The organism is Myroides sp. LJL119 (assembly GCF_054871605.1).
Map to the genome: position 1 here is coordinate 346029 of NZ_JBTXLO010000002.1, position 57671 is coordinate 403699.

At 31.1% G+C, this 57671-nt stretch carries 41 protein-coding genes and 2 pseudogenes (1 of these 43 only partly in view); 35 read left to right on the forward strand and 8 right to left on the reverse strand.

All coding sequences use genetic code 11. The features are described 5' to 3' along the window. Positions 1 to 11 precede the first annotated feature (11 nt). The 6 genes from ACYSNV_RS04435 (at position 12) to ACYSNV_RS04460 (ending at position 7072) form a co-directional block, all read left to right on the forward strand. Positions 12 to 368 carry a winged helix-turn-helix transcriptional regulator gene (locus ACYSNV_RS04435; protein WP_461761359.1) on the forward strand — a complete coding sequence of 119 codons (357 nt, stop codon included), beginning with the start codon at positions 12 to 14 and terminating at the stop codon, positions 366 to 368. 447 nt (positions 369 to 815) lie between these two features. Continuing rightward, complete coding sequence (locus tag ACYSNV_RS04440; RefSeq protein WP_461761360.1) at positions 816 to 1610, forward strand: GLPGLI family protein; 795 nt, start codon at positions 816 to 818, stop codon at positions 1608 to 1610. 99 nt (positions 1611 to 1709) lie between these two features. Then, positions 1710 to 2696 carry a lipoate--protein ligase gene (locus ACYSNV_RS04445; protein WP_461761361.1) on the forward strand — a complete coding sequence of 329 codons (987 nt, stop codon included), beginning with the start codon at positions 1710 to 1712 and terminating at the stop codon, positions 2694 to 2696. Between the two features lie 148 nt (positions 2697 to 2844). Continuing rightward, positions 2845 to 3354, forward strand: a complete 510-nt coding sequence (locus tag ACYSNV_RS04450; protein ID WP_461761362.1) for a GNAT family N-acetyltransferase — start codon at positions 2845 to 2847, stop codon at positions 3352 to 3354. Between the two features lie 423 nt (positions 3355 to 3777). Continuing rightward, a complete protein-coding gene (locus ACYSNV_RS04455; protein ID WP_461761363.1) occupies positions 3778 to 4791 on the forward strand; it encodes a hypothetical protein in 1014 nt (337 codons plus the stop codon). Then, positions 4751 to 7072, forward strand: coding sequence for a hypothetical protein (locus ACYSNV_RS04460; protein ID WP_461761364.1), 2322 nt, complete (start codon positions 4751 to 4753; stop codon positions 7070 to 7072). The genes ACYSNV_RS04455 and ACYSNV_RS04460 overlap by 41 nt, the downstream gene beginning before the upstream one ends. A 241-nt stretch (positions 7073 to 7313) precedes the next feature. Here ACYSNV_RS04460 and ACYSNV_RS04465 read toward each other — a convergent pair whose 3' ends face one another. After that, complete coding sequence (locus ACYSNV_RS04465; protein ID WP_461761365.1) at positions 7314 to 7952, reverse strand: hypothetical protein; 639 nt, start codon at positions 7950 to 7952, stop codon at positions 7314 to 7316. Positions 7953 to 8512: 560 nt separating this feature from the next. Between ACYSNV_RS04465 and ACYSNV_RS04470 the strand changes: the two genes are divergently transcribed. Next, positions 8513 to 9826 (forward strand): cryptochrome/photolyase family protein, encoded by a 1314-nt coding sequence (locus tag ACYSNV_RS04470; protein WP_461761366.1) that lies wholly within the window; start codon positions 8513 to 8515, stop codon positions 9824 to 9826. Between the two features lie 293 nt (positions 9827 to 10119). Here ACYSNV_RS04470 and ACYSNV_RS04475 read toward each other — a convergent pair whose 3' ends face one another. Beyond that, entirely contained in the window at positions 10120 to 10620 is a 501-nt protein-coding gene (locus ACYSNV_RS04475) for a GNAT family N-acetyltransferase (RefSeq protein ID WP_461761367.1), read from the reverse strand. A gap of 255 nt (positions 10621 to 10875) precedes the next feature. Between ACYSNV_RS04475 and ACYSNV_RS04480 the strand changes: the two genes are divergently transcribed. The 3 genes from ACYSNV_RS04480 (at position 10876) to ACYSNV_RS04490 (ending at position 13535) form a co-directional block, all read left to right on the forward strand. Next, positions 10876 to 11421, forward strand: a complete 546-nt coding sequence (locus ACYSNV_RS04480) for a hypothetical protein (protein WP_461761368.1) — start codon at positions 10876 to 10878, stop codon at positions 11419 to 11421. Positions 11422 to 11752: 331 nt separating this feature from the next. Then, entirely contained in the window at positions 11753 to 12799 is a 1047-nt protein-coding gene (locus ACYSNV_RS04485; RefSeq protein WP_461761369.1) for a sensor histidine kinase, read from the forward strand. Positions 12800 to 12803: 4 nt separating this feature from the next. Then, a complete protein-coding gene (locus tag ACYSNV_RS04490; protein ID WP_461761370.1) occupies positions 12804 to 13535 on the forward strand; it encodes a LytR/AlgR family response regulator transcription factor in 732 nt (243 codons plus the stop codon). A gap of 3 nt (positions 13536 to 13538) precedes the next feature. On the opposite strand, the gene ACYSNV_RS04495 is transcribed toward ACYSNV_RS04490, so the two are convergent. After that, positions 13539 to 14447 carry a DUF6268 family outer membrane beta-barrel protein gene (locus ACYSNV_RS04495; RefSeq protein ID WP_461761371.1) on the reverse strand — a complete coding sequence of 303 codons (909 nt, stop codon included), beginning with the start codon at positions 14445 to 14447 and terminating at the stop codon, positions 13539 to 13541. 717 nt (positions 14448 to 15164) lie between these two features. Here ACYSNV_RS04495 and ACYSNV_RS04500 point away from each other — a divergent pair. Together ACYSNV_RS04500 and ACYSNV_RS04505 are read left to right on the forward strand one after the other, a co-directional pair. Continuing rightward, entirely contained in the window at positions 15165 to 16235 is a 1071-nt protein-coding gene (locus ACYSNV_RS04500; RefSeq protein WP_461761372.1) for a TlpA family protein disulfide reductase, read from the forward strand. Positions 16236 to 16250: 15 nt separating this feature from the next. Next, complete coding sequence (locus ACYSNV_RS04505; RefSeq protein ID WP_461761373.1) at positions 16251 to 16445, forward strand: hypothetical protein; 195 nt, start codon at positions 16251 to 16253, stop codon at positions 16443 to 16445. Positions 16446 to 16792: 347 nt separating this feature from the next. Here ACYSNV_RS04505 and ACYSNV_RS04510 read toward each other — a convergent pair whose 3' ends face one another. After that, complete coding sequence (locus ACYSNV_RS04510; RefSeq protein WP_461761374.1) at positions 16793 to 17839, reverse strand: adenylate/guanylate cyclase domain-containing protein; 1047 nt, start codon at positions 17837 to 17839, stop codon at positions 16793 to 16795. A gap of 2475 nt (positions 17840 to 20314) precedes the next feature. Between ACYSNV_RS04510 and ACYSNV_RS04515 the strand changes: the two genes are divergently transcribed. Together ACYSNV_RS04515 and ACYSNV_RS04520 are read left to right on the forward strand one after the other, a co-directional pair. Then, the gene (locus ACYSNV_RS04515) at positions 20315 to 20959 is read left to right on the forward strand and encodes a hypothetical protein (RefSeq protein ID WP_461761375.1); all 645 of its coding nucleotides are present in this window, start codon (positions 20315 to 20317) and stop codon (positions 20957 to 20959) included. 940 nt (positions 20960 to 21899) lie between these two features. Further along, on the forward strand, positions 21900 to 22229 hold the full coding sequence (locus ACYSNV_RS04520; protein WP_461761376.1) for a hypothetical protein: 330 nt from the start codon (positions 21900 to 21902) through the stop codon (positions 22227 to 22229). 517 nt (positions 22230 to 22746) lie between these two features. Here the strand turns inward: ACYSNV_RS04520 and ACYSNV_RS04525 are convergent. Genes ACYSNV_RS04525 through ACYSNV_RS04540 form a run of 4 tightly spaced genes read right to left on the reverse strand, consistent with a single transcriptional unit; the run spans position 22747 to position 30425 of the window. After that, positions 22747 to 25251 (reverse strand): S9 family peptidase, encoded by a 2505-nt coding sequence (locus ACYSNV_RS04525; RefSeq protein ID WP_461761377.1) that lies wholly within the window; start codon positions 25249 to 25251, stop codon positions 22747 to 22749. Positions 25252 to 25256: 5 nt separating this feature from the next. Next, on the reverse strand, positions 25257 to 25994 hold the full coding sequence (locus tag ACYSNV_RS04530) for a hypothetical protein (RefSeq protein WP_461761378.1): 738 nt from the start codon (positions 25992 to 25994) through the stop codon (positions 25257 to 25259). Positions 25995 to 26005: 11 nt separating this feature from the next. After that, complete coding sequence (locus ACYSNV_RS04535) at positions 26006 to 27373, reverse strand: RagB/SusD family nutrient uptake outer membrane protein (protein WP_461761379.1); 1368 nt, start codon at positions 27371 to 27373, stop codon at positions 26006 to 26008. Between the two features lie 10 nt (positions 27374 to 27383). Then, on the reverse strand, positions 27384 to 30425 hold the full coding sequence (locus ACYSNV_RS04540) for a SusC/RagA family TonB-linked outer membrane protein (RefSeq protein WP_461761380.1): 3042 nt from the start codon (positions 30423 to 30425) through the stop codon (positions 27384 to 27386). Positions 30426 to 32571: 2146 nt separating this feature from the next. Between ACYSNV_RS04540 and ACYSNV_RS04545 the strand changes: the two genes are divergently transcribed. From ACYSNV_RS04545 to ACYSNV_RS04645, 21 genes and pseudogenes are all read left to right on the forward strand, one after another. Next, complete coding sequence (locus tag ACYSNV_RS04545) at positions 32572 to 33036, forward strand: helix-turn-helix domain-containing protein (protein ID WP_461761381.1); 465 nt, start codon at positions 32572 to 32574, stop codon at positions 33034 to 33036. A 523-nt stretch (positions 33037 to 33559) separates the two neighbouring features. Further along, positions 33560 to 33880, forward strand: a complete 321-nt coding sequence (locus ACYSNV_RS04550) for a helix-turn-helix domain-containing protein (protein ID WP_461761382.1) — start codon at positions 33560 to 33562, stop codon at positions 33878 to 33880. Positions 33881 to 34196: 316 nt separating this feature from the next. After that, a complete protein-coding gene (locus ACYSNV_RS04555; RefSeq protein WP_461761383.1) occupies positions 34197 to 36143 on the forward strand; it encodes a DNA topoisomerase in 1947 nt (648 codons plus the stop codon). A gap of 297 nt (positions 36144 to 36440) precedes the next feature. Further along, positions 36441 to 37703 (forward strand): O-antigen ligase family protein, encoded by a 1263-nt coding sequence (locus tag ACYSNV_RS04560; RefSeq protein ID WP_461761384.1) that lies wholly within the window; start codon positions 36441 to 36443, stop codon positions 37701 to 37703. 396 nt (positions 37704 to 38099) lie between these two features. Further along, positions 38100 to 38408: a DUF4134 domain-containing protein gene (locus ACYSNV_RS04565; RefSeq protein WP_461761385.1), complete on the forward strand. Its 309-nt coding sequence runs from the start codon at positions 38100 to 38102 to the stop codon at positions 38406 to 38408. Positions 38409 to 38419: 11 nt separating this feature from the next. Beyond that, positions 38420 to 38611: a DUF4133 domain-containing protein gene (locus ACYSNV_RS04570; RefSeq protein ID WP_461761386.1), complete on the forward strand. Its 192-nt coding sequence runs from the start codon at positions 38420 to 38422 to the stop codon at positions 38609 to 38611. A 136-nt stretch (positions 38612 to 38747) separates the two neighbouring features. After that, a pseudogene (locus ACYSNV_RS04575) lies at positions 38748 to 41255 on the forward strand (TraG family conjugative transposon ATPase). A 380-nt stretch (positions 41256 to 41635) separates the two neighbouring features. Then, positions 41636 to 42250 (forward strand): annotated as a pseudogene (locus ACYSNV_RS04580) (DUF4141 domain-containing protein). Between the two features lie 2 nt (positions 42251 to 42252). Then, complete coding sequence (gene traJ, locus ACYSNV_RS04585) at positions 42253 to 43242, forward strand: conjugative transposon protein TraJ (protein WP_461761387.1); 990 nt, start codon at positions 42253 to 42255, stop codon at positions 43240 to 43242. Positions 43243 to 43267: 25 nt separating this feature from the next. Further along, complete coding sequence (gene traK / locus ACYSNV_RS04590; RefSeq protein ID WP_461761388.1) at positions 43268 to 43891, forward strand: conjugative transposon protein TraK; 624 nt, start codon at positions 43268 to 43270, stop codon at positions 43889 to 43891. A 66-nt stretch (positions 43892 to 43957) separates the two neighbouring features. Further along, complete coding sequence (gene traM / locus ACYSNV_RS04595) at positions 43958 to 45229, forward strand: conjugative transposon protein TraM (protein WP_461761389.1); 1272 nt, start codon at positions 43958 to 43960, stop codon at positions 45227 to 45229. 33 nt (positions 45230 to 45262) lie between these two features. Further along, a complete protein-coding gene (locus ACYSNV_RS04600) occupies positions 45263 to 46180 on the forward strand; it encodes a DUF4138 domain-containing protein (RefSeq protein WP_461761390.1) in 918 nt (305 codons plus the stop codon). Between the two features lie 328 nt (positions 46181 to 46508). Next, positions 46509 to 47543, forward strand: coding sequence for an LLM class flavin-dependent oxidoreductase (locus ACYSNV_RS04605; RefSeq protein ID WP_461761391.1), 1035 nt, complete (start codon positions 46509 to 46511; stop codon positions 47541 to 47543). A gap of 612 nt (positions 47544 to 48155) precedes the next feature. Then, a complete protein-coding gene (locus ACYSNV_RS04610; protein WP_461761392.1) occupies positions 48156 to 49499 on the forward strand; it encodes a nucleotide sugar dehydrogenase in 1344 nt (447 codons plus the stop codon). Between the two features lie 52 nt (positions 49500 to 49551). Continuing rightward, positions 49552 to 51072, forward strand: coding sequence for an MATE family efflux transporter (locus ACYSNV_RS04615; RefSeq protein ID WP_461761393.1), 1521 nt, complete (start codon positions 49552 to 49554; stop codon positions 51070 to 51072). Beyond that, positions 51072 to 52400, forward strand: coding sequence for a Coenzyme F420 hydrogenase/dehydrogenase, beta subunit C-terminal domain (locus ACYSNV_RS04620; protein WP_461761394.1), 1329 nt, complete (start codon positions 51072 to 51074; stop codon positions 52398 to 52400). The genes ACYSNV_RS04615 and ACYSNV_RS04620 overlap by 1 nt, the downstream gene beginning before the upstream one ends. Positions 52401 to 52443: 43 nt before the next feature. Then, a complete protein-coding gene (locus ACYSNV_RS04625) occupies positions 52444 to 53559 on the forward strand; it encodes a polysaccharide pyruvyl transferase family protein (protein WP_461761395.1) in 1116 nt (371 codons plus the stop codon). Next, positions 53552 to 54613, forward strand: coding sequence for a glycosyltransferase (locus tag ACYSNV_RS04630; RefSeq protein ID WP_461761396.1), 1062 nt, complete (start codon positions 53552 to 53554; stop codon positions 54611 to 54613). Before ACYSNV_RS04625 ends, ACYSNV_RS04630 begins: the two co-directional genes overlap by 8 nt. Before the next feature lie 27 nt (positions 54614 to 54640). Next, complete coding sequence (locus ACYSNV_RS04635; RefSeq protein ID WP_461761397.1) at positions 54641 to 55669, forward strand: Stealth CR1 domain-containing protein; 1029 nt, start codon at positions 54641 to 54643, stop codon at positions 55667 to 55669. Further along, positions 55666 to 56904, forward strand: a complete 1239-nt coding sequence (locus tag ACYSNV_RS04640; RefSeq protein WP_461761398.1) for an O-antigen ligase family protein — start codon at positions 55666 to 55668, stop codon at positions 56902 to 56904. The genes ACYSNV_RS04635 and ACYSNV_RS04640 overlap by 4 nt, the downstream gene beginning before the upstream one ends. After that, a protein-coding gene (locus tag ACYSNV_RS04645; RefSeq protein WP_461761399.1) for a glycosyltransferase crosses the window boundary here: on the forward strand, positions 56855 to 57671 show its 5' portion. The gene runs 2 nt beyond the window's last position; the window shows 817 of its 819 coding nt (coding positions 1-817); it begins with the start codon at positions 56855 to 56857; its stop codon straddles the right edge of the window (only 1 of its three bases is visible, at position 57671). The genes ACYSNV_RS04640 and ACYSNV_RS04645 overlap by 50 nt, the downstream gene beginning before the upstream one ends.

The window sequence follows — 57671 nt, forward strand, 5'->3', positions numbered from 1 at the left end:
ACTTTGCACTTATGAAAAAACAAAAATCAGAACTCACACAGGTTTGTAGGTTACAAGTTCAGGGTGTTAAAGACACACAGGACTTGTTAAGCGGGAAATGGAAATTTGTCATTATAGCGGCACTTTACAATAACGGAAAATTTCGATTTATGGATTTAGTACGACACATTCAAGACATTTCCCCAAAGGTGTTGTCAAAAGAACTAAAAGATTTGGAAATGAACCAACTTGTCAAACGAACTGTTTTGGACACCATGCCTATTACGGTCCAATACGAACTTACAGTGCATGGTAAAAGCCTTAATAAAGTTGTCCAGGCAATGGGGGAATGGGGCATAGAATACCGAAAGAATATTATCGGGAAATAATTGTTTTTTATTTATCTTATCTTTAGTTTGGGTAAAGGATAAAAACAGCGTGTATCCCAATAAGGTCTTGTAACCCATGGCCATGGGAATCCTTTTTTTTTGCGTTAGTTGTGGTGTGTTAACAAAGATGCAAAGAGATAAAACATCCAGCCTAAGTTTAACCTGGGTAAAAAAAGGCACTAGTGTACATAATAAGTGTAATAGGAACTGTGTCATCTCCCAAGGTTGTAGATATTAAATTAGATTAAAAAAATAACAGCTTTTGATATTGGTTTGTATCCAATATTAGCACCATGTGTTTACTTTTTAAAAAATAAAATATTAAGAGAATCTTGTTTACTGGATTGGTTATCTCTTATTTAGTAGCTTTTAATCCTATAGCGGGATAATATATGGCTATTGATAGTAACAGAAATACATATATAATTACCATAAAAAAAAATTAATATGAAAAATACCCTGCTGCTTTTAATTGTTGTATTTGCGTGTTTTAGTGGTTTGGCTAATAATCAAAAAAAAGCAATGAGATATGTATATGATACTTGTTTTAAAGCTTTCATAGACAAGGATTCTTTAATGCATGAGTCTGTGTATTTAGACGTTTTTGAAAAGGGCTCTTATTTTTATTCAAAAGGCTTTGCCAAGCGAGTAGCTAATTTAAACACCCCTGAATATGCCTCTTATGTAGGATTGCCTATTGCAACCAAACAGGATCATACCAATTTTAAAGAAGTGGTTATTAAAGACAACCAGGATTTGTATTCTTTGGAGACAATCTCTGAGTTGTATATATATAAAGAACCAGTTGATTTAATTCAATGGGATATTAACCCCAATGTGGAACAATTAAATGGTTTTCTTGTTCAAAGTGCAACCGGTGAGTTAAATGGACGTATCTGGCAGGTATGGTTTACAAATGATATAACCTTAAAAGAAGGATCCTATAAGTTTAAAAACTTACCTGGTTTTGTAATCAAGGCTCAGGATACAGAAAAAGAGTTTGTCTTTGAATTGGTAGAAAGTTTTGAGATTGAACTTGAGGAAAAATTTCATGAATATGAAAACGCCAAATTAATTACTACCTCTAATTTATTAAAAGCCAGAAAGGTTAAAGCAAATCAAAGCTTTGATCAAGTTTTAGCTGCTATGGGAATAGTGGTTAATTTTGAATCAGATCTTAATACAGATCAAGCTCGAAAACAAAAGATGGGAGATTCTAGAAACTATATACAGAAATTTTAAACTCTTGGTAAGATACTATTGTTATGTGCTAATTAAAATATAAAACCAGGGTTGTATCTTTTTGCAATACTTAGTAATTTTACACAAAAACACCAAGGTATGCTTATTATTAATTCACCATCTACAAACCCGTACTTTAATATCGCTTTAGAGGAATACTTATTGTATAAATATCCAACTCAAACCATATTCCTACTATATATAAATGCGCCTTCAATTATTGTGGGTAAATTCCAAAATACCCTAGCGGAGATCAACTTGGATTATGTTCAAGAGAACAATATCAAGGTAGTTCGTCGTATGTCCGGTGGTGGTACGGTATATCATGATTTAGGAAATTTAAACTTTTCCTTTCACACGGTTTTAGGCCAGGATGATTTTATGGATTTCTCTAAGTTTACCCAACCGGTTTTAAATGTTTTACATCAGTTAAATATTCCAGCTGAATTACAAGGTAGAAATGATTTACTGGTGGATGGAAAGAAATTTAGTGGAAATGCAAAATTGGCCAGAAATGGTAAGATGATTCAACACGGAACAATTCTGTTTGATTCCAATATGGATATTTTAAGTGATGCCTTGAAGATAAACCCTTTAAAATATAAAGATAAAGCTGTTAAATCTAATCGCTCTAGGGTGATTAACTTAAAGCAATATTGTGATAATAATTTAAGTATTGAGGATTTAAAAGAGGGATTAATTCAAGAGATGATTCAGCAAAATAAAGATGCCCAGCTCTATGTTTTAAACGCCGAGGATATCCAACAAGTAGATAAATTAGTACAAGAGAAATACAACACCTGGGACTGGAACTTTGGTTTTTCACCAAAATATAATTTTACAAATGCTATAAAAGTACCTGCTGGTTATATTGAAATACACCTAGATGTAGCCAGAGGTGGAAGTATCGAAAAAGCTAAGATATTTGGGGACTTCTTTGCCAGTAAACCTATAGAGGAATTTCAAGAGAAGCTTATTGGATTAAACCATAATGAAAAAGATATTCTTTTATTACTTAATGAAACTGACTTAACTCCCTATTTTGGAAATGTGACTCCATTGGAGATCATCGATCTCTTTAGATAAAAAGGCTAAAAAAAATAGTGTCTTTAGGAATGATTAGATGCATAAATTAAAAGCATAGGAATTTGAAAAAGTGGAAAGCTACTAACTAACCAGCTCGCTATTTAAAATTAAAATAAGGATTAATTATAACCAATAAAGCATTTATCAGGTGATATTAAGAAAAGCAAAACAAGCCGATATACCAATTATTTGGGAGATTCTAGCCCAGGCTATCCAACAAAGAAAACAAGATGGTAGTACCCAGTGGCAAAACGGCTATCCTAACTTACAGACCCTTAGCTGTGATATTGACAATGGGTATGGGTATGTTGTTGAACAACAACAAGAGATAATGGCCTATGGGGCTATAATTTTTGATGTTGAGCCTACTTATTTGGATATTAAAGGCAGTTGGTTAACTAATAACCCTTATCTGGTTATTCACCGAGTGGCTACCTCTAAGAAGAATAAATCAAAGGGAGTGGCAACTCAATTTTTTAAAATGATTGAGGATTTAGCCTTACAAAATAATACTTATAGCATCCGAGTGGATACCAATTTTGACAATATTCCCATGTTGAAAATATTTGATAAACTTGGTTATAGTTACTGTGGTGAAATATTTGTAAACCAAGACAGTAGAATGGCTTATGAGAAAGTGCTAACTAAAAAGGATTAGAACTAAGGGTTGATTGGGTAACTAAAGTGGATAGATTTTAATAAAGTCGGCGTATAATTCAAAGTGTGTCAATGCTTGAAGTTATCGTTGGCCAGTTAGGATTTATGTTGTGTTTTGCCCTTTATAAATTATTTTTTTTAAACCTAGGTAGCGGTGGTCTATATTTTTTAATCTGGTGTTTATTGCATTAAGAAAGTTTTTTAAAACTCCCTGTTTTTAGGTAATTAAATAACTTTTAGAAATTTGTATATTTACCACTGATTAAAAATCAAATACTACGATTTCATTTATTTTACATATAGCTTGTTTACAATATCGTACTTATAATATTTTTATTTAGATAAATAAAAAATTAGTTTGCTTTTAGAGTTACTCTCCCTTATATAGCATACTTTAAAAAACAGACAATCTTAAAAATAAATCATGTTAAAAAAAATAGGATCACTATTGGGGGCGTGTCTAGTTTTACTTCTTTTTAGTTGTACAGAAAAACTAGATATAAAGGCTCCAAGTTTATCTTTTTATTATTGGAGAACTATCTTTGAGTTGGACTCGGTGGAAACGGACTATGTAAAAAGTTTAAATATCAATAAACTCTATGTTCGCTACTTTGATGTTGGATTAAAAAACGGTAAAGCTATTCCAATTAGCCCCATAATTTTTAAAGATACCATAAGCCAGCAAGTTGTTCCCGTTGTGTTTATTAAAAACGAAGTGGTTTTTCAGCCTAATGTCAATCTAGATGCATTAAGTGATAATATTGTTCAGATGATTGATCAAATCAATCACAAAAACAACATAGAGATACAAGAGATTCAGTTAGATTGCGATTGGAGTGGTCAAAGTAAAGAGGCTTTTTTTACTTTGGTAGAAAAAGTTAAGCATAAGAGTCAAAAAAAGGTTTCTTCCACCATTCGATTGCATCAGGTTAAATACGCAAATAAAACAGGTATTGCTCCAGTGGATTATGGTACTTTGATGTATTACAATATGGGAAGTATTTCGGCAGATACTTTAAATTCTATTTACGATCGCCAAATAGCCTTAAAGTATATTAATTCTTTAAAGACCTATAGTTTACCCCTTAAATATGCCCTTCCGATTTATAGTTGGACGATTCATATAAACCAAGAAAAAGTTCTTGGTTTATTACAAGGCTTAAGTACAAAAGAACTGCAAGAAAATCCTGACTTAACACAAATAGGAACCAATCGATTCTTGGTTACTAAACAAACTAGGTTAAAAGGCAAAGTACTTTTTGTTGGTCAAGAGTTAAAACTTGAGATTCTAGAGCCTAAAGAGCTAAGCCAGATGATTCTAGATCTACAAAAAGCAAGTGGACGAAGCACACCAGAGATTATTTTATATGACCTTAATTCCAATAATTTAAAATTATATGAAAAAGAATTTTTACAAACCTTGGTTGATTATAACTAGTGTAGTTGGTTTTTTATCGGCTGGTTACTATGGGTATAGTTGTGCTGATGGGTGGTGGGATTATTCGAGTTATTCCAATTTTGCTCCCGAGGCAATAGCTGATGAGTCTTATAAACCGCTTTTCTACGCTCCGTATGATAAGTTTTACGATTCTAGTTATATGGACAATGCCACGATGTTCAACCAAGATATTGTTGGGCAATGGGACGATTATCTAAATGGAGTTATGCCCAAAAAGGACATTGAGGATTTGTTGTTGTTTAGCCCAAATTCGCAGCAGACTTTTGCCGATTTCTTTAACCAAATGGTTAAAGAAAATAGTGAGGTGTGGGATTTTGGAAATAAGAAACTAGATAACTTTGCTACTTTTTTGGCTATTGCTAAAAAGGTGGATACTTACTCTAGTGATAGATATGATTATTGGGATTACGATCAGTATGCAACTGCTCCGATGCAAAGTGATTTAGCCCAGGACATTGAATTGTATTATAACAATACGATAAAAGACAGTGATTTGGATGCTTTTATGAAAAATCGCATGTGGTTTCAAGTGGTAAAGGCTCTGTTTTATAGTCAAGATCGTTTTGCCGTGGTGGACTTCTTTAATCAAACAAGTACACAACAAGCAAAAAATCAATTGTATTATAGAGCTTTGGCCTATGTAGGTGGAGCATATTATCAAAAAGGGGATTATCAAAATAGTAATTTATTATATGCTAAGGTTTTTGATTCTTGTCCAAGTTTAAGACAAATGGCTGTTTATAATTATAGACCATTAACAAGCCAAGAGCTAGAAAAGACTTTATCGTTAGCCCATGAAAATTCAACTAAAGCTGCTATTTTGGCCATCGATAGTTATTACCACCCCCATTTGACTAGTTCTACTTTGCAAAGAATCTATGAGCTAGATTCTAAAAGTGAACATTTAGATTTTGTTTTAAGTAGATGGGTGAATATCCAAGAGCATGAGATTTTATCAAAGCAAATAAGCAACTTTACAGACCAAAAAGCCTATCAAGATCATATTTTTGAATCCTTAGATAACAAGACCTTGTCGTGGATTAATCAAAAGGCAGAACAGCCCTTAAAGCTTCACAATCCCGCACTTTGGTATTTAGTATCGGGTTATTTTGATATTTTTCAAGGTAATTACAATAAGGCTGCGAATAACTTTAATTTAGCCAAAGATAATGTCAAGGACAATGAGCTGATTTTAGATCAAATACGAATCTTTAGTTTAATTAATCAAGTAAGTCAAATAGATCAGTTACCAAATCAAGGGAAACAGGAATTGATCCCAGAGATAGATTGGCTATTAAATCAGCTGAGTTATTATGGTAGTTTACAAAGTGGAGCCCTTAGGTTTTCAAATGCCCAAACCTATATTAGAGATGTAATCTCTAGGGTTTATAATAAGCAAGGAAATGCCGTTTTAAGTGAGATTGTAAAGCCGCAGGTAGCTTTTTATAGTGATTTATCTAATACCCAGAAAATGCAAGAGTTTTTAGAGAAACCAGACTTAAATGATTGGGAAAAAGTGTTTTTAAAGAGTTACTATGTCACTTTAAGTGATATTTACCAAAACCAGGCACTTTTACTTTTTTATCAAGATAAACTATCTGAATCTCTACAGGTAATGCAAAAAGCAGTTACCCTAACTAAATTAGATTACAACAATAAGCCTTATAGTATTGTTTACAAGGATTTTGAGCTTTTGGGTAACCCGTTTAATGGAAAGATTAAAGATTGTAACGATTGTGATCATGTAGCCTTGCAAAGTGTAAAGTACACGAAAGAGACTTTTTTAAAGAAGCTAATAGAAATGCAAGAAAACATAAAACAAGATATAGATGTTTACAACAATGCACTATTGGTTGGAAATGCATTTTATAATACCACCTATTACGGTAATGCCAGAATGTTTTATAGTAGTGTGTTACTAGGGGATAATAGTAATTTTATTCACGATTCTGCCAGGAAATATTTGCTTAACATGGACAATGCCCTGAAGTATTATAATATCGCTTTTAACGCGGCTACAAACGATGAGCAAAGAGCAAAAGTAACTTATTTAATGGCCAAGATTCAGCGAAACGAGTTTTACAAGCAATCTTACCACAACAAAGAGTACCTCTCTAGTATTTGGGCAGATCAAGTAGCCTTTAAAGCCTTTAAGGGATTTAAAGAACTCTATGAAAATTACCAAAACACCAAGTATTACCAACAGGTAATAAACGAGTGTGGGTATTTTAAGACTTATGTAAATAACAAACAGATCTAAGGTGTAGACTAATTACTAGGTTGATTAAAAAAGACTTTTTTTAACCAACATCGGGTACAGCTTAGATTAATCTAAAAATAAAGAGCGTGTTTATTTTTTTTGCATTAGTTTTATTTAACTAGTTGGTAGAATTGAAAATAATTGTAAAAATCTTTAAAAAATCAAATACCCTGTGTTTATACTAATTGTAATTAATATAAATCCAGGGTATTATTATAAATAAGAAATCCGTTTATATGTTTTAAGCCGCTCCGTTTTCAATTGAATCCTCCACGAATTTCTGCAGCTCTTTAGGTGTGATAAAACCATCTAGGAATTCCTCTAAAGTTCCAATTACTTCCACTTTTTGAAAAAACTCACTGTGATCGGTGGCAAATACCGTTGGGTTATCTGGGTTTGGATCAGCCTCTAAGATATAGTAATGATCAGGGTGGGTGAAACCAAAGCAGAGTTGAATAAAGTTAGGGTTTGTAACTTTAGCTACTTTTTCAAAGACCTGTAAATCTAGTTTATCTCGATCCTGGAATACCTCTTGCCATTCTTTGTAATCCAAAGTGGAAGGGTCTAGTGGAGTGAAGTAAGTCGTGGTCCATATCTTTTGGCCATGATTATCCACCACATCAAAATAAAAATATTGTAGGAGTCTTTCGAAAAATACTGGTTTGTTGTTGTAAAATAAATCTAAATGCAATTTGATGTAGTCCGATAGCCCTTTTATAGGCTCTGTCTTTGGATCTAAATCCCATTTTAAAGTAGCTGGTTTAGGGTAAAGTAATGCTTGAAAATCAATGGATATTAGCTCCTGTTGTAGCGTACCTTGTTTTACTTTATCTATATTTCCGCCAAGGGCTTTGATTTGTTGCAATATTTTTTGTTTCATATCAATTATGTTTAACTATTTCCTTTTGGTATTTGAAATTCAACTATTAATTAGATTGTGTAATATTTTAAGGAAACTATTTATTAGTTGTTAAATAAAGTTACATAATTAAAATGATTTATCAAATGCATTTTTTTAGGATTACTTTTTATTGGGATACTAGATAACATTACTTTTTATTGGGATACTAGATAACGAAGTACTTTAAAAATGTGGGGTATTTTTAAAGCGGGACAAACAAAAGCAGGTATTTAAATAAAAACAATATAAAAAAATGTAAAAACCTGGGTAAGAAAATCTTTTTTGAAGAATTAAACTATACAGGTTTACCTTAAACAAAGAGTCTTTTTGTACTTGTTTTACCAGTTATAAGATCGTTGTTTAAATTTAAAAATGCTTTTTAAGTGGTGAAACTCTTGGTTTAGATATATTGTGAGTACTTTTATAAAGTAAATAGCTCTGTTTTTTAAAAAGCAGATTAATAAAACGTATTTTACCTATTGGTAGCTGCGTTTTTTTCTTGGATTGAGGGGAGTTACAAATTAAAAACTAGTTTTATTGTGAAAGAAAAAGTTTCTATCTTTTGGTTTAGACGAGATTTACGTCTTGAGGATAATTTTGGCTTATGCCAGGCCCTTGCTTGTGGGGTTGCAGTTTTACCTATTTTTATTTTCGATCCTCATATCTTACAACAATTAGAAGACAAATCGGATCGCCGAGTAGATTATATTCACCAGAGTTTACAGTTTTTAAACAAGGAGCTAGAGAAATACGGATCTACTTTAATTACTCTTTATGGGGACCCAGTTGCAGAGTTTGACAAACTAATTAAAGACTATGCTATTGCAGGGGTGTACTGTAATGAGGATTATGAGCCTTATGCCATAAAAAGAGACCATAAGGTGTCGCAGTTTTTAAACCAAACAGGTATTAGTTTTAATTCCTATAAGGATCAGGTAATCTTTGAAAAACAGCAAGTAGTAAAATCAGATGGTTCGCCTTACACGGTTTACACTCCTTATAGTCGTAAATGGAGAGAGTTATTAACCCCAAAGAACTATCAAGGTTATCAGGGCGATTTCTCTGGTTTTTTTAAGACTAAAAATAAGCCTATTATGGATTTAAAGCAGTTGGGATTTGAAAAAACAGATATGGTTTTTACCCAACCTACTTTGGATTTACAGATTATTCAAGACTATGAAAAATATAGGGACTATCCATATGTTAGTGGCACCACCCACCTAGGTACGGCTTTGCGATTTGGAACCATCAGTATTCGTAAGTGTGTGGAGTTTGGTTTAAAACACAATCAAACTTGGTTAAGTGAACTGATTTGGCGAGAGTTTTTTATGCAAATTTTATATCATTTTCCAAAGGTTGTAACCCAGAGTTTCAAACCTAAATACGATCTGATAGCTTATCGAAATAACTATGAGGACTTTGTGTTATGGACCCAGGGTAAAACTGGTTATCCTATTGTGGATGCAGGAATGCGAGAACTTAATCAAACCGGGTATATGCACAATCGGGTTCGAATGATTGTGGCTAGTTTTCTATGCAAGCACCTTTTAATTGATTGGCGTTGGGGTGAGGCCTATTTTGCACAAAAGTTAAATGACTATGATCTCTCTGCCAATAATGGTAATTGGCAATGGGCAGCGGGGTGTGGTTGTGATGCAGCACCTTATTTTAGGGTTTTTAATCCTACACTTCAAAATCAGAAATTCGACAAAGATAATTTATATGTAAAAAAATGGGTTCCTGAATTAGGCACTGCTAGTTACCCTGAGCCAATGGTGGAACATAGTTTTGCTAGACAACGAGCCTTGGATACTTACGGGAAGGTGCTAAAAGACAATTCGCTTAACAAATAACTACTTTAGTAGTCTAAACCATCTTAAGACTCCAAATAAAACAAAACCATTGTAAAGCGTGAAAAAAGTGACTTTGATTGCGTAGAGTTAAAAACGGTGTTGAGGTTATTTTTTTTTAAAAGATTTTTTTTTAGGGCATAGAAAGTTGCCTTAGTGATAAAAAAGGTAAGTATAGAGTCTAAAAAAAGTGCTTTTATTAAAGCTAAGCAAAGTAAAAAGTCAGGTTTTTTACCAAAAGCAACTACTTAAAGAATAAAAACTAAGGGTAATAAAAACCCGGACTTTGGGGTATCTTATCGTAGATTTAGTTGATAGAGTAATAGATTCTCATGGTGGATTTTTGTAAAGCCTTTTACTTTAAATTCTAAAGAATTTAACAAAGTAAGGCTTTTGTAATTAGTAGGGGTTGTTACCGCGTAAACAGCCAGATGATTAGTGTATTGTTGTAAATGGTCTATCAAGGCTTTACTGGCCCAAAAGGCGAGTCTTTTGCCTATATGTTGTGGCAATAAAGCAAAGCCCAAATCAAAGTACTCTAGGTTTTCTCTTTTAATAAGGCTAATTAAACCAACTAAATGATTGTCCTGGTCTTGTATTGCCCAGTAATGAAAATCTGGTGTATTGTTTATTTTTTCAATATAAGCTTTTGCTTGATCTAAGGTATTCACATGGCGCTGTCCGATAAATTCTAGCCACAAAGGTGTATTGACTAACTCCAAAAGGAATTCAGCCATATTTTCTTGTAAAGGAATTAGACTCACATGAGAATTACTTATTTTTTCTAAGTAGGTCATACGATTAATTTTTAGGTAAATCCCAATAGCATTTTAATTCTAAGAACTTCATGTTTTGGGAGTTATATCACTACAAAGCTAAGATAGCTAGATAGATTATACTAATAGTTTTTTTTTAGAGCACTAAAAACCTCAAATTCTCTTAGTGGTAATTTTTAGAAAAAACAAAGCATAAATCGCTAATTGAACTAATATTGTTGGTCTATTTTATTTTTAAAGTGTATTTTTGAGAACTTTAAAATAAAATTAACAAATATGAAAACAGTAAAATTTTTTTTATTTGTGGCCTGTACCACATTATTTTTAACAGCTTGTTCGGATAATCTATCTAATTCTAAGGCTGAAAAGATTATAAACGAGTGTTTTAAACAAATGCCACAATTGGGGTTGGTTAATATTGAGTATGGAAAAGATATTTCCATTGACTCTTTAGAATTGGAAAATTATAAAAAGCTAGAACAGCAAGGATATATAACGCTTGAAAAACAAGCGAAATCCTCCATTTATTCTACAAGGAGTTATTACACGGTGGGATTAAACGATAAGATGAAACCTTTTATTGAAGAGACTAAAAAGGGCATTTTTGGATCCACCTTAGCTCAGGTAAGAATGTATGAATATAAGTTAGATAAAGTGGAGTCTGTTCATGAGATGCCAAGTACAAATACAGCTGAGGTAAAAATGCAATTAATTAAAGCCGATAAAACACCTTTTATTATTTTTGATAAAGATAAATCGGAGTTTGTTATTAAAAAAGTAGGATTTACAAAAACTACAAAAGGATGGGAGTTTTGTGATTAACCCACTTTGGTATAACTAACATAGCCCTTTGTGGTATATAACTAGGATAACAACATAGAAAAAAACAACAAAACAGCAGGATTTGCTTTGTATAATAAGACAAGAAGCTACTTTTTTTAAACTAAAAAAGTAGCTTTTTTTTATCTGTTTTTTCAAGTCAATGGTCTTTATTTAAAACTGGTATTGACTGTTATTTTTTAAGATTAGGTATTTATAAACTAAAATAAATCATCTTGCTATAGACAAAAGGATATTTCTTTGTTTAGATAGTTGTAAATTTGAAGCTATAAGCATAGAAAAATTACCTTGTTATGCTTTTAATACAAATAATATGGCAATTTCTTTTCCTTTACATAAAAAGTTATTCATCATTGCGTTTTGGAGTACACTCTCGATTTCTATATGGGCACAAAGCATGAATTTGCAAAGCCCTTTTTTGTGGCTTATTCCCACTGCAATCATTGTGGTTTCATCTATTTTTATTGCCCATTACTTAAGTGATCGGTTATTACCTGATGCTTTGTTGCACAATGCAATGCGTCATTTTTTTGTTATAGCCACACTAATGAGTTTGTTTTTGGCCTTTATAATCGCAATTACTTTTACGGTATTTCCTATGGTTATTGGCGATGTGGATATACTTGGGCGTGATAACTTAAGTACTTGGGAGGGATTGTTTTTGTTAAGGCTTTGTGGGGCTGTACCATCGGCTATGGCAATCACCACTACTATGTGTGGTATTCGTTTTTATCAAGAGCACAATACAATTGAGAAGGACCACAGGAAATTAAAACAAGAGCATTTAGAGACACAGCTAAAGCACCTACAAGACCAAATTAATCCACATTTGATGTTTAATGTTTTGAATCATATTTATAGTCTGATGCAAAACAATTTAGAGCTAGCCTCTACTGTATTACTTAAATTTTCTGATATATTACGCTATCAGCTTTATGAATGTAACCACAAAAAGGTTCTGCTTGTACGCGAGGTTAAATATTTACAAGATTTTGTGGCAATTGAGCAAATTCGCTGGGATGATGAGTTACAAGTGAATGCTTATTGGGAAATTAATAACAAGCAACTAGTTATAGCTCCTTTACTTTTGATACCTTTGATTGAGAATGCATTTAAACATGTTTCCAGGGTGCCACATACAATAGGGGTAATAGAAATAAATTGTGTGGAAACAAATGGTGAATTAGTTTTGTTTGTTGCCAATACCTATAACGATAAATACAAAATAAATAAAACACAAGGAGGAATAGGTATTGCTAATTTAAAAGAAAGATTATCTATGCAATACGCCAATAGATATAAGTTAATTCAACAGCAAAATAATACAAAATACAGTATTTGTTTAACCATAGAATTATAAAGCGATGTCACAAGTAGTATTGAAGTGTTTAGTGGTAGATGATGAGCCTTTGGCCCGTAGAGCCATTATAAATTTTATTGGTAAAATAGACTTTTTACAAGCAACAAAGTCTTGTTCTTCGGCTCTTGAAGCGCAGGAAATTCTACAAGCTAACGAGTTTGATCTGATTTTTTTGGATATTAATATGCCTTATCTATCAGGTATTGATTTTCTGGAATCTATCTCTAGTGCTCCTATGGTTATTTTTACAACAGCCCACTGTGAGTATGCTTTACAGGGTTATAGATTGCAAGTTGTTGATTATTTACTAAAACCTATTGACTTTAAACGCTTTTTTCAAGCTGCATCTAAGGCCAAAGAGCTGTTTTTATTAAAACAAAGTAAGCTACAAGCTCCTTTATCTAATGAAAATAGCATGATGTATGTCAAACAAGAAGATGGTTATTTAAAGGTAGACTGGCAAACGCTTTTGTATATACAGGCAATGCAGAATTATTTAAAATTAATCTTTGCCAATAAAGTACTTGTAATTCATCAAACCATGATAGCTATTGAGGATATTTTACCGAAAGCACATTTTTTTCGTATTCACAAGTCTTACCTGGTAAATATCAATCATATCGATGCTTTGCAAGGTAGTCAAGTTGTTGTTAATGCAACTAAACTACCAATTTCAAGAACGCGAAAAGAGGCTTTATTGAAACAGGTAGTTCACAAAAAGTTGCTTAGTAAATAAAGTTTATAGTTTCCATTTTATTACAACAGCCGCATATAATGTGGTTGCGAATCGAGGATCTGCTATTTTTTTCTCTTTAAAGATGCTTTTAATTTTTCTTTCTTGAACAGAAATAGATCTCACAAGTGTTGAACCTGCTGTTAAAGAAATAAGAAAATCTTCCGATACTTTCAACTCAGGTCTTAATCCTGCTATAATTTGCTGATGACCTAGTAACATGGATTTACCTTGGTGTCTTACCATGGCAGTCATACCTTGTAGATCTATGGCTGCTTTGAGATTAAAGTGATTGTTTATTTTATAACCAGCTTCTATGTTCTCAGGAAAGGCAATTTTTACAAAAAAGTCGCCGAAGGTTTCCCAATTCAAATAAAGGCCTGGTAAAACCATAGGCACTCCAAAGCTATTGGTTAATACAGGACCAATTCCCATAGAAAATTGAGGATTGAAATGCTTAATGAAAAACACTCCTCCTTGGCCCAAAATAGCTTGTTTATCAATAATTTGTAAGTCTGTATATATGCCAAGGGATCCAATAATAAGCATGGACCAAGTGGGACTAATGGAGCGTAAGTGTTTTAAGCCAAATTGTGCATTAAGTAACTGGGTTGGAAATAAAGGTTCTTCGTACTTTTTATGTGCCATCTTAGCATATGCTCCCTGTGCAAATAAAGACCATACTCTGGGTTTAGCTCTGTGGTCTAATTTAAATGATAGTGGAATGTCAATGGCTATCTCTAATTTTTTAAAATCACTTTTCGAAGCAGTTTTAACACTATCAATAGGTCGTATATAATTGGAAAAAGGAACGTAATCGGCCTTAAAATGTCCTTGTAATTTATGTTGAGCTTGTATTTGCATAGGTAGCAATACAAATAAGACCATAGCGACAATAAATACTGTAATTTTCATAAATATAAATTTTGCTACAAAAAAAGAACAGTTTAAACTCCCAAGTAAATTCTTTTGACCACCATACAATTTGTATTGACCAATCTACATAATACGGTGTTTAACCAAAGCTAGTACCTATGGTAAAGTAAGTTTTATAGGTGAATTTAAGTAACGTATCTCGGTAATCCGGACAAGCAATGGAACAGGGGAGCCTTTTAAAAATGAAGCATGTTTTACAATAAAACTTGTTTTAAATGTGCTAATTAATCTATGATAATTCTGCTTTTAAGTAATTACTTGAAAAGTATTTTTAAGAAATAGTCAAACCTTTGGGTTGATGTAATACGGTAAGGTAAAACCTTTTGAAATTCATTTTAATGTAATTTTAAAAAGGTATGTTGTTTTTTATAAAGGCAAGGCCATAATTAAATAAGGCTATTATTGTTTTTATTTATAGTTTTTTAAAAATAGTTGGTTTTACCGTCTTTCTTTTCTATTTTAGTGTTTTTAAAGTAATTGAATTTTAGAGAGTTAATGTAAATATTTATAGGTGTTTGTTTTGTTTTTTATCAGCGAGGGTTACTGTGATTTTCTTTTTTTGTATTCACACAAGTAGTAGAGTTAGTAGATACTAAAAAAAGTAAACCGCCGGGCTCTTCTTTGATATAAACATAAAGTAGCTAAGAATATGGATGTAATAAAGGGTAGTTTATGTATTGTAATGGGGCTTTTTATATGTTTTTTACATATGGTCAAGATCAGCAAATGTTACAAATTAAAGGTAATATAACCGATTTGGATCCCCAAGATAAACTTAGCTTAAAGTTTGATGGTAATACAGCGATAGATTTAGATTTAGAGAACCAAAGTTTCCAGGCGAATTTTGTTTTACCTGCTACCGGATCTTGGGTGTTCTTATATATTAATGGACCCAGGGGACTACGTTATACTAGCTATTATTTGGGTAATGAGAAAGTAGAAATAAATGCGTCCGGGTTAAATTTATCAAGGGATAACAGAGCAATAGGCTCAAAGATGGACTCTATACGCTACATCCATTATCAAACCCAAAAATTAATGGAGATCCAAGGTGATTCTTTATTAAATCAATTTAAACAGTTATCTAAAAGTGACATAAATATAGATAGTTTGCAGGCTAGTTTTGAGTCAAAATTGCAAGTGATGGAAGCTAGTTTTGAGTTTGGGTTTTTAAAGCAGTATATCAATACACCTTACGCTATACAAGCATTGAGTTACGCCGTAGCAAATGGTCTTAGTAAAGACGATAGTAAAGAATTACTATCCCTTATAGAGCCTAGATATGAAAATCAGCTACCAGTTAAGTTTATACAAGACTATGTGAATTATCCTTTTTTAAAGAAAGGAGATTTATATTACGATTTTGTTGGTTTAAATAAAGACGATATGCCAGTTTACTTTAGAGATCAATTTGATCAAAGATATGTCTTACTGCGTATTTGTAATGCGTATTGTAGCTTTTGTATTGCTGAAAATGATGATATACAAACTCTTAGTGACACTTTAAAAGATGATTTAAATGTGGTGAGTTTATCTTATGGGGATAAACAAGAATTTCAGGAGCTATTAAAAATAACAGATCCAAAAGCTCAGGTACTTTATTTTCCTAAGGGAATTGTAGATCCAGTTTTTGCCAAGTACGCCTTACAAATAACACCTACTTATTTTTTGTTCTCCAATAAAGGTGAATTACTTCTTACCAAACAAGGTAGTGGTGAGGGCTTAAAGGAATTTATAGAACAAGATATAAAGGATAATAGGAATTAAATTAATTACATTACTATGAAAAAGATAAAAAGACCCTTAGAACCAATTTTTGCTTTGGCATATGCCGCCACCTGGGTTGTAAGATTAATAATGGGTAGAAGCACGTCGTTTTTAGTAACCCTACAGTATGTGTTTTTAATAGCAGTGTTTGTTGTCTATTTTTATTACAACTATAAGCAAAAAAAGCAAAATCAACAGGATCACCTGTAAAATATTCCACTTTTTAGTGCATTAAAATAAGTGTGATTCCTTGGTATACAATAACCCAAAGCTCTAAGTAGGAATTTTTCTAGCTAAGTGACTTACCTATGGGGGTAAATCAACAAGGGTATTTATAAAAATAGTGATGGGATTTAATTAAATAATTATGTATTATCACTTATCTATATACCTAATAGGATAGGGGAGATCTATCCATTAGCATAGCGACCTATTTGGTTATAAGATTACGGCTTAGTTATCTATAGGAATTAAGAAAGGCATTATTTCCGGACCACTTAGGGATGGTATGATGGAAATAATGCCTAACTAAAATAAAAGGAAGTGCTATGAAATAATTATTCTTGTTGCTCTTGTAGCCAATCTGGCATACTTTCAATTTGAATCTTTTTATTGAAATTTATCTTATAGGCCAAGGCCTCACCTTCGTTTTTAATAAATATAGTACTCTCTTGACTTTGATAAGAGTGATGGTATACTTGTTTAAACTCTTCAAAAGCCGATAAGTTTAATAAGGTTTCTCCCGCATTGGCTCCAGAGAGTCTACAGGCGTAAACCACTGGTATTCCAACAACAGTTAATTCTTTTCGTTTGTTTACCAGATGTACCTCTCCAAAATCTAATCCAATTCCCAGACCGATATCTTTAATATACACGTTAAAGAAATTTTTATATTTCCAATAATGCTCTGAGAATGCTTGATGACATTCCGAGGCAGCCTTTAAGGCTCGTACGATGGCTTGTTCTCCTGAGAAAAACTTAGGGAAAAAGGCTAAAATACCATCTCCAGTAAATTTATCAAACACCCCATAGTTATCAAGGATAATCTCTGAGAGCTGATCGGTTAGAACTGTTATAAACTCAGCAAATTGTTTTGGACTTTTTGCCTTTAACATTAAATCGGTACTGCGTCTAATATCAATTGAAATAACAACAGTCTCGTGTAGGGTACCATCTTTAAAATTATCTTTAAAACCATCGTGAGAAAAAAGATAATCGGCCGCTTCTGATGTGATACGGTGAGAGATATGATTAATCGCTTCTTTACTTTGTAGTTCTTTTAAAAGTAAAAGCAATCTTTCTTTATGCTGCTTGACATTGTTGTTGTCGGCAATTAAGTTACTTATCTCTCCTTTTAATTCACTTATTTCTTTCTCTTGTTTGGCTGTGGCTTTAAAGTTTAAAATAGAGCCTATACTATTATCATATGGATCTTCTATTAAAGAGATATCCATTTTCTTATTTCTTTTTCTTTGTTTACTATTTAAATCTGGTAATAACTCTAGAGAATCGAATCCTAAATCAGCTCCTGCATTGGTCTTAACCATATCTAGTTGATTAGTTTTGGTATTCTCTTGGCTTATTTTTTCTTTTTTTATTGTCATATTTTGTATTTGTATAAAGATAGTGAAAATGATTTTTTTTTCACATAATTTAGAATTAAAGTCTTGTTAATTTGTGTAGTTGTTACTTACTTATTGTGTTTTTTGGGAATATTTTTAAGATATATGGATGTTTTTTGTGGTTCTTTAGATCGGTTTTTCTACTTTTAAGGTAGATTGATTTTTTTGTATATCTAGTATTTTAAAGCCTACAAGACCACTTTTTTTGTTTCAAAGATAAGCTGTGTTATAGCTTATATGATTTAGATAGAATACCTGCAATAATTAAGATTTATAAAGAGATCCTGTTTTTTAGTTTTTAGTTATTGTTTTGAAAATCACTAAAGTAAAAACAGTTTTTAATAAGAAAAAAACAGTTGTTATTTATTGTATTATTTACTTTTTTAATTGGAGGAAAATAATTAGAAAATAAAAAACCAGTAGTTTAGGTATAACTACTGGTTAGGGTAAATTTCTTTAATAAATAATACATACATAACAAAGATATTAAGACCGGAAACAACAATAGCCCAATGCCTTAGTAGTAAAATTATTTATTAGTAAATATATGCTAATAATTTGATAATAGCTATACTTGTTTGAATTTTAACATGTTAAAATTAAGAAATATGCAATAAAACCTAGGTTTTACAGGGGTTTAAAGAAGGTTCTTCTTTTTTTTGCCTAGGAATTTGATACATAAAAAGCAAGGATTATACCTGTTATAGGACAAAATAGATCTGTAAGTTAGCTTTATAAATTACATGATTTAACGGTTTACTTTTTTACTTTTATGACAAGGTTGTTTTTACTTGTTAGCCGCACTTTTACAACTAATTTTAATTTGTCGTATAATTCCAGTAGTGGTAGCTATGGATTAAATGAAGGTGTTTTAAAAAAACTAAAGGTAGCTGCTAATCTTTAAAAAGGTTGTTTTAAATCGAAAAGATTGGCTTTTTTTACGTTTTTCTGTGTTTTTCTATAGGTTTATGGTATGTGTTACTAATTGCATGTAAGTGGCGATGTATTACTTTTTTTAATAAAAACAATCTTTTTATTCTATGTAAAAGACTATTGTTTTTACGTGTTTGTTTTAAAAATAGAAAAAGGTATCTTTTAAAAAAAGTGACTTTTTAATTTTTGTAACAAGATTTAACATTTAAAAAAAGTTATTTTTTAAAGGCTTTTTTAGTCCAATTAATTAAATAGTTTTTTATCGTGTTTTAAATAGGTTTTTTGGGTGTTGTGTTACCTTTTTTTTTGTGTTTTAAAGATTGTTTTTTAGAGCTATTTTTTTCGTTTTTTTAGCATGTTTAAATAGGTTGTTTTACTAATGTTTTTAAAGTGAAAAAAAAAGGAAAACCACTTTTTGAAAACCGTCTTTTTTCTTTTCTAAAATGGTTTTACCCTTTATTATCTTATTGTTTTAACCCGGGAATTGGATTGTTTTTCAGGTATATTACAAATGATTTTCAATTTTTAATCTCTCTGTTATTAGCTGTGCTTACTGGGTTATTTATGTTTTTTGTAGTAGGGGTTTAAGTAAGGGCTTCTATTAAAAAAGTTTTTTAATGAACAATGTAAAAAAGCTTTATTATCTTGGATACTTACAGGGGTAAATTACGGGATGTTTTTACTTTGTTTTTATGATAAAGAGTTCACTAAAACTCTGTAAGGTAAAAAGAAAAAAACGCTGTTTTTTTCTACGGGGTATAACAATTTTCTATTTTATTGTTCCTATGGTATTTAATGAACTTAAATTGGGTGCTTTTTTTGCTTGGTATGACTTATAAAAGCTAGTTGTTTTGAGAAACTAAAAGAATATGACCTCTGATTTAACACTGCTTTACATTGGTTTATAGATTTAATATAATTACATTTACTCGCAATAGATTGTTATTTAAGTAATTGTGATTTTCTTTATTTGAAAAGGTATAGCTTTATAAACGATCTTTGATAAGGTTAGATAAAAGGTTTATTGTCCAATAAAACAGAAAATAAAACCTATTATAGAAATAAAACTTTGTATAAAGGACTTGTAGGCTGCAAAGAAAAAGGCTTTTAAGGTCTTTTTATCTTTTTTATAAAAAACCATAGAGATAAAAAGTGGAGCGTGTTTGTCTACAAAGCAATTGGGCTACGTCTTTTTGGGTAGTATTACCTAAGTGTGATGGGGCGAGGCGGTGTACAAGGTTAAAAAACGGTTTAAATAGTGATAGAGGAAAAAATGAGGTTATAAGTAGAGAGCAGTCCTACTTATAAAAAGACTAAAGGACTGCGATGTACCTTACCAGTGGCAAGTGATAGGTGTGTGGGGTTATGCAGTAAGGTGTTTGGTTTATTTCTTCCTTGTTTGTGTGTTGTAGTTAAGATTTAGAGTTTTCTAGTTTTATTAAACCGGCTATATGATTATTAATAGTTAGTAGACAAAGAAGAAACGTTGCGCTTTAGTCTATTAATCATTAATTGTTCACTATCATGAGAGTTGCCATATTAGAAGAGTCTTACATGCTGCGTGAGGCTTTAAAAAAGTACATTGAATTACAACCCAATTTTTCCTTGGCCTTTACAGCAGGTAGCCAAAGAGAGTTTGTTACTATTTTAACTAGTAGTACAAAGGTCGTGGATACCGTTATATTAGATATCCATACCCACAATATAATCAGTTACGAGCTTATACAAAAACTTAAAGATCACCCAGTTTTCGGAAAGATTAATTTTTTAATCTATTCGAATTTTAATAATCAAATGATATTTGATCGTTTAAGGTGTTTTCCTATTAAGGGTTATGTTTTTAAAAGCTCGCCTAATGAAGTATTATTACAAGCATTGGAAGCCATTTCAAATGGCACAACATATTTTGACCATGGCATTACCCATGAGTTATGTCCAGATCTATGGTGTAGCACAAAGTGTTATAGGGAGTTAGTAGAGGGGGAGATTGACTTGATTAATACACTACACCGGTGTGATACTCGCCGTGATATGGCTAAATTATTACAAGTAGATCCAAGGACAGTAAACAATAGAAGAACCGCCATTATACGAAAGCTAAAAGCTTGTAGTTTTCACCAGGCCGTTATTATGGCCTATTTTTATGGTCTTATACAATTACCAAAGTAGAATGGGCTATTATTTAAGGATTAACTTTTATAGTTCCCACTTTCACAACCAAGATGTTCTATCAGGCTTAAGACTTCTTTGTTGCCTTATAAAAGTTATTGGAATACTTTGGATTCTATACCTAGAAGTCCCCATAGCTTTTTAGCGAGATACTAGGTAATTATGGGCTGTCTTTTTTTAAAGGCAGCTCTTTTTTTATAATTAAATACAAGATGCTTATTATTAATATTTTACCAGATTGTTTTTAAAAATAAAGGAGAGTAAAAAAGACAAAAAGCAGCTTTTAAGCAGAGTTATAAAAAATCCTGTTGTTTTGTAATGGCCTCTAAGGCCTTATATTGCGTTAGTTTTTCCCAAAAGGGAAAACTTTTCTTTCCCATTCGAGAAACCTTTTGTACTGTTTTGGTATGAATATTTAAAATAGCTTTACAAAAGAAAATAAGTGCAAAAGAAACTTTTAAATACTGTGATAAGTTTCCTGGCTTTAGTTGATGTTACTTTTACAAAGTATTCGTGTTTATCATCTTGCATTTATCTCTTTGAATTTCTTCTTACCCCCATAGGGTGGTTATAAGATAAACTGAGTTGTTGGCAGCCTCTAGAATTACACTGAAAAACTAGGGTAGTTAATGAAGCTGATTTATTCATTTAAAGCTAAGTTATAGACACTTAGTTACTAATTAAAAAAAGTATACTTTTTATATGGGTTTAAAAACCAAAATAGATTTTTTATTTACTTGGAATGAAAAACTTTCTCACATAATTAGATAAGTAAAAACAAAGTTTTTGAACTAGTTGAATGCTTTACAAAAACTGTAAAGGCGATTCAGTTTAGTGTTTTTACCCAGGTTGCTTATGTGTAATAGAACTTAGGTAGATACTTAAGTAATTTTTCTAATAAGCCAGGTATTTGTTTTATTAATTTGAAAATAAACTAATTATGAAAGAATTTAAGAGAATCCTAATCTTACCATTTGCTATTACAGCAATGCTATTTTTAGGTGCACTAACAACAAGTGCTAGTAATGTAAGTGATGTTGAGGTTGCTAGTATCGTATTAAATCCAACTCCTTATATGGGTACAGTTTATAAGCAATCACCCTTAGGATCTAGTAATTACGTTCCTGTAACGGTAGACCCTACAGAACATAATTGTACTTTAGAGCCAATTGAGACAGATCAATGTTTTATTATAGAAAATGGCGTTTATACGCCTTTGTTTGGAGTTGAGTTAGGTGATTATAAACCACTTTATCAAATTGTTGAATAAGGTAACAAGCAATAATTCGTTTTCATAACGATCTCTTTCTGTGTATCGTTATTTCAGGACGGGACATAAACTAGTTTAAAAAAAAGGGGATATATTCTTTACGGAATTTATCCCCTAATTCTTGTGTGCCAGCATGGGCAGTAACTCTAGGGTGCAAGTCCCGAACACGCCTTTACAACGGGAAGTGTTAGCCAAATGCAAGGGTGTCCATCGTGAGGTGAAATCTGAAGGAAGCGCTAGGCAAACCCTTGACCGGACAAACAGAAACTATATCAGACTCAATAATATCGGATAAGGTTACATAACAAACTAAAGTCCAAAATTGTACGGAATATTTAAGGTAAATATAGGAGGTTATACATCTTTAAATAACATCTACTTAAAAGTATTGTAAAATAAAGAACCGTCTTGGTAGGAACCGTATGCCGGGTGGTGTGAGGTCGGCTGAAGATTATTTCTTCAGCGTCCTACTCGATTTAATTTATAAATTTATATAGAACTAAAAATTACTGATTTTCTATTTCTCTGTGGAAGCAGAGGTGTTTTCTTTTATCCAGGGAATATTCTTCTTCTCTTTTAAGAAATAGTCAAACCATTGTATATACCTAATAGTGAAATCTGTAGCTTCTTTATCTTGGTCGTAGATTCTAAATCCGTGACCCACTTTGTTATAGAATAGTGCAACGCTCTGAAATTTTTCGTATCTTTTTAAAGCCCAATACATACTTCTAGTATGTTGTGCTGATACATTTGTGTCGTTTAATCCCGCAACTATTAACATAGGAGTGTTTATATTTTGCGCTTGCAGTAAAGGCGAGTTAGCTATGTATTTCGTAGGGTTTTGGGCATAATTCTCTATTAACTTAAATTGTCCATTTTCTAATCTAGTAAAACCAGGTTCTTTTTCGCCATCAAGTTGCATATAATAAGAGAGTAAATCATGACGCGCTGAAATACTTATAATTGCACTGAAGAGATTTGTATAAGCTCCAATTAAACTAGCTTTGTATCCACCAAAGGAGAACCCGCTAAGTCCTATTTTAGAATTATCGATTGCAGGTTCCACTGCTAATACTTCTTGTACACCTTGAACAACACAATTGACTGCTGTTAAACCAGGTCCTTCATTTCCTATGTAAGTATCAGGTGTAAATACAAAATACCCTTGTTCAGTAAGTAGTGTTCTATTGTGACCATGTGTGTTTAATAATGTGGGAACTATAAAAGCATTAGGTTGAAGTAGAGGAGAAGATCTCACTTCTTCATAAATATAAGTTATTAAAGGGTATTTTTTGTTTTTATTAAAATTTTTTGGATAGTAGAGAATCCCTTCAAGTGCTACACCATTCGTATCTTTATAAACTATTGATTTTTGGTACTGCCAATCGTATAACTCTTTATCTAAATTATTTTTTATAGAAAATAAACTATCGGTGTAAACCATTATAGTTGGCGGAAGATTAAAGTTTTCTTCTATCCATGATATATTATTTTGGGAATGATCTACTCTAATATTAAGTATTCGATTAGAAGTTGGTAAACGTAATAGAACAATTTTTCCATTTGAAAATTTGTAAATAGCTTCTTTTTGATTGGTTTTAGTTTTGATAAAAATATTTGCTTTTGTATTTACATACTGTTTTGATGAACTTGATCTATTGTTTTCAAGAGTGTTAGTTATAAGTCGTAAAGATGTGTTTTTTGGAAATACTTTTAATACTTTAAAAGTTAGAGATTCTATATTAAATTCAATAAGTTTATTATCACGTTGAAAGTAAATTGATTTTGAATCTATGCTCCAGTGTGGTACGAGACCTCCACTAGCTGATGTTGTTCTTAAGGTGAATTTTTGCTTGGTTTGTATATTTAGTAATTCCCAATTATTAGGGTTAGTTGTGGGATAAAATATAAACTTTCCATCTTTAGAGGGTGTGATAATAACTGATTTTTGTGTTGTTAAGTCATATGATTCTTTTGTTTGTATATTAAAAAGTCTATAATTAATATTGTATAATTGATTTAGGAAATCTTTAAATTGTAATTTGTCATAATAAATTACATGATCAGGAAAGTTTATTGAGAGATATTCTTTTTTATCATTTCTTTCCATTTTAATCATTGATTTGGTATCATATTTATAAACAAGTGCTTCTTTTTTTAAAGTGAAGTTGTTTTGAAAGTAGTAGGGCATTGGTTCTTTTGAATTAACTCCTAATATTTCTAAGTACGTTTTATATTGTGGACTTTTCGGAATATAGGTTTCGTATTTTATAAATAGATCATTGTTGATTGAAAAATTTACTTCTAAGTTTTTAGCATTATCTAATTGGCTATTTATAATAGCCATTTCATTGGTTTGTAAATTAAGCAATTGAAGGAAATTGTCTTTGTTTAAAAATGCAATTACATTTTGCTGTAAATTCCATTTAATGAAAGTAAAGTCATGTATAAATGGTTTATATCTTTTTTTTTCCTTAGTTATTGTATTTACAGAGAATAATTTATTATCCTTATTAATATACAGCAAGTATCGATTGTCGGGACTCAATACATAGTTTACTATATCTTCAATTATATAATTAGAATCTATCTTTTTGAAATTTGCAATTTGTAACTTCTTATCATGACCTAGAATGAATATTTGGTTTGTATTGATGTCAATATTAAATTTCTTTACATTATTTATATTAGATATGATTTTTTGTTCTTTTAAGTTATAAACTTGTAATGAGTTATCTTTTTGTATTAGTGCTAGATTCTCGGTAAGTAAAGTGGTAGGAGAATTATTTTGGTTAATTAGTTCATGCTCTATGTTATTTTGAATATCAAAAAAAAAATATTTTAATTTTCTAGTACTGCCAGTTTCATACTGCTTGATGTAGCTAATCCATTTTCCATCAGGTGATATTGAATGAGGGAGCAAGGTAAACCATTTTTCATCTATTCGAATACTATCAGTTTGCGATTTTGTATTTAATGAGAATAATGATATAATAATAGATAGAAATACTGTAGCTTTCATGTTTTTTATTGTAATATGTTTATCACTGTATCATTTGTTACCTTAAAGTACTTACTTTGTGGTGTAGCAGGATTTAATATAAAAATGCTGTTTTTGGGAACTTGCATGGAAAATTGACCATAATTATCGGTCATATGAAATGTCATAGCACCTGTTATATTGTTTATACCGAAAACTCCAACGGAGGCATTAGCTATAGGTTTTTGTGTTATTTTACTGGCAATGGTTCCTGAAATTGTAATTATTTTCTCAGGATTCGATTGACTTAAGTATGTAGCTAATATTTCTTTAGCTCTTGGATCACTTTTTAAAACTTCTTTATATATTGTACTGTCCCTTTTAACTGTGAAATTTAGGATTTGGTTATTTTTTAGATTTGTGATTTTATAATTGTGTAAGTTAGTTTGGTAGAGAAGTTTTGTGGGGAGGACTTGAATTGTGTCTTCTTTGTTGATTGTTATAGAAAAAAAACCTTTTTTATCTAAAAAAACTTTTTCATTTTCTCCGTTTTTTGGTACCCCCGGTATTTTGACAAGCCACTTCCATTTATTAGAAATGTTTATTGTTGTTATTCCTTCTGGTGGCAGGTTTGTAATTGGATCAATAACTCTTCCTTGTATAGTAATGGTACCATCTATATTTTGAATAAAAGGTTTATTTAACTGTTTTTCGCTCCACTTTAAATTACAGGATAAGGGTAAAGAAATTAACGTTAATAACGTAAAAAGGATTGATAATCTCATATAGTTTTTTGTTAGTAGCCAATATTGTTTGGCAGTAAATTTTTATTTATTAAAGTTTCTTTATCTGGCAAAGGGAATAAGTTATGATAGGTTTGCCAATTTTCTTTTTTTACAGATAAACTATTTAGTTCGTCATTTCTTTTTAAGTCATAAAATCGCATTCCATACTCAGTGAAGAATTCTTTTGAGCTTTCTATTAATAATTTATCAATAAAGCTTGATTTTGAAATTGTTGTAGGAATAGGAACAACTCCTCTAAAGGCCATTACTTTATTTAGAATTTCTACTGCATCAGCTGTTTTTTCTTGTTTTACAAGGCTCTCACTTAATAAAAAATAAGCTTTTTCTAATCTATACATGATTTGAAATTCATCTAAATTATTTGTTTTGTTTTTATATTTGTAAACTTGATGATATACAGAATTATTTATGTTACTGTTATTTATCCAATACGATTTTCTTAAGTCGTTATTATCGAAAGAATTATATAAGGACTCCGTTATAGAAAAGCTTGTAGCAGTAATAGTTGTAAAAAGATAAAATGTGACATCAGGAAATGTAGAGGGCATTACCACCGGACTCATTTGTAGTAAAGTTCCTTTTGAATCATTTTTAAAAATTTTATTAATATCTTCTTCTAAATTATAGAGTGGATTTTCAATGATATTAGTGCAGTATTTTTCAGCTAAATCAGGTTTGTTTTGTAATAAGTAGTTTTCAGCTAAGATGATCTCAGCTACTGCTCGGTTTATATATACTCTATTTGACCCTCTATAATCATAGCTTAATAAATCCACAGCCTGTAGTAAATCGCTCTCTATTCTTTGTAATACTAGATTGTTTTCAGTTTTATGAATGTTAATATTTTCTTGATAATTTGGAGTAACAGTATACGGAATATCACCAAAAAGTTGAGTTAAAGCTTGATAGTAAATTGCACGGATAGTGTATGCTTCACCAAGAAATTGATTTTTATCTAAGTCACTAAGTACTTTTGCAGTTTTAACTCCTTCAATAAATGTATTTATGTTATAAATTTCGGTGTACGCACTATTCCACCAATTTCCTATTATCGCATTATTTGATAGAATATTATTGATATGAAAATCATTGGGAGTTTGGTGATTCGATATTAATTCATCGGTATAAAGACTTAAGTTTTTTCCTTGTTCAATAATAAAGTTCGCATCTCTCAATCTAACATATAGGTAATTAAGAGCGGCTTTAGTTGTTTCTGTATTAAGATACACATCTTCTCTGTTCATTTTATTTTTAGGTAAGTCTACTTCAATGTAATCATCACACGAAACAAAAAGTAATGTTGTTAATCCGATTACAGTGTAAATAGCTCGTTTTACTAGGGTATAATCAATTTTCATATTTAATTTTTTAAAAAGTTAATTGTAGACCAATTGAATAAGTCTTTAAAGGTGGTATACTACCATTGGTGATAAATTCAGGATCCATGCCATAATAATTGGTTATTGTCCAAAGGTTTTGTCCTTGTACATAGATCACTAACGAATGAATCTTAAGTTGTGGTAAATTAAAGCTATAGGCAAGGTTTATATTTTTTAACCTAATAAATGAGCCATCGCTTATAGCAGCATCACTTTCTCTATAATTCATACTAGAGGTAGTTGCCAGGTAATTTGTGGTAGGTGATAAATATCGACCACCTGGATTATCTGGAGTAATATAATTTAGTAATTCTACAGGTAGATTTGTCATAGATCCACCTGGTGTGTTATTGTAAGTCTTATCAAGGTTATATGTTTCCTTTTTTATAAATGAAAATAAAAAGTCTAATGATAGATTTTTATATTTTAAAGTGTTTTGTATTCCTCCATGTATCTTAGGAGATAGATCTTTTAGAACTTGTTTATCTTGACTATTAATTTTTCCATCCTGATTAAAATCTTCAAATAAGTATAGTCCAGTATTTGGATCAATGCCATTATATTTATAAGTCTTCGTTATATTTAGGGGATATCCAATTTGATAGATGCTACTTTGTGTCCCTTCCTCTAGACCAGGATAAGATTTTAATTTGTTTTTAGGTAGAGAAATATTAAAACTTGTAAACCATGAGAAATCTTGAGTTTGTATATTAGTAGTGTTAAGGTTAAATTCCCAACCTTGATTTTCAACTACAGCTGCTGAGTTCATTATAATTGATGGAAAACCAGTTGTTGCAGGAAGTGTATATCCTATTAACTGATCTGAAGATCTATTGTTATAATAAGCAAGTGTTGTGTTAATAGAGTTTTTAAATAAGCTTAGATCAATGGCTACTTCTATTTTTTTTGTGTTTTCCCATTTATAATTTGGATTATATAAGGCTGTAGGCTTTAAGCTTATAGAATTATTATAAGATATATTAACATTATAAGTGTCTAAATAGGAATAATCCCCTATATTATCACTTCCAGTTACACCAATACTACCTCTAAGTTTAGCAAAGGAAATGGTTTTGTTATCTTTTAGAAAGTTTTCTTTACTTGCAACCCATGCTACACCTAATGCTCCAAAATTCCCGAATTTATAGTTGTTGGCAAAGCGACTAGAACCATCTCGTCTTCCGGTAATGTTGAATATGTATTTGTTACTGTGAGTATAGTTAATTCTTGTAAATACGGATATATGTTTGTATTCTTGAAAATTATCGTTTTGAATAAATTTTGAATTGGAGGCTGATAAATCCTCAATAAAGGCATTAGAGGGAAAATTATTCCCACGCAAACCTAGTAAGCTTGATTTGCTACTTTGATACGATACTCCTGCGAGTAAGGAAATATGATGTTTTTTAAATTGATAATTGTAGTGAAGTTGAGGTTCTATTATTAAAGAGTTACTTTTTACTATTTCTTTATAAGTTTCAGAATGTTCTTCTGTTAGCCCATAAGAAGGGTCATACGCAGTATGGGGGTTAATCCTCATTTCTAGAATATCATTATTAGAAATCCCACCATTAAGTTTGAAATAAAAATTATCATCTAAATTTAGTTTAATAGATGTGTTCAGTATTAAATTACGTGCCGTATTAGAATAAGTAGTTTGAAGATTACCTAATGGGTTATTAAATGTACCATTTTCCCAATTTAGAGAACCATCGGAATTATAAAGGGCAGGGGCATTTGGAGGTAATGTTAAAGCCTGCATAGTTAAATCTACAATGGGCAGTGTGTTTGATTGTTCGGTATAAATTACCGATGAGTTAATATGCAGCCTATTATTTTCGCTACGTTGATTAAAATTTAAATTGAGTGAATTTCTTTTATACCCCTCAGAACTTGGAAAAACGGTTTTGTTTTTGTTGTGATTATAATTTATACTGTAAGTTGCTAAATGACTTCCCCCATTTATATTTAACCCTACATTTTGATCAATAGCTGTATTTCCAATAAGCTCTTTCTGCCAGTCTGTATATCTATTTTTGTCCCAGGTGCCATTTATATCATAAGCATTAGGGGGGTAATTTGTAATGTTATCGTTTAAGAATGCTAATTCACGTAGTTTTATATAGTCAGGTGTTTTTAGCATATTCATAAAATTTGCTACTCTACTAAAACCTATTGAGGACGTAATTTTGAATTCTGATTGCTTATTTGTGTTTTTTTTGGTTGTTATTAAAATTACGCCATTTGCACCTCTGGCTCCATAAATTGCTGTCGCATCTGCATCTTTCAAAATTTCAATGCTTTCTATGTCTGCAGGATTTATACCGTTAAGAGGAGAGATTCCGCCTCTAAGTATTTGACTACCTAGGGCATTACCATCTAGACCCTGTGAGGTCGATATGATGGGTATGTCGTTTATTATATAAAGAGGTTGATTTCTAATATAACCTGAATCTAAAAAATTTCTACCCCTAATTTCAATTTTTAAATCTCCTCCAGCAAGGCCAGTTCTTTGCGTAATATCTACTCCCGCAACTCTACCTTGTATTGCTTGTAATGGATTTGTAACAGGTTGAAATTCTATATCTTTCGAAGTTACACGGGCGATACTACCAGTTCTTTCTCTGTCTTTTACGGTATAATATCCTGCATTTACAACAATTTCATCTAACTCTTTACTGTCTTGTTCTAAGGTTAGATTTAAAGTATGTTGATTTATTATTTCAATTGTTTTGGTAATATATCCCATATAAGAGAAACTCAGTTTATTACCTGGAGTTACTTCAATAGTATAATTACCATCGTGATCGGTAAGAGTAGCTGTGTTTGTTGATACAATTTGTACAACTACTCCGGGTAGTGCACCCGAATGGTCGGTAATTTTCCCTGTAACCATTATTTTTTGCTGGTCTACATTGTCTTTAAAATTACCTGTATTTTGGTTAGCAAAAAGTATAGTAGGAGTACAGCATAGAATTATAAAGAGCATAGCTGCGCTATATCCATAATATGGAAGTAGTTTTGATTTCATAGTATTAGTGTTATTTATATTGGTATTGTCTTTAGGGTTTATAAACACTGTTGTATTAGGCCACAACATTTAAGTGTCTTTTTAATTTGAAAAACCTTAAGTAAAAGTAGATGTAAAATGAAATCTGCTGAGGTATGTAAAGACTTTGTATTTAAGGAAATAAATATCTATTCCTATGCATTATTATTCCTTAACCATTTCTCCCAAAACATAAGGTAAGGCAAAAGGAATAGATATTATCATGCATTTTAAAGCTGAGTGTACACATAAGTTAAAAAAATCACCCGCTAAATTTTTCGTTTTGCAAACAGTAAGACTATTGCTCCATTAGGCTTAAAAATACCACTATCGATACACATTCTTTGTTGTGGAGTAGCAGTTCTTACTTTCGCTTTTTGATTCATAGGCATTACTTTTTAAAGTTAAACTTTGATTTACTTAATCCGCAATTACAAGTGACTTTCCTTGGTTATAGCGGTTATACATCTTCTTTTTGGGTATGCTATATAATACATGGTCAGTTTATAGGCTTATATAGACTTATTGTGAAACATGCAGAACGATGTATTTTACGAATTGCCTTTAGGGCTTTGTTGTTTGTTAGTTTTATTTATTGTTTAAATTTTGTGTATATAGGTATATCTATAGTGAGTATTTTTAGTATACCTGTATACACCTTTTTCTCCCGTATTAGTGGTCGTTTGCCTCACTGTTATATATTCTAATAGTCTTGGCGTAAGTAAACGGGTCAACTAGTTACTAACTAGTATAATGTCTGCATTAACTCTATATTTTCAAGAATTTTTGTCAGAAAAGGGATGGTGCTAGACTAAACAATTGCTATAGTAGGATAAAGTTTGTTTTCGGCAAAGAGACTATAGGCAACCACCCCGTAATTCTTAATATATGAGTCATAGCATTTTTAACTCACCTTTTCTTTACCCACCCATTTTGTTAGATGGGTAAAAATTAGGTATAGATTTGTCCTGTACGCAATTCAAAATCCCTTTGAATACGCGTATTTGTGTTCTTTAAGCGTTTGTTGTTGTAGTTATTTTCACCTAACTATCAAAAACCTTTATGAAATCAGTATAGTACATTATTTCATTATGGAAAACTACGTTGTAAGTAAGAGTTGTTTCTTAAGCTTTTTCTGAATTATAGATTCAGTGGTACTCTTACCTACCAACAAACTTTTTGTCATAAGTGTACGAGTTGGTTTAAATTGGTTAAACAATTATTGGTTGTAAAAAAGTAATAATTGAAAATTTCGATGGAATACCGAACAACGAATAGAGTGTTATAAAACACTGGCATAAGGGGCTAACTAGTTTTAGCGAAACCTTATGGGAATAAGATAATAGTCTTTTTCTAATCAAGACTCGTTTCTAATACGATCATGTGGGAGCATCATCTAATATTAGTTATTATATAATAGCTTGGAATTAAAAAATATCCAAAGCTCTTTTATTCTGCAGGGAAACTTAGTAGACACTACTAAGCTTACCCTTGTTATTGTTTTATGCTTTTGTAAGAGATCTATCCTTGTATTATATAGTTTGGATAATACCAAAAAAGAGTTTACTTTTATTGTTCGAGATAATAATAAACACCTTTTATTTGATATAATGGAACTCATTAATAATCAAAGCAAAGGAAAAAGTGTAATAAAAAAGAATACATCATTTTTTTTTCACTTACCCTATAATGAGAACGAATAATCTATTTAAACCTCATTAAATACAACCTTTTTTAAAATGGTTGAAATTACAAAGTATATAAAATAAAAAATCGCTCACATAATTTATATGAACGATGTTTTGAGTTATGATAACCGTTTCTTGTAAAAAACACGGAGCGGCTCACATTCTCTAACCCTGGGTGTCCTACGCCCGTCTCTAAAATTTAGAGAAACCATTAGATTACGTGAGTACCGCTCGCATGCAGTTCAAAAGTACGAAACTTTTTTGCATGGAGCGACACCACGATTCTCTTGCTGGTGAATTTTAGGACATTCGGGACAAGAAAACATCGTTGAATAAGCAAAAAGCTTATTTGTCGTCATTAATTATGTACAAACATATAAATAATAATTGAAACTACAAAACTTAACTGTGTTTATTTTTTGTAGTTTAAAGAAATAGTTATGTCTTACAGAATTAAATTAGGAAAAGCTTTAAAAATGAAAAGGGAGGAGATAGGACTAAGTCAAAAAAGCTTAAGCTCAGTTATAAACAAGTCTGAACATTTTATTCGTGCGGTAGAGCTTGGAGAAGATGTTCCTATTGATTGTTATATTTCTTATGTTAAGGCTGTAAACTATCCCTTAGATGTCAAACGAGATCTAGGAATTGATGTAAGAAAAACATTAGTTAAAGAAAGTAATATAACAAAATATAAAAAATCAACAAGATTAATTAAAATGCTAATTGAAACAGGATATTTTAGTAGTCCTAGAAGCGTGGGTGAGATTAGAAGTAAGTTAATTAGTGATTACTCTTTATCTGAACTAGTAACTAGCGGAAATATCTCAAACGTTTTAAAACATTTGGTTCAAGCAAATAATTTAAAAGTTGATACGAAGGGGAAAAAACATTTATATTTTAAATAGATACTAATAAAAATAAAATAAAATAAAAAGGCTAGGAGAAAGGAGTTAATATTCCATTTTTCTAGCCTTTTTTGACTTGATTTTGGTTTGTAATTTTATTTTTAAGTTGCATTTTATTGGCCTGTTTTTTTATTAAAATATCTATTTACGCTTTTTAGATAATTTCTTATATCATTTCCGAGTCCTTGAAGGTAATATATTAAGCTTTAATATGTTAAATGATGTTACAGAAACCATGCTGAATATTTTTTTAAGAAAACTTTAACTTTTAAGAGGGTTTTTTACTACAACGCTGATAAACACTGGCTTACACAACAGGTCTAGGGGTATGGGCTAGGTAGGACAAAGGTATGGGCTAGGTAGTATTTTTGCCTTAAAAACTGCTTTTTCTGGTTTTGTGATTTTTTTATTCGAATTTTTTTTGGAATTTGGCTGAACTGAAAAATGCATTATAAATCACCTATTCTGTTGAGATAAATTTATCTAATATTTTGTTTTATTTTTAATTTAATAATTTTAGGCTATGAAGTCAGAAAATTTTTCACGAGATGATTTTGCTCGTGCTGCTGAGGAACTTTATAAATTAGTTTCCCGTATCCGTAGAGATTTGGTACATGGATTATCCAACCATTTAAGTGTTGACGGTATTAAGCTATATGATAGCAAGAAAGTTGCTGATTTATTGTGCGTATCCTTGCGTACATTACAGCGTTATCGTAGCGATGGAAAGATCAAATATCACATTTTTGGTGGTAAAGCTTATTACAAGGATGTAGATGTTAGAAAGTTTCTTAGGGAGGTATTAGATAGACCTTTTAAAGGAGACATTACCATCGAAAAGTAGAATCAGTAGGTAATATAGTACCATTGATTGATTGTTTAATTTAGGTATTAAAAAGGTTCTTATTAGAAATCTTTTGCAACGCTCTTTTCTTACAGTTTGGTTTTTAGTCAAACTAAAGTGGGAATTACTCTTCTTTAGTAAATAAGTAGAGAAAATAAAATTATTTTTCTTGTCAAATAAAATTATTGCAATGGGACAATTGTTAATTTTACCAGACAGGGTCTTAGCTTGGAAACTTGCCTCTCATATCGGGGCACGTAAGAAGGAAAGAGGTTTTTTCAGGGGCAATGGTTACTATGTAACTTGAAGGGCTAGGGTGAATGTAGATGTGGATAGTTTACATCATTATGCGCTTAGCACCTGTGAAAATGAGAATTCTCTCAAAATACCAAGGACTTATTCTCTTGCTATACAGAGATTAAAGGATCCTGAAAAGAGGACTAAGGAACAAGGTTCTTTGTGTCAACTTAAAATTATCCAGCAGCTTTTAGAAAAATGTGAAGATGTTACCGCTGCTTATTACCCTACTTATGAGAATGAACTGTTATTTGGATATTTGTTTGAGTATTTAAAAATTCCAAAATCATCTTATAAGATAGCCTACTTAAATCGCTTATCTTTTTTCAATAAAGATAAATTTACACCACTACAAGCCTGTTCAGCAGTAACAGAGACTTTGTTTCAAACAAGCCATCGTAGTAATTTATTTACAAAAATGGCCGAAATATATGCCAAAGCCCATTTAGCTTATTTAGCACCTAAAGGAAACTTTGATTTACAAATACATGAATTTCCTTTTCTAGCTAAAATATGTCAAAGACATATACAAATAAGGCAGGCAAAAAAACAAGAATTTTATCGTTTAGAGTTTATCTGTCATAGACAGGGGAAAGATTACGTATTTATTTCTGATGAATCTTGGGATCAAAAAGATTTAGCAGAGCATAATTTACGAATGTGTATTAAACTGCCCGACTTTGTTGTTGCTTCTGTAACACACGAAAAGGTAGTTGAATTACCTCCCCCTTTATATGATTTAAGCTCCTTGCAAATTAAAGCACACCAAAAGTATGAACTATCAGCTAGTTACACCTATAAGGTAGTTAAGATGCTATGTGAAAGAGAGTTTCTCAGCAATGCATTAACTTACTCACGTGATATGCCTATGGACTACTGGAACAAGATAAGTAAAGTAGTAAAAGAATTAAATGATTACAAAAGGTATAAAGGCTATATACGTGAGTTAAAGTTAGCTAGGTTTAATCCTGTACACGCCAAGGAAGTAGAGATCTTTGAGCCTACGGGTATTTTCTCTGGTGCATATTGCCCATTTACTCTTAAGTATTCAGAATATCTGATTTACTTTTTGATTACCAGTAGAATACTGGAAAGTGTTTCTGCAGAGTCTAGAAAGACAAAAACGACGGTGACATTAAACGGGGGGTACGTTCCATTTTCTTTAAAAGCTAGTAAAAATGAAGTTTTAGGATGGAGACAAGTACACTGGATAATGAGTGAAGATAAACAAGAGCGCTTTTGCGACCTAAGTGTATTTGATCCATCAGATGTGATAAAAGGGAATCAGTTTAGTATACGTACGTATTCAAAAGAAATAACCTTGCATTGTGAATCAAGTCTTTTACAAGAGATCGAGGATGAGTATAGTATAGATGCTACAGATGAAAACCAGTCTAATTATCAACTGACACATTTAAATTCGGTGGATCGGCTGATTAAACTTGGATTTGTTGAGAATCAAGATGCAGAGTTAGTACCTACTTTAAAAGGGCTAGAGCTTTTTGGATTAATTAAGACTAGTAGAATAAGTTCAACAAGTTTTCTTAAAACAGCGAAATCCTATTTGGATGACTTTAAAAAAGGAAAAATAACTTTATTAGAGTTAGAAAATAAACAGGAGAGTTGGTTAAAACTGATGCTAGATGAGTTACAAAAAATAGAATCGCCTGCTAATAAAGGGGTTTTATACTGTCCAAAGTGTAAAGACTATAGCGTTTATATTAAAAAAGATGCTGCAGAGTGCCAAAGTTTAAGCTGTGATTGGCTATTGGCTAGAAATACCTTTGGTATCCGACTCTCAAAAAATGAAGTTATTGACCTTGTTCAATTACAAAGGACAGTAAAGTTAAGAACAATTCCATTAGGTGATAGGAATATTAAAGCAAGCTTTGTTTTAAATGCAGAGTTTGCTATTGATTTGTTACCTAGGAAAAAATCAAAGAAAGGAGGTGATGCTATTCTGTAAAAGATAATCTGCGTTTTTACTAAAGTTAAAACGCAGATTTTTTATTTTAAAGAATTAGAGTCTGCAATTTCTGTGCTTAATTAATAGATTCTCGATGAAGGATAACCTATAGTAGGAAAATCTACTTTAACACAAACTACAAAAAAATATAAAAACGCAATTTATAATCTTTCAAGATTTGTTAAAAGAGGTAGTCTACTCATAAAAACACTAGTTTTAAATAAATGTTTAAAACAATTAAGGGGGTTACATATATAGAACTTACCTTTGCAAGCGTTAAGTAATAAAAAAACATTCATGGGGAAAAAACTCATTTTTAGTACAACAGGATTATTTTGCTTTTTATTGCCATTAAGTACTAAGTGGGCTAATATAGGTATAGCTTTATTATTTGTTTCTCTATTATTTTATATAATAGAAAATAGAAAAAAGGGAATTCATAAATCTATTTCTTGGCTGTCTATTTTGACAAAAACAACGGGGTTTATAATTGTACTTTTAACAATAGGTTTACTCTACACGGACTACTTTTTTAAAGCAATAAAGTATTACGAGAATTTTAATTCCTATTTGCTACTACCAATTCTTTTTGCCTTTATTCCAAAAGATGTTTTAGAGCATACAAAACATATTGCTTTACGTTATTTTGTTTTAGGTACTATATCGTGTAGTTTACTATTATTAAGTAATAACTTTTATACTTATTTTTTAGAAAAAGGTGGGTTTATAATTGATCGAGAACTTTTTAGTTCTGGGTATACATACGTGAGGTTTTCCTCTTTTCTTAATTTTCACCCAACAATGATAGGTATCTATCTTGTTTTTGGTTTAGTAATTATAAATGAAGTAAAAACGTTATTTAATAAACAGCTGCGAATTGTTTTTAGTACTGTCTTGCTAATGTGCCTTGTGTTTATGAATTCTAGAGTTCCTTTTTTAATACTTGGTGTTTATTTAATATTTAAAGCTTGTTTATTTATATACCTTGTTTTTAAAACTAAAAAGGGTTACAACTCTTTGTTAAGGCGTACTATTTTGGTGTTGTTTATTCTAATGGGTATGGTGTATGCTGTAAAGGATACCTACATATATCAACGATTAACTAAACAAGTAGCTTGGGATTTTTCACAAGATAAAGGTTCACAAAAGAAAATAGAATCCCGTCTTACAAGATGGACAGCCGTTTTAGATATTGCTTTAGAAACGCCTTTAATTGGTAATGGGTCTTTAAGTAAAGACAGTATGGCTTTAAAGGCTTATGAAAAGCATGATCTACAGTATTCATATAAACATAGGTTAACTCCACACAATCAGTTTCTTACCTTCTTTCTGGAATATGGTATTTTTGGTTTAGGTTTATTTTTACTTTTTTTAATCAATCAACTAATTTCTGCTTTTAAAAGTCGAGATGTAGTGTGGGGGGCTTTAATTGCTTTTATAGGTATTGCTTGTTTATTTGATGATATTTTATACTTGAATATTATAGTAATATTTCTAACCTTCTTTTCCAATTTATTCTTCTTCTGTTATTGGAATAAAAATACTTTAGAGCGTAAATAAATTACTTTTCACCCTATTTAAATATTAAAGACCTTTGTTTTTCTATTTAGTTATAGTTAAAACAAAAGGTCTTTTTTTTTTATATAAAACTGTCTATTGGATTTATTAAATTATTCGAATAAACACTATACACATAGGTTTTTACAATTGATGTATAGTCTCAAAGTGTTTATATTGTCTCAATAACTTACAAGTTGATCACAAAGGGGAGGTTTACTTCTTATCACTCTTGAAAAAACATCCATAAATAACATTTTTCAATGTTTTTATGGATGTTTTTTTTGTTCATAAAAGACAATCCATGAAGAGTTAAGACATTGAGAGCTAGTTTACTGAATAAGGCTTTTTTAGTTGGATATTTATCATATGAAAATTAACTAATTAAATAAAAACCTTATGAAAAGACTTTTTTTAAATCAATCTACAGCATCACTTATTTGTTTGCTTGTAACTCTACAAATGCGTAGTCAAGGAAATGGTATAGCAGGTATTACAGAAGCAACCCAGCTTGTTACTTCTTATTTTGATCCAGCCACTAAATTAATTTATGCCATAGGAGCCGTAGCCGGGTTAATAGGTGGGGTAAAGGTTTATAATAAATTCGCTAGTGGAGATCCGGACTCTAGTAAAACAGCAGCGAGTTGGATTGGGGCTTGTATTTTTCTTATTGTGTCAGCCACCATATTACGTTCTTTTTTTCTTTAATATCTAGTAGTATGAAAAAGTATCGCATTTTAAAAGGGGTTGGTAAGCCATTAGAGTTCTATGGATTAAAAGGAGCATACATCTTTTATTTCCTTGGTGGTTTAATCGGTAATTTATTACTAATTGTTGTAATGCACTTAGTGGGATTCCCACCACTGCTTTATTTCTTTACTGCTTCAGTATTAGGCGGCTTTATTCTTTGAAGAGTTTATAGCTATAATAAAATTTATGGTCCCAATGGACTTTTAAAACATAGAGTCCATCGAAAAATCCCGAGATACCTTAAAGCCAGGTTAAGGCTTAAGTATTATTTAAAAAACCTTAATAAAAAAATAGATTATGAGAAGTAGTACCGTAGCAAGTTCATTGGAAAATTTCTTTCCGATTCTAGCAGTTGAAAACAATTGTATAATATCTAAAAATGGCGATGTAACGCTTTGTTTTAAAGTAGATTTACCAGAAATATTTACCTTATCTGAGCAGGATTATGAGTTACTTCACAGCGGATGAACACAAGCAATTAAGGCATTACCTGAGTTTACCATTGTTCACAAACAGGATTGGTTTACTAAAGACACATATAAAAGTGATTTTAACAAAGCTTCAGACAGCTATTTAGATCACAGTAATAAAAAACATTTTAATGAAAGACCTTTTTTAAACCATCAATCCTATGTGTTTATTACCAAGACAACAAGTAATAGAATAAAAGCAACTAGTGCTTTTAGTTCTCTGGTAAAGGGAAGTTTGCTGGATCAAAGTCTTTTAAAGGGTAATATGATATCCGACTTTATAGCCTGTGTTAATCAGTTTCAGAGTATTTTGAATCAAAGTGAGTTAATGCAAATCACCCAATTAAGTGAAGATGAAATTATAGGCACTAAAAAGAAAGCTGGAATTTTCGAGCAGTATTTAAGTCTTTCGTTAGAAAAATCACCAACTATTAAAGATTTAGATATAAGTCCAGATCAGATTCAAATAGGTAATGAAAAGCTTTGTTTTTTCGCATTGGCAGATTTAGATCAATTACCCCAAGAGGTTATGGCTTGTAAAAAATTCGAAAAACTATCCAATGATACCTCTAATTTGCTTTTATCCTTTGCCGCTCCTGTGGGATTGTTACTTAACTGCAATCATATTTACAATCAATATTTATTTATATCAGATAGTAAAGCAAACTTAAAGGACTTGGAAAAAAAAGCAAAAAACATGCAGTCTTTATCCAGGTATAGCAGAGAAAATCAAATTAATAATCAGTGGAGCCAGGAGTATCTTAATATGGCGCACAGTAAGGGATTACTTAGTATAAAGGCTCACTTTAATATAATGATTTGGGCCAATGATAATAATGACTTGGCGCAAATTAGAACAAAGTGTGCCACCCAGATTGCGCAAATGGACGTAACACCTAAGCAAAACTCTGTGGATACTCCTGTCTTGTATTGGGCTGCTATACCGGGAAATAGCGCAGAGTTTCCTAGTGAAGAAAGCTTTTTTAGCTTCGTTGAACCAGCTAGTTGCTTTTTTGTTTTAGAGACCAATTATAAGGACTCTTTATCTGATTTTGGAATAAAGTTATCTGAGCGTTTAAGTGGCAGACCTGTGCATGTTGACTTATCAGACTTGCCCATGAAAAAGGGAATAATTACTAATCGTAATAAATTTATATTGGGTCCCTCTGGTAGTGGTAAGTCTTTTTTTACCAATCATATGCTACGACAATACTATCAACAAGGAGCACATATTGTTTTAGTCGATACCGGGAATTCCTATCAAGGATTGTGTGCGTTAATCAAAGAAGAAAGCCAAAGAAAAGATGGTGCTTATTTCATATACACCGAAGAAAATCCCATATCGTTTAATCCTTTTTATAGCGTTGATAACAAATTTGATATAGAAAAAAAACAGAGTATAAAGGCTCTTGTTTTAACCCTGTGGAAAAGAGAAGAAGATTCTTTTACTAGAGCAGAAGAGGTAGGCTTGTCCAATGCAATAAATGGCTATTTAAAGAACGTACAAGCTAATGTTGTTGTTGCTTGTTTTGATACATTCTATGAGTATTTAAAAACCGAGTATCCTAACGAACTAGATAGACTACAGGTGAGAGAGAAAGATTTTGATTTAAAGGGACTTTTAAATGTGCTACAGCCTTTTTACAAAGGTGGAGAATATGATTTTTTGTTAAACAACAAAGAAGAAATGGATCTATTAAGTAACCGATTTGTAGTTTTTGAGATAGATCAAATCAAAGATCATCCTGTGCTTTTTCCTATTGTGACTATTATTTTAATGGAAGTTTATATCCGTAAGATGCGAAGTTTACAGGGAGTTCGTAAAGTAATTTTAATTGAAGAGGCGTGGAAGGCTATTGCAAAGCAAGGCATGGCATTTTATCTAAAGTATTTATTTAAAACAGTTAGAAAGTTCTTTGGAGAGGCCATCGTAGTTACCCAAGAAGTAGAGGATATTATTAGCTCTGAGATTGTTAAAGAGACCATTATAAACAACTCGGATTGTAAAATTCTTTTAGATCAGCGTAAGTACAGAAATAAGTTTGATAATATCCAAAGTCTTTTAGGGATAAGTGAAAGGGAGAAAGCTCAAATACTTTCTTTAAACCTGAATAATGATCCATTAAGGAACTATAAAGAAGTATGGATAGGTTTAGGAGGTACGCATTCGGCTGTTTATGCCACAGAAGTTAGTTATCCTGAATACTTATGTTATACCACAGAAGAAAAGGAAAAAAAACAGGTTTTAGATTTAACAGAAAATGGAAAAAACTCCTATAGTAATGCAATTAAATTATTAGCAAATCAAAATAGAGTATCTAACCCAGAAATATAGTAATATGATACGATACCGATCCTTTACCAAGATTTTATTTAGGTTTACCCTTTATAAGCTTCTAGATGCATTATGATATTTACCACGATTTTTAAGCTATCGTAGTTTGGTAATGCCATTATATGATAAAGCAAAAAACACCTTTTTTGGTTTATTGTTTTTATTACCCCCTTTTACAAGTCACAGGGTTTATTTTTTACTTAAAAATATTAATGACTTTGTTTTTATTTAAGTGCCTTACAGGCTTTGTTTTTACTTGTTTTTTGTCCCTTACTTAGTTTTAAGTAAGGGATATATTAAACACTTTTTTTTGGGGGGTGTGATTATGTTATTATTAATTATTTAAAAGAGTTATTATGTTGAAAAATAGAGTTTTATTTATGGTTTTTAGTTCATTTATATTTTTTATTCCCCTTGGTGTTTGGGGACAATGAACTGTATATGATCCTGGAAATTTTGCACAAAGTATAATTAATAGTGCCAACGAAATTACCCAAACCTCTTCCACAGTGGCTGGGGTAATGAAAAATTTTCAGGAGATAGAGAAGGTGTATTTACAAAGTAAGGAGCAGTACGATAAATTATTAAGGGTTAATAATCTGGTTCGAGATGCCAAGAAAGTTCAACAAACTGTTTTATTGGTTGGTAATGTTTCCACCATATATGTAGAGAATTTCGCAAAGATGCTAAAAGACCCTAATTTCAGTGCGCAAGAGCTAGTCGCTATAGCTAGTGGCTATGCCATGTTACTTAGTCAAAGTGTAGATCTTTTAAGCGAGTTGAAACAAATAATTAATCCAAGTACCCTTTCATTAACTGATAATGCTAGACTTGAGATAATCGATAGGTTGTATAAAGAGGTTAAAGCATATCATTCTTTGGTAGATTATTATACCAAAAAAACAATATCTATAAGTATTATAAGGTCAAAAAAGTCTAATTCCTCCCAAGCTATATTAGACCTATATGGCACTCGAGGGCAAAAATATTGGTAGTTATGGATCAAGAGAGTCTACACCTAATGTTACGAAATCTTTATGATGATATGCTTCCTTTGACCCAGGATATGGTTACTGTGGCAAAAGTTGTGGCCGCTTTAGGAGCTTTATCCTATATAGCCTTAAGGGTATGGCAATCTTTAGCCAGGGCAGAGCCTGTGGATGTTTATCCTTTATTAAGGCCATTTGCACTGGGGATTTGTATTGTTTTTTTTCCCACACTTGTACTAGGAACCCTTAATACGGTTTTAAGTCCAGTGGTAAAGGGAACTAGTGATATGTTAGAGTCACAAGTGATCGACTTAAAAGTTTTACAGCAAAATAAAGATGCTTTATATAGACAGGCAATGCTAGAAAACCCAGAAACAGCTTTTTTAGTGTCTAATGAGGTATTCGATGCTAAACTACAAGAATTAGGTTGGTCTTTGAGTGATTTAGCCACCATTAGTGGGATGTATGTAGAGAGGGCTATGTATGAGACACAAAAAAGTATAAAAGAAGGTTTTCGTGAGTTTTTAGAAATTTTATTTATGGCCGCGGCTTTAATTATCGATACTATTCGGACTTTCTTTCTTATTGTACTTTCTATTCTAGGGCCGCTTGTCTTTGCAATATCTGTGTGGAAAGGTTTTGAAAATACTTTAGTTTTTTGGATTATGCGCTACGTGAGTGTGTATTTGTGGTTGCCGATTTCCGATTTGTTTAGTGCATTACTGGCTAGGATTCAAACTTTAATTATTCAAAGAGATATAACAATGTTACAAGATCCTAGTTTAGCTTTTGATAGTTCGAATTCTTTGTATGTAATTTTTATGCTAATAGGGGTTTTAGGTTATTTAACAATCCCTACCGTAAGTTCTTGGGTTATTCAAGCAAGTGGAGTTGGCGCTTACCTTGGAAATATTAACAGTGGGGCTGTAAAAGTTACTAATGTTATAAGTAGTGTCAAATCTGGTATAAACGGGGTGAGTGGAAAGCTCTTAAAATAAATTAATCACTAAATAATAGAAGGTTATGGAGTTTAAATCTTTAAAGAATATTGAGAGTAGTTTTAATCGAATTCGACTTTTTACTTTTTCATTTATTGCTTTTTGCACCCTTGTTGTCTTGGGCTCGCTTTGGGCTAGTTTTTCTTTTGCTGCAAAGCAAAGAGAGAAAATTTATGTGTTAGACCAAGGTAAATCCTTGATTCTAGCTTTGTCTCAGGATGTGGCTATTAATCGTCCTGTGGAAGCCAGAGAACATGTTAGAAGGTTTCATGAACTTTTCTTTAGTTTATCTCCAGATAAAGCGGCCATTGAAAGTAATATTCAAAGAGCTTTGTATTTGAGTGATAAAAGTGCTTTTAAATACTATAAAGACTTATTGGAAAATGGATACTATACCAGAATTATTTCGGGAAATGTACAACAACGTGTTGAAATAGATAGCATAAGAATATCATTTGATACCTATCCATATAAAACCATTACGTATGCTAATCAATACATAATTCGGGCTAGTAATGTTACAAAAAGAAGTTTAATTACCAGTTTGGAGTTAAGCTCCTCGATCCGATCGGATAATAATCCCCAAGGTTTTATTATAGAAAACTTGGTGGTAATACAAAACAAAGATATACAGGTAATTAACCGTTAAGAGGTTATCTGGATAATGTATCCTTTGATTAAGCTAATTTATTAATTCCTTTTAATTTGTTCTATCATGGCAAAATCGGTTGTACGTCAAAAAAAGAAGCAAAAATATCTACCTGGTTTAAAGCATCCTTCTAAAACAAGAGATTTAAAGAAGTTTATAGTTTACACATTACTTGCCATACTGTTTCTCTTATCCCAATGGTTAATTTTTAAATCCTCAAAAAAAGAGTTTATAATATCAGATGATGTACCTGAGGCTTCTTCGTTACAAATGCAAAATGATAAGATTAAAGTTTATGAAACTTCTTTGTGGGAAAACAAAAATTCAAACCAAGATGGTTTATTACAGAGCCTAGAAATTACTCTTGATTCAACTAATGGTACTTTACAAGAAATACCACTGCCTCAGGTAGCTTTAAATGAAGAAGAGAATTCATTAAAACAAGCCATGTTAAACTATGCAAAAACAAGAACTCTTGTAGATGATTTTTACAAGCAAGAGGCTATCTTTAGTCAACCCAGTGAGTTTACTCTTCCAAAACCATCGACCCCGTCTTTTTCACACTCTGAGCCTTTAGTAAATAGCTCCTCTTTAGAAGATCAGTTGGAATTTGTTGAGAAATCTTTTGAAATTGCTTCTAGATATTTACCTAAAGATTCAAATTTACCAGCAGTTAATTTACCTAGTAGTAATCTTAATTTTGGTAAAAATTCCAAAGTGGAAGTAACCCCTTTAAAAGTAGATGTTGTATCTAAACTTGAGAGAAAATTACCTATTGGAATTTCTGATGTGACAGATTCAGTTGCTTTTACCACTAATGGTTTTTATAGTGTAGAGGATTTAAATCAAGCCCAAAAACTTATGGAAAATGCTCTTTTGGTTTATATAAAAGAGAATCAAACATTAGTTAATAAAGGCAGTGTCAAACTTGGTGTCTTACAAGATGTTAGAATTAATGGGAGAATACTAACCAAAGAAACCACCTTACACGCAGTGGCTGTAGTTCAAAACGATAGACTTCAGCTTTATATCGAGAGTATTATTCTTGAAGGTGTTTTAACCAATGTTGACTTTACAGGGTACGATCTAACTGGACAAAGAGGTTTGGAGGTGTTTAATGTTAAAAATGTAAGTGTAGGTAAGGAGATACTAGGTAATATGGGGCAGAGTGCGCAAACAAGTATTTCTATTTTAAATCCATTAAAAGATCAAATAGCTACTGATTTAACCAGGAGTGCTTTAAATGGTGTGGCAGGATACTTCTCTAAAAAACAAAGAACGGTTCGAGTTAAGTTAAAAAAAGGACAAGAATTGTATTTAATGGCGCAGGTTAAATAAGTAATCTGTTTTTAACTTTTAAATTATATACTCATGAATAAATTACTCGCTATAATTGGTTTGTTATTTATACAAGGTATCACTGCTCAAAGTACAAAAGGCGACTTTAAATTACAAGGCGGTCACATAGGTGCTTATCCCATTGAAATAACCCATAATAAAACGACGCATTTATTGTTTAATTCTCCAATAGCTTATGTGGATTTGGGCAGTCACGAAATACTTGCCAGTAGAGTTGACCCTGCTCACAATGTATTAAGAGTAAAGGCTGTTTCTAATAGTATGGCACCGACTAATTTCACAGTAATCACAAATAAAGGAGATTTTTATAACTTTGATGTGAGCTATGCCTTAGAACCAAAATCCTTAAGCTATGATTTAAATAAGTTAGTGCTAGAAAAAGACAACACCACCAGTGAGTATTTGGTAAATGATTCTTGGGAAACACAAACTACTAGTATGCAATTAACGGACTTTGATCAAAGTGACCTTAAACAGATTAAGTGTGTAGTACAAAACATTATAAATAGTCAAAACAATTATTTGAATGTTGTTGGGAAAAATGACTTTTTTAAAGCAAGCTTAAAAAGTATTTATACCCACAATAAAGTGCTTTATTTTCATTTTAATATTCAAAATAGAGCTTATAAAAATCTAGAAATTGATAAGGTCAACTTCCGAATTAACACTAGGGAAAGCTTAAAAGGAGTTTTAAATCAAAGCAAAGAGGTTAATGTACTGTATAGCCTACCAAACCACTTAGATTTACAATCTTTTCAAAAAGTAGCATTAGGTATAGCAATAAGCGACTTTGATCTGGCTAAAGATCAAGTATTAACTATAGAATTTACATTTAAAGATAGCAGAGATACTACTTTGATTGTTGTGAAGCCTTTTTATTTCTCAGATATCAGGATTTGGAAAGATGCTAGTAATTCCTGTATAGATTAAACCCAGAGAGGTTCTTTAAATTAGATGTGTTCCTTTTTTATTGTTTATATTTTTTAAGGATGCTGCGTAATATTAATGCGTGGCATCTTTTTATTTTAAATGACTTTATTAGAGTTAGTTATGCAGATATTGTGATGTAACTTCCTAGGAGATTCAGAAATAAATAATTATAGATTTAAATCTGTCCCTTTATTGCTAACTTGTAGATTAGTTTTTTGTAAATTTAATACAGTGTTTCTAAAATGGGTAGTACTTCTTAATGTAGATTAAGGGATGCTAGTGATTTTTTAAAGTAAATTTGTTATACAAAAAATATAAAAAAGAAGTTATGGAAATAGGAATTAGCATGTTTGGAGATTTACGATTTAATAACCAAACTCATAAATATGAATCTGCAGGAGTAAGAATGCAGGAGTTAATAGAAGAAATTAAATTAATGGACCAAGTAGGGTTAGATGTCTTTGGAATTGGGGAGCATCATAGACCAGATTACGTGGTGTCCACCCCAGAGATAATACTTGCAGCGGCAGCTAGTGTGACTAAAAATATTAAACTTACTAGTGCAGTTAGTGTGCTTAGCTCTAGTGATCCTGTACGATTATACCAATCTTTTTCTAGTGTAGATTTAATTTCAAAAGGCAGAACTGAAATAACAGTAGGAAGAGGAAGTTTTATAGAGTCGTTTCCTTTGTTTGGTTTAGATTTAGAAAAATACAGCGAGATATTTAGTGAAAAATTAGAATTGTTATTAAAAATTAATAATACCAATGGACCAATAACCTGGGAGGGTGAATTCCGACCTGCCTTAAAAGACCAAGAAATATTTCCAAGACCAGAAAAACCAATGGATATATGGATTGCAGCAGGTGGTACTCCTGAGAGTGTTGGTAGAGCTGCTAAATTAGGTCTACCCTTAGTTTTTGCAATTATTGGAGGAATGCCAATTCAGTATAAACCTTTTTTCGATTATTATAAGGCTGAATATCTAAGCGCTGGACATGATCCTGCGAAAATGCAAATAGCAACGCATTCTCATGGATTACTTGGTTTAGATGCCGATGTGTTATCTAAAGATTACTTCCCAATTTATAAGTCTCAAATGGATCATATTGGTTCATCAAGAGGGTGGCAACCTTATACCTATGAGCAGTATGAATATGGTCGTGAGAAAGAAGGAGCTTTATTTATTGGAGATGCAAACCAGGTGATCGATAAAGTATTATACCAACAAGAGCTTTTTGGTCTCACTAGATGGCTTATGCATATGGACCTTGGAGCGCCTAATCATAAAACGATTATGAAAAGTATTGAAATTTTAGGTGATAAAGTAGCCCCAGCTATTAAAAAAGCGTTGAATAAGTAATTAAATACTTGTGTGAGTACAGACACAGGCGAAACAATCGCTTGAAATAAATCTGTTTAAGTTTTAGGAATACCTCAAAAAGTGTCTAACTTTTTGAGGTGTTTTTTTTGATATAATACAGACCGTATCCTTAAAAAATGGAATTACAATCATAAAGTACTTTTATAAATTTTTTTTAGTTAATGGTAATAAAAAAGTTGTACTTTTTTAACAAATTGTAATAAGGGGCAATACTGTTTCAGTAATCTTAATAAATAGAGTAGTTCCCTTTTTATGTGTTTGGATTACATGAAGACTTTTTTAATAAATATTATAAGTTTCAATATTCTATAAATTGGTTATTCTAATACAAGTTGCTTGAAATTATTGTTTTGTTTTTATTTATTTTAAAATATTCTATTATTTGTGCTAAATCATAGAATATCTTATTTTTTGTCAAATAGCTGTCTTTGTAATAATAGGAAATAGCATATGGTATTCACTTAATATATTTGTGTATTGACTTATTTTGTGGGAAAATATAAGGTTATAATCAACTAATAGTTTACTTTTGTTTTTCTTTAGAAAATATTAGCACTTTTTACAAATGAGCTTCTCTAAACTTAAAGAAAAATGGAAAAGAAGTATAAAATAGCGATAATTGGACAAGGATATGTAGGATTGCCTCTAGCAATGGCTTTTTCCGAGTATTACCCTGTTGTTGGATATGACATTGATTCAAATCGTGTGGCATTACTAAATAAAGGTAGTGATCTAACAAAAGAGGTTGATAAGGATTTATTAACTAAGGCATTGGAAAGATATAAAACTTCCAAAGGCGAATTGGGTTATATAGCTAGTGATAGTCCTGAATCCATTGCCAACGCGAATGTTTATATTGTAACTGTGCCAACTCCAATTGACCAGTTTAATGCGCCAGATTTGACCCCACTAAAAAGAGCTTCTACATTAATTGGACAGATTCTTAAAAAAGGGGATATTGTTATTTATGAATCTACTGTTTATCCAGGTTGTACTGAAGAAGAATGTATTCCTGTATTAGAAAAGGAATCTAAACTAGTGTATAATAAAGATTTTTTTGTTGGGTATTCACCTGAACGCATTAACCCTGGAGATAAAGTAAACACTTTAGAAACTATTGTAAAAGTTACCTCAGGTAGTACAGAATCTATTGCCGAAGAAATCGATAAACTTTATAAAAAAATTATAAAGGCAGGAACCCATAAAGCTACATCAATAAAAGTAGCTGAGGCTGCTAAGGTTATTGAAAATGCCCAAAGAGATGTAAACATTTCTTTTGTAAATGAATTAGCTCTTATTTTTGATAGAATTGGTATTGATACAAATGAAGTATTAGAAGCGGCAGGAACTAAATTTAATTTTTTAAAATTTAAACCTGGCCTTGTAGGAGGGCATTGTATTTCAGTTGACCCTTATTATTTGGCGCATAAAGCAATTCAATTAGGCTACTATCCTGACGTGATTTTATCTGGAAGAAGAGTGAATGATGAAATACCTATTTTTATTGCATCTAAAGTTGTTAAACTTATGATACAAAAAGGTATAGATGTGAGTAAATCCCGATTATTAATTTTAGGTTTTGCCTTTAAAGAGAATTGTCCAGATACTAGGAATACGAAGGTTGCGAAAATTTATGAAGAACTTATATCTTATGGAATAGAAGTTGTTATTTATGATCCTTGGGTCAATGCTGATGAAGTGAAAAGAGATTTTAATATAGAGGTTATAACGGATTGTCGTGAGGCATTACAATCTCGATTTTTAAGAAGAGATCATAGATATGGGAAAACAAGTCAATGTTTTGATGGTGTTATTTTAGCAACTGCACATCGAGAATTAATAGAATTAGATATTCAAAGTTTAATCGAAAAATCTGGTATTATTTTCGATGTTAAAGGTGTTTTGAACAAAATTCACATTGAAGGGCGGCTATGAAAGGAGTATTTGTTTTTAATACATGCAAATTATTTAATAGATTAAAATATATATGTCTAGTTCTAAACAAATAGCTAAAAATTCTCTGTTTTTGTACTTTCGCATGTTTCTAATAATGGGAGTTACACTCTATACTTCAAGAGTAATTCTTGAGCAATTAGGAGTTTCCGATTATGGTATATATAGTTTAGTTGGCGGAGTGGTAGCTATGTTAGGATTCTTTAACTCGGCGATGACATCTGCTACTCAGCGTTATTTATCTTTTGATATTGGCGAAGGAAATGAAGTTAAGTTGCAGAAAACTTTTAGTGCAACCTTAACTATTCATTATTTAATATCTTTTATAGCACTATTATTAGCAGAGACACTTGGATTGTGGTATATTAACTACGAGATGGTTTATCCTTTAGAGAGAACATTTGCTGTTAACGTAGTATATCAATTTTCAGTCTTTACTTTTTTAGTAAGTGTAGTTCAAGTTCCTTACAATGCTTTGATTATAGCAAGAGAACGGATGAGCGTATATGCCTATGTTAGTATAATAGAAGTGTTTTTTAAATTGATTATAGTTTTTTTATTAAGTCTCGGAAGTGATAAGTTAATATTATATTCTATTTTAGTGTTCGTAGTTACTTTTATAATGCGAATAGTTTATAAGCTATATTGTAAAAATAATTTTAAAGAGAGTAGGTATAAATTTGAATATAACCTTCCCTATTTTTCTGAATTATTAATTTATTCCGGATGGAATTTATTTGGTAATTTTGCTGTTGTAGCTAGAGGACAGGGGATAAATATACTACTTAATCTGTTTTTTGGCACACTTGTCAACGCTGCATACGGAATAACTATGCAGGTCCAATCTGCAGTCTATATGTTTGTTAATAACTTTCAAATGGCTGTAAATCCACAAATAATTAAATTGTATGCTAAAGATGAGAAGGAAAGGATGGTAAACTTAATTTTTCAAAGTTCTAAGCTTTCGTTTATGTTGATTTTGCTGTTGGTTTTTCCATTAGTATTTAACATTAATATTGTATTAGAAATATGGTTAGGTAAAGTTCCATTATTAACAAATATATTTTGTAAGTTGGCTCTAATATGTGTTTTGATTGATAGTTTATCCGGGTCTTTAATGACTGGGGTTCAGGCTTCAGGTAATATTAAAAACTATCAGGTTGTTGTTGGCATAATAGTTTTTTTGAATTTACCAATTTCTTTTATGCTACTAAAGTATTCAGCTTCTGATGCGTCTGTAGTTTTTATGATTATGGTTGCTCTGGCGGTAGTAGCTTTGATTTTTAGAGTTTATTTCCTTAAAAAAATATTGTATTTCAGCATAATTAATTATTGTAAAGATGTAATTGTACCGTGCTTAATTATTACTGTTTTGAGTACATGTGTTTTTACAATTGTCGATGTAAAATTAGAGATAAAAATTTTAAATTTTGCTGTAAATAGTATTTTACAGATATTCATATGTTTGGTGGGAATATACCAAATAGGATTGAGTAAAAAAGAGCAACTGTTTTTAAAAGATATTTTAATATCAAAATTCAAAAAAAATATTTAATGGTAGAAATTAAAGATATTATACAGGCTGATTTATGTGTGGGATGCGGGATGTGTTTGTCAGAATCTGTAGGAGGTGAAATGATTTGGGATGATAATGGTTTTTTAGTCCCAGATTTTCGTAATGTTTTTAATGAAAAGGCAATCAAATTATGTCCATTTAATCCATCTCCAGATGAAGAAGTTAAAGATGAAGATAAAATAGCAAAATTATTTTTAACTGATGCAGTTCAACAAGATGAACTTATCGGTAAATATTCTCAATTATATGTTGGGTTCTCAACAAAGTATAGAGAACAATCCTCGTCAGGTGGAATTGCTACTTATGTTTTTGAACAGCTTTTAACTCAAAAAATTGTTGATCATATTTATGTAGTGAAAGAGTTGAATGGGTCTTATGGTTATCAGCTTGTAAGCAGTGTAGAGAGTATAAGGAAAATATCTAAAACAAGATATATTCCCGTTAGTTTAGCTGGGTTGTTTTCTGCTATTAAGGCTGTGGAGGGACGAATAGCTTTATCGGGTGTAGCGTGTTTTATAAAGGCTGTCAGATTGAAGCAACATTATGATCCTGCTTTTAGGGAGAAAACTCCTTTTTTAATAGGTATTATTTGCGGAGGCTTAAAAAGTAATTTCTTTACTGATTATTTGGCAAAAAGGGCTGGAATAGCAGGAGAGTATGTTAAACAAGAATATAGAATTAAAAACCCGCATGGAACAGCATCTGATTATTCTTTTGGAGCGTATTCAAAGGATAATTTAAATAAAATGAAAACTACTAGAATGCAATTGCTTGGTGATATGTGGGGCTCAGGATTATTTAAAGCTAATGCTTGTGACTTTTGTACTGATGTTACAACAGAGTTGGCAGATATTTCTCTTGGTGATGCTTGGTTAGAACCATATTCACAGGATGGTTTAGGGACAAGTGTGATTGTTGCTAGATCATTAAAAGCCAATGATATAATTCGAAAAGGGATCAAAAATAAAGAGCTAGAAGTTGAAATACTTACGTTAGAGAGATTTAAAGCTTCACAACAAGGAAGTTTTAATCACCGACAGAAAGGATTAAAATATAGATATAAATACCTAACAAATTCTAGTATAGCTCCAAGTATAAGAACTAGGTTTTTTGAAGATATCAGTTTTGATTTTAGAATTGTTCAGAGGTTAAGACTAAAATTGCGAAAAAAAAGTTTCAAAGTTTGGAAGAAACATAATAATCCTGAATTATTCGAACAAGCTCTTTCTAGAGATAGGACTATTCTAAGGAGGAGTAGTTTATTAAATCACAGAATAAGAAAAGTAAAAAAATTATTAGGTTTTTAGTATTATGACATTTTTAAAAGAAAATAATAAGAAAGTTGGTATATTGACACAGCCTCTAATCTCGAATTATGGTGGAATTTTGCAAAATTTTGCTTTACAGAAAGCATTAAAAAAAATGGGATATGAAGTTGAAACCATTAATAGGATTGAATCGAGAGGTACTTTACATACGTATCTTAGAAAAATCAAGCAGTATTTGTTAAAGCATACTAATGATAAAATATTAACTAATAGACAAATCTATATTTGTGGGAAATTCAGTAGAAGATTTATAAATAGTTATATTACAAAAATTGATATTGTTAACCCTACAGATAGTAAATTACTAAAAATTGTTCAGTCACATAATTATGACACAGTTATTGTGGGAAGTGATCAAGTTTGGAGACCAAAATATGCGATAGACATTTATCATGATTATTTGTCTTTCTTAGAGAATAACTCAGATATTAATAAGGTTGCTTATGCGGCTTCTTTGGGAACAGATGACTGGGAGTATTCTGATAGTGAATCTTTTCGTTGCTCAGATTTGAGTAAGCAATTTAATGCAATTAGTGTTCGGGAGAAGTCGGCAATTGATTTATTATTTGACAAGTTAGGTGTTAATTCTTGTTTAGTGGTTGATCCTACACTTCTTTTAAAGAAAGAGGATTATATTTCAATTATTAGTGCACAAGGTAAAACTGTTACAAACAAAAATGGTATTTACACTTATATCCTTGATAGAAGTGGAGAAAAGCAGAAAATTATTGATAGAGTTGCTGAACTACGCGGCGATCCAGTATTTTCAAGTCAACCTAATGTGATGCTTAAGGGTGCGCGTAATATTCCATTTTCAGAGAAGGAATTTATTTATCCTCCTATTGAGGATTGGTTAAATGGATTTTATACTGGTGATTTTATTATTACAGATTCGTTTCACGGTACTGTATTTTCAATTATTTTTAATAAACCTTTTATTGCTATTGCAAATAGGGAGCGTGGCAAGGCGCGTTTTTTATCTCTTCTTAGCTTATTTGGTCTTGAGAGTAGGTTGGTAGAGTCTTTTGATGACATACATGAAAATTTAATAAATGAAACTATTGATTTTGAAGTAGTAAATCAAAAAGTAGACGAAATGCGTAATGTATCTTATAATTTTATTAAACAAAATGTATAATTATGATGATTTAATCTCAATAGTGATTCCTGTTTACAATGCTGAGAAGTATTTAGGAGCATGTATTGATTCAGTAGTTAATCAATCTTATAAAAAGATTGAAATTATATTAGTTAATGATGGATCAGTAGATGGGTCTAGTGAAATTTGCGATTTATTTGCTAATAAATATAGTAATATTAAAGTCATACATCAGGAAAATCAAGGGGTTAGTTTAGCAAGGAATAATGGACTTAAGATTTGTTCTGGTAGATGGGTAACTTTTGTCGATTCGGATGATTATATTGAATCGAACTTTATACTTAGCTTTATTGAATTGGGGTTATCTAGAGATTGTCTTATTATTCAAGATATTAAGGAGAAGAAACTAAATGGTGTTATAAGTGTGATTAAAGGCAGTGTTTATGGAAGTTTTAAAATTAGTCAATTGGAAGATTTAATTAGCTCTGGTGATATTCTTTCAAAAAGATACGTTTGTTGTAAATTTTATAATATAGACGTAATAAGAGAGAATAATGTGACTTTTAAAGAAGGTATTAAATATGGAGAAGATTTGATTTTTTTCCTAGAATACTTACTTGCAGTTAAGAAAATTATTATTTCAAATACAGCTCATTATATCTATAGAAGAAATGACTCTTCCGCAACCTATAAAATTTTCACTTTTGGGCAGTACGATCAAATAATTGTAGAGTTAGAGTCCGTTATATTTAAGTTACAGAAAAAATATAGTTTGCAGGATAATTTTAAAGTAAAGGAATTGTTAGGAATGTTTAATTGGCTAGCTATTGTCTCTATTTTTTATCGTAGTAGTTTAACGTCGCGAGAACGCGTTAATTATTTAGAAAAACTAAAATCTAGAGAAACGTTTTCTTATGCGCAAAATTATCTGGTGAAGAGGAGGTTTCATTTTTTTGAAATATTTGCTTTAAAGCAGATTTGGAAAGAGAATTATACTATTGTAAGTAGTTTTTTACCTTTATATTTAGCTAGTTATTTTAAATTACGTTCTTCGAAGAATTCTCTGATGAAAAAATTTGTTAAAATAAACTGAGTTTTGTATTATAATATTATATAAAAGATGAATAACATTAAAATAGATTTTGTATTACCTTGGGTTGATCCTTCGGATCAAATGTGGCAGCAGAAAAAATTAAAGTATTCAGGACAAGCATTGGAGAGTGATGGTAATTCGGAATCAAGATTTAGAGATTTAGATACATTGCGTTTTGTTTTGCGCAGTATCGAAAAAAATTGTCCTTGGTATAATAAGATTTTTTTGATAACAGAAGGACATATTCCTAAGTGGTTAGATATAAATACAAAACAAGTAGTAGTAGTTTCTCACGATGAAATGTATATTAATAAGGATCATTTGCCAGTCTTTAATTCAAGTTCTATCGAAATGAATTTAAGTAATATTAAAGGACTAAGTGAACACTTTGTTTATTTAAATGATGATACTATTATTTGGAAAAAGATTGAACAAACTAGATTTTTTAACGAAGGTTTACCAGTGGATTTTCTTAAACACGGTTGGTTGAAACGGGGCGAACTTTTTAAATTATTGAGAGGCGAAGACACGTGGGTAAATTCGATTAAAAATAATATTTATTTAGTTAGAAATGTCTATGGGAAAAGTAATATTAGTAGTAACAGTTTGTTTAATAAGAGTTATGGAATATTAGGAAACTTAAGCAATTTTTTACTTAAGTATGTTTACTCAGATTATTTTTGGTTTGAACACTGGCATCATCCTCAACCCTATTGTCGCAGGACTTTTACACAAGTACGTAGTTTATTCAGTGAGGAAATGAATATTTCATCTAAAAACAAATTTCGCATGAATAATGATTTGACGCATTACTTAAATAGATATTGGCATTTGGTAAATAATGACTTTTTTCCTTTTTTTCATAATGATGGGCTTGAGGCTAATATTTCTTCAATAAAACAATTAAAGAGACTATTAAATAAGGTCGATAACTATAACTTTGTGTGCTTTAATGACAGTCCTGCGTTAGCAGATAAAGATTTTTTAGATGTTAAGGCGGAGCTAAGTGATTTATTAGAGAAAAGGTTTTATGAAAAGGCTTCATTTGAATTATGAATATGATTTTAAATAATATCAAACCTAGAAAACGAGAGTTAACAATGACATTGTTTTTTATATCCTTACTTTCTGAAGGCGTTTTTTTGGATATAGGCTTTTCGTTGAAGCTTTATATGATTTTGTTTCCGTTTATAGTTTTTTATATTATTAAAAACGGAGTTAGTAAAACGTTATCATTCGAAAATAGTTATATTCTATTTTCGATTTATTTTGTTGTAGGATCTTTCTTTACACACGAACCATTCCATAGTCTACTGTATTCAATTGTTATTTCTTTTTCAGTATTGGGTGTATTGTGCTTTAAAAGTTATTTGGTAGATAAATCTCGTTTGGTAATAGTAGAAAGGTATTTTACTAATGGTATTTTTTGGTTTTCGCTTCTTTCTCTCTGTATGTATATATTTGGAGTTTTCGCTTTAAATTTTAATTTTTATTCTGCAGCAGGAGAAAATGTCGTAAAGTATGGAGTGATGTTAGATAGAAGTACGCCTAGATTGATTGGTTTAGGTGCTGATCCTAATAACTTAGTTTTCGCCAGTACTTTACCTTGGTATTTTTTACTTTTGAAAGCTAATAAAACTAGGTTTGAAATTGTTACTTTTTTAATGCTAACATGTTGTGTAATACTTTCGTTTTCTCGTGGAGGTTGGTTGGGAATTTTTATTCCTGCTTTTCTATACTTTATGGTAAATTTTAGACGTATTAGTTTGAAATATTTCTTTTTGGTTGCTACTTTTACAATAAGTGTTATAATCTATTTCTATGAAACATTATTTAAATTATTAGACGAAGGTATATCAAATAGGTTAGACATTGGAAGCGGGAGCGGGAGATTTGATCTTTGGGCTACGGGTCTCGAAGTATTTGAAAATAATTTTTTTTTCGGTTTAGGCGCTAATATGTTTGTTTTTGATTATGGTAAGTATGTTCACAATACTTATTTACAAGTATTGGTAGATGGTGGCATCTTTGGGTTTATTTTATTTAGTTTATTTTTATTTAATGTATTTATATGTATAAAAAAATTGTGTAAATATAATTATAAAGGGAATGTTTTTTTACTCATTTCCTTTTATTCGATTCTTATTCAAATGTTTAGCTTATCAATCTTGTATAATGAAGCCTGGATTTTGATTCTGGGTTTTGTTGGATTTAAGTGTTATATGATATCTTATAAAAAAAATGCAAAAAGAAAAAAAATTAGCAGTTATTCTATCTCTGTACAAGAATGATAGAATAGATTATTTAAGAAAAGCCATTTTAAGCTTATTAGAACAAACTTTTTCAGATTTTGATTTGTATGTACAATGCGACGGTGAAGTTAGAAAGGAGTGTTTAGATTTTCTTAAAAATATTAGAGATTCTAGGGTTATTCTCAGAGAAAGAGAAGAGAATAGAGGATTAGCATTTTCGTTAAATGAATTATTAAGTGTCGTCTTAGTTCAGGATTATCTGTATATAGCACGAATGGATGCTGACGATATTTCAATGCCAAATAGATTTGAAAGACAAATAGAATTTCTTGATAGTAATATTGAAGTGGATTGTTTGGGTACATGGGCAATAGAAATCGATTCTAGTGATAGGGAATATTTTAAAAAAGAAATGCCCGTTACCCATAAAGCTTGCTTAGAATTGTTTAAAAAGCGAGATTGCTTAATACATCCAACTGTTATGTTTCGTAATAGTTATTTTCAAAAAGCTGGTCTTTATCCGTTAGATACTTATTTTGGAGAAGATACAATTATGTGGATGCAAGGATTTAATTCTGGATGTAAATTTGCCAATTTAGATGATTTTTTGTTTAAATTTAGACTCGATGATGATTTTTTTGAAAGAAGAAGAGGTATGAAGCATGCTAGATCTATTATTAATTTACGCCGTCGAGTGAATAAAACATTAGGGTTTGGTTTTGTAGCCGATGGTTACATGTATTTATACGCTTTTGCCAAATTAATGCCAACACCTATATTAAATTTAATTTATAAAGTTTTTAGAT

What these genes read in the sequence shown, in the direction of transcription:
- ACYSNV_RS04435 (WP_461761359.1), top strand. Translation starts at nt 12, where the DNA reads ATGAAAAAACAAAAATCAGAACTCACACAGGTTTGTAGGTTACAAGTT.
- ACYSNV_RS04475 (WP_461761367.1), bottom strand. Translation starts at nt 10,620, where the DNA reads ATGACCTACTTAGAAAAAATAAGTAATTCTCATGTGAGTCTAATTCCT.
- ACYSNV_RS04550 (WP_461761382.1), top strand. Translation starts at nt 33,560, where the DNA reads ATGAAGTCAGAAAATTTTTCACGAGATGATTTTGCTCGTGCTGCTGAG.
- ACYSNV_RS04565 (WP_461761385.1), top strand. Translation starts at nt 38,100, where the DNA reads ATGAAAAGACTTTTTTTAAATCAATCTACAGCATCACTTATTTGTTTG.
- ACYSNV_RS04545 (WP_461761381.1), top strand. Translation starts at nt 32,572, where the DNA reads ATGTCTTACAGAATTAAATTAGGAAAAGCTTTAAAAATGAAAAGGGAG.
- ACYSNV_RS04525 (WP_461761377.1), bottom strand. Translation starts at nt 25,251, where the DNA reads ATGAAAGCTACAGTATTTCTATCTATTATTATATCATTATTCTCATTA.
- ACYSNV_RS04465 (WP_461761365.1), bottom strand. Translation starts at nt 7,952, where the DNA reads ATGAAACAAAAAATATTGCAACAAATCAAAGCCCTTGGCGGAAATATA.
- ACYSNV_RS04510 (WP_461761374.1), bottom strand. Translation starts at nt 17,839, where the DNA reads ATGACAATAAAAAAAGAAAAAATAAGCCAAGAGAATACCAAAACTAAT.
- ACYSNV_RS04630 (WP_461761396.1), top strand. Translation starts at nt 53,552, where the DNA reads ATGTATAATTATGATGATTTAATCTCAATAGTGATTCCTGTTTACAAT.
- ACYSNV_RS04440 (WP_461761360.1), top strand. Translation starts at nt 816, where the DNA reads ATGAAAAATACCCTGCTGCTTTTAATTGTTGTATTTGCGTGTTTTAGT.
- ACYSNV_RS04535 (WP_461761379.1), bottom strand. Translation starts at nt 27,373, where the DNA reads ATGAAAATTGATTATACCCTAGTAAAACGAGCTATTTACACTGTAATC.
- ACYSNV_RS04515 (WP_461761375.1), top strand. Translation starts at nt 20,315, where the DNA reads ATGAGAGTTGCCATATTAGAAGAGTCTTACATGCTGCGTGAGGCTTTA.
- ACYSNV_RS04635 (WP_461761397.1), top strand. Translation starts at nt 54,641, where the DNA reads ATGAATAACATTAAAATAGATTTTGTATTACCTTGGGTTGATCCTTCG.
- ACYSNV_RS04445 (WP_461761361.1), top strand. Translation starts at nt 1,710, where the DNA reads ATGCTTATTATTAATTCACCATCTACAAACCCGTACTTTAATATCGCT.
- ACYSNV_RS04505 (WP_461761373.1), top strand. Translation starts at nt 16,251, where the DNA reads ATGAAAAAGATAAAAAGACCCTTAGAACCAATTTTTGCTTTGGCATAT.
- traM (WP_461761389.1), top strand. Translation starts at nt 43,958, where the DNA reads ATGGCAAAATCGGTTGTACGTCAAAAAAAGAAGCAAAAATATCTACCT.
- ACYSNV_RS04485 (WP_461761369.1), top strand. Translation starts at nt 11,753, where the DNA reads ATGGCAATTTCTTTTCCTTTACATAAAAAGTTATTCATCATTGCGTTT.
- ACYSNV_RS04495 (WP_461761371.1), bottom strand. Translation starts at nt 14,447, where the DNA reads ATGAAAATTACAGTATTTATTGTCGCTATGGTCTTATTTGTATTGCTA.
- ACYSNV_RS04455 (WP_461761363.1), top strand. Translation starts at nt 3,778, where the DNA reads ATGTTAAAAAAAATAGGATCACTATTGGGGGCGTGTCTAGTTTTACTT.
- ACYSNV_RS04460 (WP_461761364.1), top strand. Translation starts at nt 4,751, where the DNA reads ATGAAAAAGAATTTTTACAAACCTTGGTTGATTATAACTAGTGTAGTT.
- ACYSNV_RS04540 (WP_461761380.1), bottom strand. Translation starts at nt 30,425, where the DNA reads ATGAAATCAAAACTACTTCCATATTATGGATATAGCGCAGCTATGCTC.
- ACYSNV_RS04640 (WP_461761398.1), top strand. Translation starts at nt 55,666, where the DNA reads ATGAATATGATTTTAAATAATATCAAACCTAGAAAACGAGAGTTAACA.
- ACYSNV_RS04560 (WP_461761384.1), top strand. Translation starts at nt 36,441, where the DNA reads ATGGGGAAAAAACTCATTTTTAGTACAACAGGATTATTTTGCTTTTTA.
- ACYSNV_RS04480 (WP_461761368.1), top strand. Translation starts at nt 10,876, where the DNA reads ATGAAAACAGTAAAATTTTTTTTATTTGTGGCCTGTACCACATTATTT.
- ACYSNV_RS04520 (WP_461761376.1), top strand. Translation starts at nt 21,900, where the DNA reads ATGAAAGAATTTAAGAGAATCCTAATCTTACCATTTGCTATTACAGCA.
- ACYSNV_RS04500 (WP_461761372.1), top strand. Translation starts at nt 15,165, where the DNA reads ATGTTTTTTACATATGGTCAAGATCAGCAAATGTTACAAATTAAAGGT.
- traJ (WP_461761387.1), top strand. Translation starts at nt 42,253, where the DNA reads ATGGATCAAGAGAGTCTACACCTAATGTTACGAAATCTTTATGATGAT.
- ACYSNV_RS04570 (WP_461761386.1), top strand. Translation starts at nt 38,420, where the DNA reads ATGAAAAAGTATCGCATTTTAAAAGGGGTTGGTAAGCCATTAGAGTTC.
- ACYSNV_RS04605 (WP_461761391.1), top strand. Translation starts at nt 46,509, where the DNA reads ATGGAAATAGGAATTAGCATGTTTGGAGATTTACGATTTAATAACCAA.
- ACYSNV_RS04615 (WP_461761393.1), top strand. Translation starts at nt 49,552, where the DNA reads ATGTCTAGTTCTAAACAAATAGCTAAAAATTCTCTGTTTTTGTACTTT.
- ACYSNV_RS04620 (WP_461761394.1), top strand. Translation starts at nt 51,072, where the DNA reads ATGGTAGAAATTAAAGATATTATACAGGCTGATTTATGTGTGGGATGC.
- traK (WP_461761388.1), top strand. Translation starts at nt 43,268, where the DNA reads ATGGAGTTTAAATCTTTAAAGAATATTGAGAGTAGTTTTAATCGAATT.
- ACYSNV_RS04600 (WP_461761390.1), top strand. Translation starts at nt 45,263, where the DNA reads ATGAATAAATTACTCGCTATAATTGGTTTGTTATTTATACAAGGTATC.
- ACYSNV_RS04530 (WP_461761378.1), bottom strand. Translation starts at nt 25,994, where the DNA reads ATGAGATTATCAATCCTTTTTACGTTATTAACGTTAATTTCTTTACCC.
- ACYSNV_RS04610 (WP_461761392.1), top strand. Translation starts at nt 48,156, where the DNA reads ATGGAAAAGAAGTATAAAATAGCGATAATTGGACAAGGATATGTAGGA.
- ACYSNV_RS04490 (WP_461761370.1), top strand. Translation starts at nt 12,804, where the DNA reads ATGTCACAAGTAGTATTGAAGTGTTTAGTGGTAGATGATGAGCCTTTG.